Here is a 48,964-nt window from a genome sequence, read left to right as displayed (position 1 = left end):
ATGCCATCCCGCCGCTGAGCACGGGCCGGCGCGGTCGACCGCGCCGACGCCCCGACAAGCTGCACGCCGACAAGGCCTACGAGGCCAAGGCGCGCCGCCAGGAGTGTCGGGCGCGTGGGATCGTCCCACGCATCGCCCGCAAAGGCATCGAGAGCAGCCAAAAGCTCGGCCGCCACCGCTGGGTCGTGGAGCGCACTCACGCTTGGTTCAACCGCTTCCGCCGCCTGCCCGTCCGCTACGAGCGCCGCGCCGACATCTACGACGCCTTCACCACCCTCGCAGCCAGCCTCATCACCCTCAAACAGATCAGACGGTTCTGTTAGGCGCTCTAAGCCCACGGCCCGCCCGAGGCTACAGGCGAGCCGCAGCATGAGGGCCGCAAGCCAAGATTGCGGTAGATCCGAGCCGCCTTCACGATCTTGCGGGCGATCGTGGCCGTGAACATGGCAGGCGGCGCTCGTATGGATTGTGGGCCGATCAATCCTGCGCGAACCTTGCCCACGTGCAAGGTACTGACACCTACCACGAAAGGTGAGGAGCGAAGTGCGCACATATCCAAAAGATTGCTTAGGCCGATCTGCCGTTTTCATCCATTACTCTTTCGCTGGTTATCAATGGAAACTACCGTCCCTGCAGTCTTTATAAGGCCTTGCGTCCAACATGTCCGATGCGCCTCGCCTGTTTTGGAGCCGTCTCCGCAGTGCTGGACCGAGCAGGGTCGCACGCGCCGCCATCATGGCCTTACGCCACCGGAAGGCCCTTCTTCCCTTGCGCCGGGCACGACCGGACAGCGCCCTTGGGCGCCTCATCGCGGCACGCCCCGAGGTCTGGGGTATGGTCGTTACGCCCTATCTGTCGGCACGCTGGTCGCCGCCACAGCGGCTCGCTCGCATCGTAGATCACTGCGAGACGATCGAGCGGCTGGGCTTTCCCCTCGACACGCCCCTCGACAGCTTCGTGAACCTTCTCGTGCTCGACGAGATCGACCCCGTCTTCCGCATCGTACTCGACCAGCCGAGCTGGCTGCTGCGCGACGGTCAAGCCACCTTCAGTCTCTGGGAGGGCGCCGATCGGCTGGTCTCTCTCTCATACTGCCTGTCCTCCGACGGCGGCATTCTCACCGCCCATATCGGAGGGTGTCAGGGTCGCGGCGAGGCGGGCGTGCTCGACCGCTATCGCCGCTTCACCAAACGGGCCGAGGGCATACGGCCGATCGACTTCACGATCGAACTGTTCCGCCTGTTCTGCCGCAGCCTCGGCGTGACCCATATCCGCGCCGTCTCGGGCGCGAACCACCATCAGCAAAGCGCCTACAGCGTGCAGGTTTGCGGCGGCGTCGCGGTTCACCTGAGCTACGACGCGCTCTGGGCCAGCCGCGACGGCCACCCTCTCCCAGACGGCGATTACGCGCTCGCGCTCGACCCGCCACGCCGCGCGCCCGAGGAGATTCCGGCAAACAAGCGCGCCATGTATCGGCGCCGCTACGCCCTCGTCGATGCCCTCGCATCTCGGCTGGAGCAGGTGGTGCGGGACGGCGAGCGTCCCGGCATGCTCGGCCGATACCCGCGGCCCACCGGCTCACCGCGAAGTGTCCCCACGCCGGCGCGGAGCCCGGCCGCCTTGATCGACTTCGGGCATACGCCGGCTCCCTCACAATGACCGGCCCCAACGCTGCGAGCTGAGACGACGTTCTGTTGGGCGCTCTAAGACCAATCGGCGATGATCCTGACTCATCGGCGATTGCCCCCGCGACGGCGGGGCGGCGGGCGTCCACCGGACACACGGAACAGGACTATCGGCCCGGTTCCGTGCCGCTTGGTACAACTTTGAACTTGGACCAACGCGTGGGGGTCGATCAGCCCCCGTACGAAACCCCGTTTCCGCCAGCCTCCTGAACCGACGCCCTCTGCCACGCCGCATGAAGGGCCGAAGTCGCACTCAGAGGCTTCCATAGGCCCAACCGGAGCCGGCAAATCCGACATAGACACGCCCGAAGACCGCCTTATCGGCCTCAAGGGCGGCGATGCGGTCGAGGCTGCCCGTCGGGAACCCGTCACCCAATTGTGCCCAGGTCGTGCCGGCATCCGTCGAGCGGTGCAAGCCCCAGCGCGCTGCGACGTAGCCTGCGATATACAGGGCCGGGATTTCGCTGCCGGTGGCCGCCTTGCCGAAAGCGAAGTCCGACACCTCGCTCACGCTGCCCAGCGCATCCCAAGTCCGACCCCCGTCCCGCGAATGGCGCAAGGCGCCGTAGCGCTCGGCGCTCGAATGGCCGGCGGTGTAGTACAGGTGCCCGGCCTGCCCCGGCACGGCGCGCAGCTTGGCGTGGAAGCGGTCGGTCCAGGCCCGGCCTTGCGTACGGAAGGCGTGCCGCCGGGTCCAGTACGCGCCGCCATCGGTCGAGGCGAACAGGCCTGCCGGGTGGTGGACGAGGTAGAACGTCCCTGGCACCATCCGGTCGGCGCAGAGGGCAAAGCGGCGGATATGGATCGGGGCACCGAAGCCGCCCGCATCTGCTTCCCCAAGGCCCTCGACGGCGCAAGGCCGCCAAGTCGCGCCTCCGTCGCGGGTGTAATGCGGCAGGCCGCGCCCCTCGCCGGGCATCCACACGAGGTTGGCCGGGGTCGAGGCGGCGATGAAGCCCTTCCCGCTCGTCGCCTCGGCCCACGACGGGCGGCGGCTGAACCGCCGCCAGGTCCGACCGCCATCGGTCGAGAAGCCCGATCGATCACGGTCGCTCGCCTGCTGCGAGCTCATCGTCGCAACGAGGAAGGTGGGGTCGCCGCTCGCGTAGTCGATGCCCCAGCAATGGGTGAAGGCCGGGTCGGGACCGTGCCGGGCCGGGTAGGCATCGGGGTCGGTCACACGCCAGACGCCCCGGTCCATGCAGGTGAGGAGTGCTGCCGAATCCGCCCCCGGCGGGTGGAGGCACTGGGTCGCGACGAGTTGCTCGATGTTGCGGCTGCACGAGGTCCAGCCCACCGATCGCGCGCCGGGTGGGAAGGTCGCCTCCCACATGCCGATGCCCTGCGCGAACAGGAGCCGGTCCGGCCGGGCGGGATCGAAGCGGATGTCGCCATTCGACATCCAGACCTCGTCGGTCCAGGCGAGCCAGGGGATGTCCTCGGCCGTGCGGCGCAGCGCCGTGCGGGGGATCGGAGACTGCCAGCTGCGGCCACCGTCGAGGCTCTCGCACAGGCTGCCGTCGACCTTGCCGGCGAGGATGCGGCCGGGGGCATGGAGCGAGGCGGTGATGCTGTGCCACGCCTCCGCGCCGGTGTCCGGCGGAGACAGCGTGCTCCAGCGTCCATCGAAGCGGTTGAGCTGGCGGGCCGGATCGGTCTCGGTCCCACCGACTGCGTAGAGGAGGCCGCGGGGGTCGATCGCCGCATGGCGCAATCCCTTCGGTGAGCCCGGCAGGAGCGACCAGGTCGCACCGCCGTCGAGCGAGCGGTGGACACCCGCCCCCCAGGGGCAGGCGTAGACGACCGAGGCGCGTCCGTCCCACTGCGGCGCGGTGGGATCGACGATCACGAGGTACCCCATCGCCTCGTCCCCCAGCATCCCAGCGACGGGCACATCCGTTACGGAGCGCCAGCTGCGCCCCCCGTCATGGCTCACCCGCAGCGGGTCGCGCGGGGCACCGACATAGACCGTGTCGGGATCATGCGGATCGACGGCGATCTTGCGGCCATTCACCTTGCTCTCGTTGGCCACGCCCCCCATGCCCTCGACCCGTGGGTAGGCGGTGCGCGCCCAACTCCGGCCGGCATCGTCCGAGCGGTAGAGCCAGCCGTCGAGGCCCATGTAGAGTCGGCGCGTCAGGCTCGGGGCGAGGGCGACGTCGAGCGGCCAGGAGGTCGCGGGCGAATCCTCATGGCGATCTTCGGGCGGCATAGAGGCGCGTGTGACGAGCGGGCGCCAGCCCGTCGCCTGAGGCTCCCGGATCCAGGCGCCGTAGGTGTCGGTGCGGACCACGGCGGTCCCGTCGGCGGCAAGGTCCATTCCGACGAGGAAGCCGCCCGCGCCGATCCGCAGCGTCCGCCAGCGGGTTTCTCCCACCCCGGCCCGGAGGGCGTCCGGCCGGAGCACCGCGGCACCGGCCAGCGCGAGGAGGTCGCGCCGCCGCATCGCGTCAGGCTCCGCTCGGCCGGGGCGCCCGCTCGGCCACGAGATCGGGCAAGGGGGCAGGCAAGGGGGCAGGCAAGGGGGCAGGCAAGGGGGTGGGCGCTGGGGCTTCGGCGCGGGCGACGGCGCCACTCAGCATGCCGAGGATCACGCCGACGGCCATCGCGTGGATGTACTGCGCCTCCTTCGAGATCAGGACGTATTCCAGGCTCGAATGGGCATAGATCATCAGCAGGCCGACGCCGAGGCCGAGAAGCAGGTCGCCGCGGGGGCTGCCGCGGGTCCGCCAGCCGACCGACAGGGCCGCGACGAGGGGATATGCCAACATCAAGGTGAAGGCGACAAGGCCGGCATAGCCGGTCTCGGCGGCGGTCAGCCAGTAGACATTGTGGACGATGTTGCTGCGGCTGCCCTCGAACGGCGCCACGCCGGCCCGGTCGGAATAGCCGAAGTTCTTGGCCATATAGACGTAATGGTTCGCCCCCACGCCGAGGGGATGGTCGTGCAGGATAAAGGCCGCCGAGCGCTCGAAGGCGGCGCGCTCGTCGTACTCGTCTTCCGTGAGCGGGTTGGCCTCGAACCGCTTCTCGAAGGAGTGGATCACGGCGGGTAGCATCGCCAAGAGCACAAGGCCGCCGCCGAGGCCGACGAGGCCCTTGCGCAAGGTCCAGTGCCGCAGCGCCGAGACCGCGTAGATCAGCGCGAGGCCGAGCCCCGCATAGAGAAGCGCCGCGCGGGAGGTGGTGAGCACCACCACGACGATGCCGGCGAGCGTCGCGGCGAAGGCCCGCCCGCTTCGGGCGCCCGCGAGCAGCAGCGCCGCCTGCGGGAACAGCACGAGGTGCGTCACGAGGCCGAGCGTGTTCTGGTGGTAGAAGGTGCCGGAGGTCTGCACCACGCCGAGGGCGAGGCGCTGCCAGATGACGAACAGCGCTTCAAGCAAGAGGCCGAACGCCATGCCGGTCAGGAGGTTGTCGAGGGCGACCGCATCGGAGCAGGCGCGCGCCACGACGATCAGGAGCAGCGCCGCGCGGCAGAATTGCCAGACGTAGAACGAGGCCGCGACCGGCTCGTCCGCTTGAAGCATCGAGAGGACGACGGCCCCGAGATAAAGCAGCAGGAGTAAGCCGAACGCCGCCCCGCCCCGGCGGCGCGGCTGCCCGAGCAGCAGCGCCACCGCCAGCACGTCGATGACGGTCACTTCGAGGCCGTTGACGAGACCGGGCCAGTCGAGCCCCCAGGAGACGAGCGCGATGTCCAGTTGAGGGGCCGCCGGCAGCACGAAGGGCAGGAATCCAACGAGAATCCAGATGCGCTTGCCGAATACGTCTCCGCCGCGCAGCCACAAGGCGAAGGGCAGGAGGGCGCCGAGCGCGACGAACAGCACCAGGATCTTGATCAAGGCCGACCGCCTCCGGTGCCTGGGATCCGGCGACCCGCCAAGGCGCGCTGCCTCCGGTTGCTCGCCCGGTGTCCCGCCCCCGAGTCTAGCAGCGCCGCCCCCGTATCCGAGCGGTGCCATCGGGCGGCGCGCCGCGCCCTTCGGCGCGGGCGGCTACGCCTTTCGATGCGAGGTCCAGCCGGATAGCCAACAAAGGCGTAATCGCCATTTCGGCCGCGCTCGCCCTAGGCTCGGCTCCGTCCGCCGCACCCGGCGGGCAGCACGAGGACGAAGCCATCCGATGAGCGTCGCGGCCTTGGGTCGGAGCGTCGTCCTGGGCGGGGCGGCCTGGACGATCGGCACCTACGTGGCGGTCGTGGCCGTGCGCTTCGGCTCCAATATCGTTCTGTCGCGACTGATTGCGCCCGAAGTGTTCGGGATGGTGGCGATCGTCTCGGCGGTCCGGGCCGGAGCGGACCTGCTCTCGGATGTCGGGATCGGCCAGAGCGTCGTCACGCATCCGGATGGAGAGAAGGCGGCGTTCCGCGACACGGCGTGGACGGTCCAGTTGATTCGCGGGCTCCTCCTGTTCGCGGCCTGCCTGATGCTCGCGGGCCCCGTCGCCGACCTCTACGGCGTGCCCGAGGCCGTCATCCAACTCGGCGCCGTGACGGTCGCCCTGCTCGGTGCGACCTCGACCTCGATCTACCTGCTGCAGCGGCGCCTGCAGCTCGCCCGCCTGAACCTGTTCGACCTCGCCCAGGACGTGATCAGCTCGGTCTCCGTCCTGTGCCTCGCGGCCCTGAGCCCGACGATCTGGGCGATCCTGGCCGCCAACATCCTGGCCGCGACGGTGCGGGTGGCGATGAGCTTCCTGCTGCCCGAGGCGCGCAACCGCCCGGCCCTCCAGCGGGACCACGCCCGCGCGATCCTACGCTTCGGCAAGTGGATCTTCGCGTGGTCGTTTCTCGGCTTCCTGTGCCTGAACGTCGACCGGCTCTATCTCGGGCAGGCGGTGCCGCTGGCGGTGCTCGGCGTCTACGGCATCGCCCGCACGATGGCCGACCTGCCGGCCATGCTCGCGGGGCGGCTCGGCCACTCGCTGATCTTCCCGCTGGTCTCGGCCTCGGCCAGCCTGCCGCGGGGGAGCCTGCGCCGGGAGATCGCGCCATTGCGTCTCCATTTCCTCCTGGCGGCGGCGCTCTGTCTCGCCGGGGCGATCGCGCTGGGCGATTGTGCGATTCGGGCGATCTACGACCCGCGCTATGCCGAGGCCGGCTGGATGCTGCCGCTGCTACTCGCGGGCACCTGGGGCACCGTTCTGTGCGCCACGAACGAGTACGTCCTGATCGGCCTCGGGCGACCGCAATACAGCGCTGCGGGCAATTGCCTGAAGCTCGCCTACCTGATCCTCGCGCTGCCGGCCGGGTTCGGGGCCGCCGGCCTCACCGGGGCGATTCTCGTTCTAGCGAGCGCCGAAGCGGTTCGCTACGCGGCCCTTCTCGCTGGGCCGATCCGCGAGCGGATCGCCTTCCGGGGCCAGGATCTCCTCGCCACTCTGATGCTGGTCGGCCTCGTGGCCGTCTTTACGCTTCTGCGCCACGAAGCCGGCTTCGGCACCGCCTTCGATGGCATCCCGCTTCCGGGAGGCCCGCCGCCATGAGCGAACACCCATGAGCGACCTTCGCCGCGCGCAGCGCACGCCTGTGCTGGGACTCGTCGCGATCGGGCGCAACGAGGGCGAGCGACTGCGCGTCTGCCTCGTGTCCGCTGCGGACTCGGGCTGCCGGATCGTCTACGTCGATTCCGGATCGCAAGACGGCAGCGTCGCCCTGGCGGCCGGCCTCGGCGCGACCGTCGTGACGCTCGACGACGGGCAGCCCTTCACGGCGGCGCGGGCCCGGAATGCGGGCTTTGCCGCGCTCTGCGCCTGCGAACCAGGACTGACCTACGTCCAGTTCATCGACGGCGACTGCACGCTGGCCCCCAGTTGGCTGGCGGCGGCGGTCGAAATCCTCGACCGCGATGCCGGCATCGCCGCCGTCTGCGGCCGCCGCCGCGAGCGTCATCGCGAGCGGACGCTGTTCAACCGGCTCTGCGACATGGAATGGGACGGGCCGACCGGCATCGTGTCTGAGTGCGGCGGCGACGTGCTGATGCGCGCCTGCGCCTTCCGCGAGGCCGGCGGCTATCGCGGCAGCCTGATCGCGGGCGAGGAGCCGGAACTCTGCGTGCGTCTGCGTCAGAGCGGTTGGACGATCCGGCGCCTCCCGGCGGAGATGACCGCGCACGATGCGGCCATGATGCGGTTCCGCCAATGGTGGCGCCGCGCCGTGCGCGCCGGCTACGCCTTCGCCGAGGTCTCGCGGCTCCATCGCGGCGAGCCCTGCGCGATCTGGGCGGAAGCGGTGCCCCGCGCCGTCTTCTGGGGCGGGCTGCTGCCGCTCGCCGCGTTGCTGCCCGCGGCTCTGTACCCCGCCACCCTGGGCTTCCTCCTGATCTATCCGCTCCAGATCGGCCGGATCGCCTTCCGACGCGGCGCCCGCAGCCGCGACAACTGGCTCTATGCCGGTTTCGCGCTGCTGGCGAAGCTGCCGGAGCTCGAGGGTATACTGCGCTTCCATGCGGATCGCCGCCGGGGACGCGGCGGCCAGCTGATCGAATACAAGCAAGCGTGCCCCTCTCGTCCGGAGCCGTAGCCCAGCGAGTGAACAAGACTGCCGTTTCGGTCCGTTCGGAGCAGTGACCATCCGCAACTGGATTCCTTCCTACCACCTTCGATCGGATTGCCGGTGGGTCCGAGCGATGGGATGATCGGTTAACATATTGTTAACCTTTCGGAAGTTTCGCCGGAGGCGGACGTGAGTGAGCACGCGATCGACTTTGCGCCGCGCCTGACCGGTCGCTCATCGGCCCTGGCGATCGCCTACGAGCATCTGGGCTGGATCCTGATCGTCCTCGATCCTTTGCTGCTGCTCAGCACGGCGCTGCTCGGGCACGAGGTGCATTGCCGGATCCGCCACGGCGTTCCAGGCGACACGATGCGGTTCGCCGCCGTCGCCGCGATCCCGATGGCGGTGCTGCTCCCGCTTCTCTCGCTCAACGGCGCCTACCATCCCGACCGGATCGTCGATCCGCGCGGCTCGGCGCGGCGCATCGTCGGCCCCTGCATCGCCGCCGGCCTGTTTCTCTGGATCATCGTCTCCGGGCTCGGAATCGAAGGGCGAGTCGATACGGTCGGCCTCGCGGTCTTCGCACTCGGCGCCCCAGCGGTGCTGCTGGTGTCGCGCTATCGCGTGGCGAGCGCCCTGTGCAGCAGCATCGCCGGTGGGCAATTGCGGTTCCGGCGCGCCTACACCATCGCCGAGGCTCCGGCAGGGGACGGGGGCGAGCAATCCGACAGCGTCGCGGTTCCCGACCTGTCGATGCTCGACCGCACAACCCTGGACCGGCTGATTGCGGGCATCCGCGCCTCCGGGGCGGAGGAAATCCACCTCGTCTGCCGTCAGCGCTCCCTGGCGGAGTGTCGGGCGTTGCTGGCCGAGCTGCGCCGGGTGCCGATCCCGGTCAAGCTGATCGCCGACGCGGGACAGGCCGAGCTGCTGCGCTGCCGCCTCGTGCCGGCGCACGACACCTTTGCCTTCGAACTCCAGCGCGCGCCGCTCAACCTGATCGAACGCGCCGCGAAGCGCTGCGTCGATATCGTGCTGGCGCTCGTGCTCTGCTTTGCGCTGGCGCCGTTGCTCGTCGTCGTCGGAATGCTGGTCCGCGTTACTTCGCGAGGGCCCGCCCTGTTCCGCCAGACCCGTAACGGCTTCAACGGACGGCCGTTCGAGATTTACAAGTTCCGTACGATGACGGTGCAGGAAGACGGCACCCGCGTCGTCCAGGCCCGGCGCAACGACGCGCGCATCACTCCCATCGGGCGCCTGTTGCGGCGCACCAGCATCGACGAACTGCCGCAGCTCCTCAACGTGCTGAAGGGGGAGATGTCGCTGATCGGCCCGCGGCCCCACGCCATGGCCCACGACCACGACTTCTCCGCCCGCGTCGCCGACTACGCGCTCCGCCATCACGTCAAGCCGGGCATCACCGGGCTCGCCCAGGTCGAGGGCTTCCGCGGCGAGACATCGACGCCGGAGGCGATCGAGCGCCGGGTCGAGTTCGACCTGCGCTACATCGAGCGCTGGAGCTTCTGGCTCGACCTCTGGATCATGCTCCGCACCGTGCGGGCGCTGGTGACGCCCCATAACGCTTATTGATCCGGCCGGGGGCTCAAGAGCATCCACTACTCTGAGGTTCGCACGTCGTAGGACTGCGCTGCGGGCGCTCGTGCATCGTCCTGGATATCGGATCCAGGACGATGCTCTACGTTTTTGTGCCGTATCGTCTCTTTTCCGAAAGCCGGAAACCATCTTTCGGGACGATGTCCGAGTTCCTCATGCCGAGCCGGCGGCGATCCCGGCTTTGCCCTCTCGAACGGTCGCGGGCGCCTCGCTGCGGCCGGCTTCGGCAAATAGCCGGTTCAAGGCACGGGCGAGCGACCGGCGGTCGTGCAGGCACTCAACGCGCTCGCGGCCGGCGGCGCCCTTCGCGGCCCATTCGGCAGGCGGGCAGTCGAGCGCCGCCGCCAGGGCTCCGGTCAGGGCGACCCCATCGCCCGGCGATATGAGCCAGCCGCAGCTGTCGTCGACGAGTTCGGGAATGCCGGCGATCCGGGTCGTGATCACCGGGCGCCGGAGCGCCAGCGCCTCCATGATCACCACGGGCAGACCCTCGGCCTCGCTGGGCAGAAGCAGGGCCCGGCTCGTGCGGATCAGCGCCAGCACCTCGGCGTTGGGCGCCCAGCCGTGCAGAATCACCCGGTCGCTGACGTCGTGCGCCCGGATCGCCGCCTCGATCGCCGGCCGGCTCTCGCCGTCGCCGACGAGGACGACACGCAGGCGGGGGAAGCGCGGTGCGAGGGCGGCGACCGCCTGCGGGATCAGGACCTGTCCCTTCACGGGGCAGAACCGGCCGACGCAGACGAAGGTCTGGCTGGCCGCGGCGAGGGCGTCGGTCTCGGGGTCGCCGTCGGGAAACTCCTCCAGGGCGAGGCCGCAGCGCGCGAGATGAATCTTGGCCGCGTCGCCCGGGCCGGCGAGGCCGGCGAGGCGGTCGCGGCAATAGTCCGAGATCGCGACGACGAAGCGCGCCCGGGCGATCTTCGGCGCGACGCTCAAGGTCGCGGAATCGGCGAACTCGTCGGGACCGTGGGCAGTGAAGCTGTAGCCCGGTCCCCCCATCAGCCGCGCCAGCATGGCCACCGCCGTGGCGTTGGTGGCGAAATGCACGTGGATGTGGTCGATTCCCTCCTTCGCCGCCCGTCGGCGCAGGAGTGCTGCCTGCATCAGGTAGGCCATGGGCCGGACGAGGCCGCCGGTGTCGCGGGCGAGCCGCAGCCAAGTCGGCAGGCTGCGCAGGAGGCCGCCCGGATTGTCCGCCGCCTCACGCAGGAATGCGCCGACGAGGCCGGCGAGGTTGCCGGTGAGAAGGTACTCGGTCCGTCCCTGCTCGGCCACGTCGCGCAGGTCCACCAGCGCCACTGGCCATGCGCGGATTGCGAAGCGGCGGATCTCAAGCCCGCGCTGTTCGAGCGCCTCGATCTCCCGCCGGATGAACGTGGTGCTCGTCATCGGGTAGGAGTTCATCAGGTAGGCGATTCTCACGGGAGCGGCCCTCGAATGGCGGTGTGCGGCTGCGGGCGACGGCGCGGGCCCGGTCGATGATCCGCAGGATGTCCAGCGACAGGGCGAGGGGCACGACGTCGCTCTCCCCGGCGCCCGTGCGCAGCAGGTGCAGGAAGTGGCGGACCTCGGGCAGGTAGGGGTCGGGGCCGTAGGTCAGGTGCTCGGTCGCGCCGCTCGGCAGGCTCCGGTGCAGACGGCGCAGGAGCGGGACGGTGCGCAGCCGCCCCGCCAGCCGGCCGCGCGGATCGGATGCCGCCTCCATCCGCACCGTGCGCGGAAGGCCGGCGCGGCGCAGGGCGAGCCACTCGGCGGCCGGGAGCCGGTCCCCGAGTTCGAGCGAGCCGGCGGGGCCGGACAGGCGCGCCCGGTTGGCCAGTTGCACCTTGAACGACAGGGCGAGCTGCGAATGCCCGCCCGCGCGATGGCCGAGTTGCAGGCAGGCGTGATGGTCGATCCCCGCCGGGCTCAGCGCGACTTGGGCGTCGATGCGCTCGACCGGGCCGAGGGCCTTGAGGGCCAGGGCGAGGAGGTAGCCGCTCCGGTCGAGCAGAACGCCGCCCGCCGCCGGCTCGAGGAGCCGATCCGTGGCCGATTCCGCCGAGCCGAATTCGGCGCAAAGATGACCCGGCACGCCGCAGGCCCCAGCCTCGGCCAGAGACAGGAAGCGGAGATGGCCGGGCAGGAACAGGGTCCACAGCCCTTCCATGCACAGCCGGTTCGCCCGTCGGGCGGCCGCCGCCACCCGCGCGGCGCCCGCCGCGTCCAGCGCCAGAGGCTTCTCGCACAAGACCGCCTTGCCGGCTTCCAACGCGGCGAGCGCGGTCGCCTCGTGATCGACGGTGGCGTTGGCGATGTAGACCGCCTCGACGTCGCGCCGCTCCAAGAGCCGGTCGAGGGTGCCGTCAGCGTCGGGCACAGCGAAGGCTTTGCCGAACCGGCGGGCGCGGGCCCCATCGCGGGAGGCCACAGCCACGACGGGGATGCCGGCGCGGGCGAAGGTCCGCATCATGGACGCCGCCATGAGGCCGGTGCCGATCACGCCGAACCGCGGCCGGTCCGGAGGTGCGTCCGCCGTCACGGACCGGCCGCCCAGGGCATCGGCGCCACCACCGGGCAGGTCGTGCGCATCGTCTGGTGCCCGGCGCCGCTCTGGATCGCCAGGGTGACTTCGGTGAGGTGCAGCCCGAAGGCGGCTGAGAGCCGGCACGTCCGCCTCTCGCGCATCGCGCAGAGCATCTCGACGGGGCCGAGGGCAAAGTTCATCGCGGTCGAGCCCCAGCGCGCCACCTTCGGATGGGTCCGGCCGTCGATGCGGATGCGCCGCGAGAACGGGCTGTCGACGAGGCGTCTGCGGATCGCGTGGCGGCGGCGCAGCCGCACCGCCGCATCGTTGTCCCAGCACTGATCGATCTCGACGACGCCCTCGTCGCCGATGAAGCGGATCGCGTGGTCGTGAGGGGCGACGATGCTGCAGGTGAGCCGCGCCACCACGCCGGTCTCGAAGAACAGCGTGGCGCAGGTGAAGTCGGGAGCGGGCGCGCCGGTCGGCAGCCGATCGGCGGCGAGCCGGGCGGAGGCGGAGACGACGCTCGTCACCGAGCCGAACATCGCCATCAGCCAGGTCAGGTAGTAGCCCGCATGTTCCAGGGTGCAACCGACCCGGAACTCGTCGGCGTAGGGCCAGGGCGCACCGGAGGGGCTCTTCCAGTTGCGGTAGGGCGCGAGCGCAAGGAAGCCATCGTCGAGTTCGGCGTAGACGAGGCGCACCGGCCCGATCACGCCGCGGCGTAGGGCGAGCCAGGCGGTCTGTGCCGCCTCGCCCAGCACGCTGCAGGGCGCGGAGGCCAGCATCAGGCCGCGGGACTCGGCCAGGGCCTGGAGCGCCTCGGCCTCCTCCATCTCGGTGGCGAGCGGCTTCTCCGAGTAGACCGGATACCCCGCCTCCAGGCAGGCGCGGCTGACGGCGTAGTGGGAGCCTGGATTGGTGAGGTTGAGGACGAGGTCGGGGGCCTCGGGGCCAGCCCGCAGGAGATCGGACAGGCTGTCGCGCGCCGACACCCGCCAATGCGCGCAGAAGGCGGCGAGACGCGTCGCATCGGCGTCGAAGGCGCCGACCACGCGAAGCTCTGGGAACGTCGCGAACGACTGCATGTAGAAGTCGGCCACGAAACCGGTGCCGACAAGGGCGATCCGGCCTCTGGACGCGATTTCGGGCAGGAAGGCCGGCATCGTCTCGTCAGCGGATTGGGGGCCAAGGCAGTGCCGGTCCGGCTCCGGGCCGATCCGGTGCAGGGAGCGGAGACCCAACCGGGGCAGGACGTCGAACCGCACGGCTCAGCCCTCGACCGGGCGTGCCGCCGGGCGCCGCGCCGCGAGGCGGTGAGCGCATTCGATCAGCACGAGGCGAGCGAGCGGCAGGACCCGGAACACGTAGCGTCGCCACAAGCGGCGCGGTTCGCAGGCGAGGCGATGCGTCCATTCGAGCCCGCTCCGCTGCATCCATAGCGGCGCCCGCGCCTTGCGGCCGACGAGGAACTCGAGCGCCGCGCCCACGCACAGGGCGAGACCGGTGGCGTCCGGGTCGAGGGCGGCCCGGAAGGCGATCCGCTCGGATTGCGGCGAGCCGATCGCGATGAAGGCGAAGCGGGCGCGGGCGCGGACCACGAAGTCGGCGCAGGCCTGGAGCCTGTCGGCGTTGCCGCCAACATCCGCCGGGGCGACCATGACGGCGAAGTCGATTTTGGGAAAACGCTGCCGCAGCTGCGCGGCGACCGTGGCATCCGCTGCCACCACGGCAATGCGGTCGCCGGGCCGGATCACGTCGCGGAACAGCCGCGCGGTGAGCGTCGAGCCCGCCATCTGCGGAAGCGGTTCGCCGAGCAGGCGCGCCAGAAGGGCGATCGGCCGGCTATCGCAGAGCGAAAGCCACGCCGCCTCGTAATGGGTGACGAGGGAGACCGTCTGGCGCAGCCGAACCACGTGATCGACGTTGGGTGTGACGACGTAGCGGAACGGCGCTGCGCTCGTGGTCCGGGAGAGCAGGGCGACGAGGTCGTCCGGCTCCACCGCGTCGAAGGGCGTCCGCAGGAAATGCGTGCGCTTGAAGGCCAGATGCGCCGAATCTTTTCGCATGATCCGCTCCCCGGGGGCCGTCTGCTTCGGTCCTCCGAGTTCGCGTCGGGGCTACAATCCGGTCAATCGATCCGATCGAGTAGAGGCGTGGCCGTATGATCTAGGTTCCTACGTCGGCTGGTGATGGACCGATACGCGTCCGTGCCTGCCGGAGGTAGGATGGGAGAGATCGGAGCAATCCGCACACGAATGCGGTAGAGAGCCGATCTTATGGGGTAGAAAACGACGATTGTTCGGGTACGATTTCAGACCGAGACTGTATCAGGCTTGGAATTACTGCGCTTCAATTGAGATCCGCACAGATGTCGGCTATATCGTTGCTTCTCCTTGTGGCGGGCTGCCTCCTGGCGGTGTCGGGGGCGGTGTTTTGCGGCGAGATCGCGGCGGCGCTCCTCATCGGGCGCAGGCCCGGCATCGAAGCGCCGCCCGCGGCAGTCCGAGCACGGCTCGCCGTGGTCGTCCCCGCTCATGATGAGGAACGGCATCTCGCCGCGACGCTCCGCAGTGTCCGCGCCCAGCTGCGCGAAGGTGACCGTGTGGTCGTCGTCGCCGACAATTGCACGGACGGGACGGCTGCGATCGCCGCGGAGGCGGGGGCCGAGGTGGTCGTGCGCACGGATGCGGCCAAGTGCGGCAAGGGCTACGCACTCGATGCCGGAATCCGTTTCCTCGAACGGGCCCCACCCGAGATCGTGGTGTTCGTCGATGCCGATTGCCAGCTCGGCCCCGGCACGCTCGATGTCCTCGCGGCGACGGCGGGGGCCACCGCGCGCCCAACTCAGGCCTGCTACCTCATCCTAGCCGGCGCGGGTGGGCGGCGGGACACGACGGTGGCGGCCTTCGCGCAGGTGGTGAAGAACCGCATCCGCCCCCTTGGGCTGCAGGCGCTCGGGCTGCCTTGCCAGCTCGCCGGAAGCGGCATGGCGTTTCCCTGGCCCCTGATCGCGACCCTCGAACTCGCCAGCGGCGACATCGTGGAAGACCTCACGCTCGGGCTGGCCTGCGCAGCGGCGGGGCGGGCCCCGGTCTACTGCGCCGAGGCCCTCGTGGTCAGCGAGTTTCCGACCTCGCGGCAAGCGGCGGCACTCCAGCGGCAGCGCTGGCAGCAGGGGCATCTCCGTCTCATGGCCGGCGCCCTGGCGCCGCTGCTCACCGGGTTGATCCGACGCGACCGGCACCTTGTGGCTTTGGTGCTCGACCTGATGGTGCCGCCGCTGACGCTCTTGCTCGCGGCCGACATGATCCTCGCGACCTTCGGGGCCGGACTGGTCTTGGCGGGCGGCTCAGGCGTTCCCCTCACGATCGGTCTCGTCAGCCTGCTCGGCGTGACGGGGGCCATCGTGACCGCGTGGCTGTCGGAACGAGAGAGCCTCGTGCCAACGCGCCCCGTTGCGCTTCTGTCTTATGTCGCCTCGGGCCTCGCGCTCACGCCGCGCTTGCTCTCGACCCGGCCGCGACACTGGATTCGGACTCACCGGGGCGACGAGCCGTGAGCGGCTCGCGGCAGCCCTGGATGCACCTCCGGCCCGGGGCGGCGGCCCTCGCGGCGGCGGCCTGCCTGGCCGGGACGGGGGCGGCCTCAGCCCCGACCGCGGTGGGTCCAGAGGCGCGGACGATCTTCTTGTCGGGGCACAGCCTGCTCGACCACCCGCTTCCCGACGACCTCGCTGCGCTCCTCGAAGCTTCGGGTGTCGCCATCATCTGGGATCGGCAGCACGGGGCCGGTTCCAGCCTGCGCGAGCGGGTGGAAGGGGCCGGAACCGACCGGGACGGACGGCCGACCGGGCCCGACGGCGGGCTCGCGGGGCGCGCCTACGACACGCTGATCGTCACCGAACAGCACGTGCTGCCCGCCGTCCTCCTGTGGAACGACACGGTTCGCCAGCTGCGCCGGCTCCACGACCGCCTCGCCGCAGGCCATCCGCAGGCGGTCACGTACTTCTACACCCCGTGGATGGCCCTCGACGACAAGGGCGATCCGCGCCGCTGGATCGCCTACGAGCGCGCAGCCGCCCCGATCTGGCACTGCGTCGCGGCGGCTGCCGGCAGCGACCTCGCGGCCAAGGGGCGCCGCGACCGGATCGAGACCGTGCCGGCGGCGCTCGCTCTCGCCGAACTCATCGCGCGGGTGACCGAGGGCGCGGGCCTTCCCGGCTTCACCGGGGCCAGCGTGCGCGAGACGGTCGAGCTTCTCGTTGCCGACGACGTGCATCCGACGCGGCTCGGAAGCTACTACCTTGCCCTCGTGGTGTACGTGGCGATCACCGGTCGTTCCCCCGTGGGCCTCAGGGTGCCGGACGACCTTGCACCGGAGCGCGCCCGCGCACTGCAGGACTACGTCGCCCAGGGATTGCCGGAGGCGGCTTTGCCCGATCCCGACACCTGCGCCGCGCAGCTGCGGGCCGGGGGGCTGGACGCCCTGTGGGATTACGTGGAGCGGGCGCATGGGCGCCCGGAGCACGGGTTCCTCCGGGCGCACTGGGCGCGCCTGCGGCAGGCTGTGCAGCGGCGCTGGTTGCTGTGGCGGCAGCCGGACTGGAACCCGTTCCGGCCCACGGGGTGACGGAACGTCAGCGAAGCGCGATCAGCGACTTCGTCAGCCCCGCGACCCGCTCGCGCACGATCCTGGACTCGGGAAAGAGGTTCCTCATCTCGCGCGCATCGAGCAGGCTCGAATCATTGAGCATCCAGTCGGCCTGATCGAGGCTGGTGGCGCGGTGGAAGCAGCCGCGGCGGCCGTGCAGCAGCAAGTCGCGCTGCCACGGGCGGGGCAGCCAGTGAAACAGTGGCGTGCGGAAATGGGGCTCGATCGGGAACCAGTAGTTCGGCGTCTGCACGAAGTAGCGCGGCGCGAGCCGCCGGATTTCGGCTGCCATGCGGCGCTTGTTGGTCCACGAGCCGACATGTTCCAGGACCGAGTTGGAGTGCACCACATCGAAGGCGCGGTCGCCGAATTCCGGCATCGCGCAGGCATCGCCGACACGCACGGCGAAGCGCTCGTCCGGCACCGCCTGGGGCATCCGGTTGACGATGGTGATCTCCAGGGGCCGGTCCGCCCAGAGATCGGACAGCCCCGCCCAGTAGCCGGTCTCGCCGCCGAGATCGAGCACGCGGCAGGGCCGGCGCCCCTCGGCCAGCGCCGCATCGACCAGGGCTAGAAAGCCGGCGAGGCGCTTCTGCCGGTAGCGGCTGCCGTAGATCGCCATGGGGCTCGGCGCGAGGCCGGCGGCGAGGCGATGGGCGTGCATGAACCGAACCCTCTATCTCGATGGAGCGATTAAGAGTGCCTGACAAAACGCCCGTTCACTGCCGGTGCCTCTCCGGGCGCGACGGCGCAGCGGGACGTTTGTGAGAGACACTAACCTGCGTCCCGCGCGAGCGGCGCCGGACCGGCGCGCAGGCGCATCGCGCTGCGGCGCTGCGCGGCCCGGTCGGCGACCTGGCCCAGGGCGGCATCGGTGATGCTGCGGTCGGCGAGGTGCCGGGCGAGGCCCGCCACGCTGGGAAAACGGAACAGGTCGGTGACGGCAAGATCCGGGGCCACCTCCGCCTTGAGGTCGCGATGCGCCTGCACCGCGAGCAGGGAATGCCCACCGAGGCCGAAGAAGTTCTCGCTCCGGCCGATCCGCTCCAAGCCGAGCACCCGGCCGAATACCGCGGCGATCCGCTGTTCCAGGTCGCCGTCCGGCAGCGCCGTGTCCTCGGCCGGGGCAGCGCTCGCCGGCGCCGGCAGCGCGTTGCGGTCCACCTTGGCATTGGCCGTCAGGGGGAAGCGGTCGAGAGGGACGAACAGAGCCGGGATCATCACCTCCGGCAGACTGCGCGCCAGATGCGCCCGCAGGGTCTCGGCGGGCACCGGGCCACCGGACAGGCGCAGGTAGGCAACGAGGCGCGCATCGCCCGGCTGGTCCTCGCGGACGGCGACAACCGCCTCGCGGATGCCGGGGACGGCGTGGAGCACCGCCTCGATCTCGCCGAGCTCAATCCGGTGGCCGCGCAGCTTCACCTGATCGTCGACGCGCCCAAGATAGTGCAGCGTCCCGTCCCCATCGGAGCGGACCCGGTCGCCAGTGCGGTAGAGGCGCTCGCCCGGCAGGAACGGGTCGGTCAGGAAGCGCGCGGCGTCGAGTTCCGGGCGACCGAGATAGCCCCGCGCCACCCCGGCGCCGCCGATATGGAGTTCACCCGGCAATCCGGGCGGGACGATCCGGCCCTGCGCGTCGAGGACGTAGAAGCGCGTGTTCACGATCGGCCGCCCGAGCGGCACCACGCCATCGCAGGGCAGAGCGGGTTGCGTCGAGGACCAGATCGTCGTCTCGGTCGGGCCGTACATGTTCTCGACCGTTTCGATGCCGGCCGCCGCCATCTCGGCGAGCAGGGTGCCCGGCAGCGCCTCGCCGCCGAGATAGAGGTGATCCACCGCCCCGAGGGCCGCCCGCTCCTCGACGTCGGCGAGCAGCATCCGCATCATTGAGGGGGTGCATTGCAGATGCGTCACCCCGTGGCGGCGGATCTCGGCTCCGAGGCTCGCCTCGACGGCCGCCGGCGCGGCGGCGGCGCGGGCGACGACCTCGGCCAGCGGGTGAAGGCGCTCCAGGGCGACGGCGTTCGGGATGCCGAAATCGATCAGGCAGGCGATCTCGTCGACGCCGACGGCCTTGAGGGCGGCGGCGCGGGCAAGCGCGTCCTCCACCGTGCCGAACAGGCCGCTGTCCTCGAAGTAGCGCTCGAAGGCGTAATCGAGAATTGCCTCCATCTCCTCGGCATCGAGCGCCGAGAGGTCGAGGGCCATCGGGTTGCTCATGCCGACCGGCCGCCTGAAGGCCGGAAAGGCCCAGGCGTATTGCTTGATCAGGCCCGCGGCGCTGCGCAGGTAGTCGCGCATCGGTTTGCGCGCGAGCGACCTCACTTCGTCCCGATTCTCGCCGAGAAGGGTGTGCAGCATCAAGGTGACGGTGTGGGCGGCCGGGTCGCGCCCGGCCTCGACCAGGGCCGCGCGGTAGGCCGCGATCTTCTCGGCCAGTTCCTCGATCGTCTGGCCGAGAAGATGCGTCAGCACGTTGGCGCCCAGCGCCGCCGCCTCGCGGAAGGTGTCGGGGTTGCCCGCCGTCGTGACCCAGACCGGCAGTTCCGCCTGGACCGGGCGGGGCAGGGTCGCGACCGCGACCGTCTTGTCGCTGACGCCGAAGGGCACGGTCTCACCGCGCCACAGACGGCGCACGGTCTCGATGTCGCGCAGGAGCGCTGCCTTGTTGTGCGGCGGCGCGTTTTCGGGCCGAAGCACGAAATCCTCCGGCATCCAGCCCGAGGCGAAGGCCAGCGCGACGCGGCCGTCGCTGAGATTGTCGATGACGGCCCATTCCTCCGCCACGCGGGCAGGGTGGTGCAGCGGTAGGACGCAGCTCCCGGCGCGGATGCCGACGTTGCGGGTTACCGCGGCCACCGCCGCGCCGGTGACGGCCGGGTTCGGATAGGGCCCGCCGAAGGCGTGGAAGTGCCGCTCCGGCGTCCAGACGGCGCAGAAGCCGTGCGAATCGGCAAACCGCGCGCCCTCGATCAGGAGCCGGTACTTGTCGCGTCCGACCGCGTCATCGTTGCCCCAGTGGAACAGGCTGAAGGCCATGCCCCCCAGTCCCGGCCTCACCTCGGCGGCGGTGGCGCGGGGGGCGGCGATCACGACCTCGAAGCCGCGGGCCAGCGTCCAGAACAGTTCCAGTACCGCGATGTCGAAGGATAGGCTCGTCACCGCGAGCCAGACCGGATCTCGATCCTCGCGCCCCGCGACGCGCTCGTCCATGCCGGCGAAGAAGTTGGCGACGTTGCGGTGTTCGATCACCACGCCCTTGGGGCGTCCGGTCGAGCCGGAGGTGTAGATGACGTAAGCCGCATCCTCCGGGCCGCCCCCCGAGGGCACGCGCTCGGTGGATCGGCCCGCCGCATCCTCGATGGCGACCAACGCCCGGTTCGTGCCCGGAACGGAACCGGCGAGCGCGCGCTGCGTCAGCACGACCGCGACGCCGCTGTCCTCGATCATAAAGGCGAGGCGCTCGCTCGGATAAGTCGGATCGAGGGGCAGGTAGGCCGAGCCCGCTTTCTGGATCGCGAGCGCGCCGACGACGAGGTCGATTCCGCGGCGGACATAGAGGCCGACCGGCCGGTCCGGCCCGACGCCCTTCTCCCGCAGGAGGGCGGCGACGCGGTTCGCGCGGGCGTCGAGCGCGCGGTAGGTCACGCTCTCCTCGCCGAAGACCAGGGCGGTCGCCTCGGGGGTGAGATCGACCTGCGCCTCGACCAGAGTGTGGACGCAGGCCGTGCGGTCGAACGGGTCCGTCGGCCCGGTCCAGGCCGCGAGCATCCGCTGCTGCTCGGTGATCGACATCAGCGGCAGGTCGCGTAACGGGACGTGCGGAGTCTGCGCGAAGGCGTGGAGCAGGATCCTGACGCGCCCCGCAAGGGCCTCGGCATCCGGGCCCGAGAGCCGGGCGAGGTCGTGCACGAGCAGCAGTTCCGGCCGCCGGGTGCCGACCACGAAGGTCACGGCACAGCCGGGCAGCGCATGCGCCGCCGACGGCGCCTCCGCCTGGACGAGGCCGACGCCGAAGCGCCGCGCCGGAAGCTCGGGGCGGCGCGCGGGCAGGTCGCTCAGATGCGTGCCCCAGCGGCGGAGAAGCGCGATCTCGGCCGCCACGGACCGTTCGAGGTCGTCGGCCGTGGTGGTCTCGTCCACGGCGATCCGCATTGGCAGGGCCGGGGCGAACAGCCCCGGATAGGCCTGGGGCCCCGCTCCGACCGCCGCGTCCGCGTAAGCGACATCGAACGTCGCGTCCGGCGAGACCCGGACGAGGTAGCCCGCGAGCGCCGCGACCAGCCGGTCGCTGCTCAGGGTCGCCGGCGGCGTGAGCGGAAGGTCCGCAGGAGCCGGCATCGCCCCGGTGCCGTCCCTGGTCTCGGCGAGAGCAAGAGGATTGACCGAGACGAGCCGGCGGCGGATCGCGTCCTCGTGGCGGACGAGTCCCGCGACGAGGCGCGACAGCGCGTCGGCCTCCGACTCGTCCAGGAGCGGTAGGCGCTGGCCGGCCTCGAACAGGCCGATGGGTGAGAGGACGGCACCCTCTAGATCAAAAAAGCCCTCGATCCGCACAGCGCGGTCGAGCGAGGCCACCGTGATGCTGTCGGCCGCGACGGCGAGCACGGTGCCCGGGGGGGAGACCGAGAGCGCTTCCGTCGCGGTCAGGGTGCCGACGCGGTAGGTGGTGTGGGCCATCCGGAGCTTGGGGGTAAACAGCGGGTTGGCGTAGCCGGGGCCAAAATCGAGGCCACGAACCAGCCGTTCGAGATCCTCGGCTGGCCGGTCGAAGCGCAGGAGGCCGGCTGCCGACGGTCTGTGGTGCCGCCCGAGGAGGTTGTCCTCCGCCCTCTGCGGAATCGATTCCAGCCGGTCGGCCTCGATCGCGTCGAGGAGATCGCGAAAGCTCTCGAGCCCCACCTCGAAGCAGCGGCTATTGAGGGTGAAGGCGGTCTCGTCCGCGCTCAGGTCGAACAGGCGCTGGACGTGGATCGGCCCAGCATCGACCGTGTCGGTCATTGCGTGCCACGTCACGCCGAAGCGGGTCTCGCCCGAAAGGATCGCCCATGCCGGCGCGTTGAGCCCGGCATAGAGTGGCAGAGGGCCGTCGTGGAAGTTGATCGCCCCTCGTCGGGCGCGCTCCCGCAGGCCCGGTGGGACGATGCGCAGGTTGGCGATGCTGAAGAACCAGTCGTAAGCGGTCTCCGCGAGCGCCGCCTCAAGCGCGCCGAAGCCCTCGCCGGCCTCGGGTGCGGCGAAGACAGGGATACCCCGCGCCTCGGCCCAGTCCGCCACCGTTCGGCTGCCCGTCACCGAGGCGGCCACGGCGTGGCCGCGCTCGATCAAGAGGTCGCCGCATCGTGTCAGGAGCGACTGGTCGCCCATCAGGACGCACCGGAACGCGTTCGTCGTGGGCATGGCGCGACCTCTCTGGAGCGCAGTCCGACGAAGGGACACCGGCCTGTCGGGAAAAAGCCGATGCGTCACAAGCGTTTGACGGCGGCTCCCGGACCGGCGCCGATGCCTTGTCCGCCGCTGCAAGCTGAGCCCTGGTCTAGCCCGCCGCAGTCCCCGAACGCCACGCGTCCGATCGGCGGAACACTACGCCTTATGGGGATAGTGAATACTCGGAAGGGTTGGGAGCATCACGCCGAAGGTCGTGTGGCCGTGATCGGGACGATCTGTATTGTCGAGAGGCGTGCGCTTCCTGCACCTCTTGATCCACCTGCCTGACTTCGTCGGATGCAGGTGAGGCTTCTTCGTTCATCCGTCGCGGAGATCGCTGCCGTGACCGCTTGCCTGAGAGGCGCGAATCCCATGGCGGACGGCATCCTCGACACCGACATTGCCATCGTCGGCATGGCGTTGCGGACGCCGGGAGCCCGCAATCTCGGCGAGTTCTGGCACAACCTGCGTGAGGGCATCGCCGCCTTTCGCACCCTCTCGCCGGAGGATCTCGACGCAGCGGGCGAGTCGCCGGCGCGCTACCGCCTGCCGAACTACGTGCCCTGCACCGCCGATCTGCCCGACATGGAGATGTTCGACGCCGGCTTCTTCGGCCTGAGCCCGAAGGATGCGGCGATCATGGACCCACAGCACCGTCACTTCCTCGAATGCGCCTGGGAGGCGATGGAGCATGCGGGCCTGCCGCCGGAGCGGATGCCCGGCCCGGTCGGCGTGTTCGCGGGCTGCGGCATGGGCAGCTACTTCTACGACAACGTCTGCTCCCACCGTGATCTGGTCGATCAGGTCGGGTTGTTCCTGCTGCGCCACACCGGCAACGACAAGGACTTCCTGTCCACCCGCGCCTCGTTCCTGTTCGACCTGAAGGGGCCGAGCGTGAACGTGCAGACCGCCTGCTCGACCTCGCTGGTGGCGGTTCACGCCGCGTGCCAGAGCCTGATCGGGCGCGAATGCGATGCGGCGCTCGCGGGCGGGGTGACGATCGAGCTTCCGCACCGGCGCGGCTACCTGCATCAGGAGGGCGAGATCCTGGCGCCGGACGGACGCTGCCGGGCCTTCGACCACCGCGCCGCCGGCACGGTGTTCGGCAGCGGCGTCGGCGTCGTCGTCCTGCGCCGCCTCGCCGATGCGCTCGCCGACGGCGACCCGATCCAGGCCGTCATCAAGGCGACCGCCGTGAACAACGACGGCGGCGGCAAGGCCGGCTACCTCGCCCCGAGCGTCGAGGGGCAGGCCCGCGCCATCGTCGAGGCGCAGGGACTCGCCGGCATCGCGGCCGAAACGATCCAGTATGTCGAGTGCCACGGCACCGGCACCTTTCTCGGCGATCCGATCGAGATTGCCGCCCTGACCCAGGCCTTTCGGCAATCGACGGCGCGCAAGGGTTTCTGCCGGGTCGGGTCGGTCAAGACCAACATCGGCCATCTCGACACCGCGGCCGGCGTCGTCGGCCTGATCAAGACGGCGCTCGCGCTCCACCACGGCGAGATCCCGGCGAGCCTCGGCTACGAGGCGCCCAATCCGGCGATCGACTTCGCCGGCAGCCCCTTCCGCGTCGCCGACCGGCTGACGCCCTGGCCCGAGAGCCGGACACCCCGGCGCGCCGCCGTCAACGCGCTCGGCGTCGGCGGCACCAACGCTCACGCGATCTTGGAGGCCGCGCCGCGCCCGCGCCCGCGCCGGCCCGAGACCCGGCGGCCGCATCTCCTCCTGCTTTCGGGGAAGTCCCGCGCCGCCCTCGACGCCAACGGCGCCGCCCTGGCCTCGGCCATCGCCCGCGATCCCACTCTGCCGCTTAGCGATATGGCCCACACGCTCAGGATAGGGCGGCGCGCGTTCGAGCACCGGCGGGTCCTCGTCGCGAAGGATTGCGCGGAGGCGGGGGCGCTCCTCACCGGTGCCGACCCGGCCAGGATTCACACCCATGCGGCGTTGGCCGAGACATCGGGCGCCGTCTTCCTGTTTCCGGGTGGCGGCGCGCAACATCCGGGCATGGCGCGCGCCCTCTACGGTGCGGACACGGCGTTTCGCGCCGACGTGGACGAGGGCCTGTCGTACCTGCCCGAGGCGACGCGCGGTGAACTCCGGAGCGTCTGGCTCGATGCGGACCGGCAGGACCGGCAATGTCACGAGCGTCTGCTGCGCCCCTCGCTGCAACTGCCGGCGATCCTGATCGTCGAAGTGGCGATGGCCCGCCTGTGGATGCGTCGCGGCGTGCGGCCGACGGCGCTGATCGGCCATTCCATGGGAGAGAACGCTGCCGCCTGCGTCGCCGGCTGCATGGCGCTGCGCGACGCGGTGCGCCTCGTCCACCTCCGCGGCGAGTTGTTCGACTCGGTTTCGGGCGGCGGGATGCTGAGCGTCGCCCTCGAGGCCGAAGCGCTCGCCGCGCGCCTGCCGCCGGATCTCGACCTCGCCTCGGTGAACGCGCCGGGACTGTGCGTGGTCTCCGGCCCGGCGGCAGCGATCGAGGCCTTTCGTGGCGCGCTGGCAGACGAGGGCGTCGACGCCACGCCCATCGCCATCGCGATCGCCGCCCATTCGCGGATGCTGGAGCCGATCCTCGCCCGATTTGAGGCGTTCCTGCGGTCGTTGCCGCTTCGGGCGCCGACGATCCCCATCGTCTCGAACCTCACCGGCGATTGGCTGACGGCACGCGAGGCCTGCGATCCGCTCTATTGGGTGCGTCACCTGCGTGGCACGGTGCGCTTCGCGGAAGGGCTCGCCCGCCTCTCCGCCGACCGGACGCGGGTCTATATCGAGGTCGGCCCGAGCCGTGCGCTCGCCTCGCTTGCCAAGGCGCAGGGCACGATTTCCCCCGACCGCGTCGTCAACAGCCTGCCCCACCCGGACAGCGCGGAGGACGATCACCACCACGTTCTGTCTGCCCTCGGCCGAGCCTGGGCCACGGGGCTGAGCGTCGATCTCGATGCCCTGTTCGAGCCGGGCGCGCGGCGGATCGAACTGCCGGCCTACGCCTTCCAGCACCAGCGCTACTTTCTCGATCCGGTCGCTCCCGCTGCGCTTGCGCCGGACGACCAGATCCCAGCCAAGCGCCCCGACCTCTCGACCTGGGGCTACCGTCCGGTCTGGCGGCAGGCCCTCGCGCCGCTGCGTGCCGACGCCGAGCAAGACCCCGAGCCGCGGACCTGGCTCGTCTTCCTCGACGATCTCGGCATCGGGACGGGGCTCGTGGCGCGGCTGCGCGCGGGCGGGCACACCGTCACCGTGGTGCGGGCCGGCGACGACTTCCGCCGCACCGGGCCGGAAGCGTTCACGCTGTGCCCGGAGCAGGGCCGGCCCGGTTACGACGCCCTTGTCGGCGCCCTGCGCGAGGACGGCCAGCTGCCTGAGCGCATCCTCCACCTCTGGCTGCTGACGACGGCGGACGATGCGCGGCCCGGCTCCAGCCCGTTCCACCGCAATCAGGAGCGCGGGTTCCACGGCCTGCTCGGTCTGGCGCAGGCCCTCGGGGACGCCGCGCCCGAGGCGCTTCACCTCACCATCGTGACGAACGGCATGCAGGCGATCGGTGGGCGCAGGCTGGGGGATCCGAGCAAGGCGACCGTGCTGGGGCCCGTCGGCGTCATCCCAAAGGAGATGCCGGGTGTCACGATCCGCGCCATCGACCTCGATCTCGCGCCCGCAAGCTCGTCGCGGCCGGGACGCCTTCACTGGGCTCTCGCCCGTTCCGCCGCCGAACCCGAGGACGCGCTCGGCCTGCTCTGGGACGACCTGACGGCGGAGCCGACCAACGAGATCGTCGCCTACCAGGCCGGCCGTCGCTTCGTTCTCGGCCACGCCCCGCTCCCACTTGCCGCGGCGGGATCGCATGAGAACTTCCGGGAGGGCGGCACTTATCTGATGACCGGCGGCACGGGCGACCTCGCCCTCGCCCTCGGCGAGGCGCTGGCGCAACGGTTCCGCGCGCGGCTCGCGCTCGTCAGCCGCAGCCCGCTGCCCGACCGGGCGCTGTGGCCGGCTTATCTGCGCACCCACGGGGCGACCGACCGGACAGCGGCCGCCATCGCGGCGATCCTGCGGATGGAGGCGCACGGCGCCGAAATCTCGCTCCATGTGGCCGATGTCAGCAACCCGGAGGAGATCGGGCTCGCCGTGGCGCAGGCACGGAGCCGGCACGGGACGATCCATGGGGTGATCCACGCCGCCGGCCTCGTGCGGGACGGCCTGATCGCCCTCAAGTCGCCGGAAGAGGCGGAAACCGTGCTGGCACCTAAGATTCAGGGCGCACGCAACCTCGCCGCCCTATTCCGCGATGCGCCGCTCGACCTGTTCGTCCTGTTCTCGTCCACGAGCACCGAGACGGCGCCCGCGGGCCAGATCGACTACGTCGCGGCCAACGCCTACCTCAACGCCTTCGCCGAGGCGGAAGCCGGCCGCGACGACCGGCGCACCGTGGCGATCCACTGGGGCATCTGGAACGGGGTCGGGCTTGCCGCCCGCGCCGTGGCGGTCCCGGGGCCCACGCGCGAGGCGGCGCCGGCTGTCCCATTGTTCGAACGCTGGACCGACGAGGGAGCGGGCGGGCGTCGCCTCGAAGGGCGGTGGAGCGCCCGCACGCACTGGATGCTCGACGAGCACCGCCTGCGCTCGGGCGAGGCGATCTGGCCGGGAACCGGCATGGTCGAGGCCGCCGTCGAGGCCGTGCGGGCCCATGGGATCGAGGGGGCCTTCGCCCTCGAAGAATTGACCTTCCTGAGGCCCCTCCAGATCGCGGATGGCACCGTGCGCCGGGTGCAGGCCCGGCTCGAGCCCGCCCGCGACGGCTACCGCCTCGACCTCCGCAGCTTCGTCGAGGTCGAGGGCCGGTCGGGTTGGGTGCGCCATGCGCAGGGCTTGGTCCGGCCCCTCGACGGGCCGACCTCTGCGCCGCCGGACCTCGCGGCGGTCGAGCGTGCCTGCGAGCGTGTAAGCGCGGCGTCGGCGGGGGCGGCGCTCCGATCCGTGCAGGAGGCGCATCTCGCCTTCGGTCGGCGCTGGCGCGTGCTACGCCGCATCGCTCTCGGCGAGGGCGAGGCGCTCGCCGACCTGTCCCTCGATCCGGCCTTCCGGGGCGACGCGGAGACCGGCCTCCTCCTCCATCCGGCGCTCCTCGACATCGCCACCGGCTACGCCATGGCCCTCGTGCCGGGCTACGATCCGGACGAGGCCCTGTGGGTGCCGGTCGCCTACGGGGTCCTGCGCATCCACCGTCCCCTGCCCGACACCGTGCGAAGCTGGGTGCGCCTGAACCGTGCCGACGTCCCGCCTGATTGCGCCGCCTTCGACGTCACGATCCTCGACGCGGCCGGAGCGGTGCTCGTGGAAATCGAGCGCTTCACCGTGAAACGCCTGACCGACACCGCGATCATAGCAGGCGGCGGTCTTCGGGCGGCGGAGATCGAGGTCGAGCCCGTCCGCTCGGCACCGCCGGCCGAAGGCGCCGCCGCCCGGCTCGCCGCGCAGGTGCGCCAGGGCATCCTGCCGGAGGAGGGCGTCGAGGCGTTCTTTCGCGCAATCGCGTCGGGCCGGCCCCAGGTCATCGTCAGTTCGATGGATCTGGCCGCCCTCCAGCGCTTGGCGAGCGCCCCGCTGCCGGTTCCCCGGACGAACGCCATCGCGCACGCGGATTCCGGTGCCGCCTACGAGGGGCCACGCAATGCCGTCGAACGGACGCTCGCACAGATGTGGGGCGAACTCCTCGGCGTCGAGCGGATCGGCATCCACGACAGCTTCTTCGAGGCCGGCGGACATTCGCTGATCGCTGTGCGGCTCTTTCGGATGATCCGGAAGACTTACGCAGTCGATCTGCCGATTTCCGCCCTGTTCGAGGCCCCGACCATCGCGCAATGCGCCGCGCTGGTCGCGCAGGCCGGCGGCGTGTCCGACGGTGAGGACAGGGCGGTGCCCGGGCCGCGCCCGTCGGCGGGGCCGAAATCCCTCCATCTCGTGCCGATGCCGGCCGGGCGTGGGGCGGGCGGCATGCCGCTGTTCCTGTGCGCAGGCATGTTCGGCAACGTGCTGAACCTGCGTCACCTCTCCGGGCTCATCGGTACCGAGCGGCCGGTCTACGGCCTCCAGGCCCGTGGCCTCTACGGCGAGCACGCGCCGCACGAGACCTTCGAGGAGATGGCCCAGGATTATTGCCGGGAGATCCGCACGGTGCAGCCGCGCGGGCCCTACTTCCTCGGCGGCTTCTCCGGCGGGGGACTCGCGGCCTACGCCATGGCTCGTCTCCTGCGCCAGGAGGGTGAGAGCGTGGCCCTCCTCGTTCTCCTCGACACGCCGCTCCCCCGCCGCGAACGCCTCTCCGCCGGCGATCTCGTCGCGATGAAGCTACAGGACCTGCGGGCCCAGCGCGGTGCCTTCCTGGCGAACTGGCTGGTCCGGCGCGCCAAGTGGGAAGCCGCGCGCCTTCGGACGTGTCACGCCCGGCACGCGGAGGTGCCCGCCGAGCGGTTCCACGACGATGCCATCGAGGCGGCGTTCCGCCGGGCGCTCGGCCGACTGGAGATGACGCTCTACCCGGACCCGGTCGCTCTGTTCCGCCCGCGCCTGCAGGTCGCCCACCGGCTTTCGGGCGGACGCCGGATCGACGCCAACCGCTCGCTCCTCTTCGAAGACAACGGCTGGGGCACCTACGCGCAGCGGCTGAGCGTGGTCGAGGTCGCGGGCGACCACGACAGCATGGTGCTGGAGCCCAATGTCCGCGTGCTGGCCCGTCGTCTGATGCAGGCGCTGCGCGAGGCAGAGCCCGCAGCCCAAAGCCACCTCCAAGCCGCGGAGTAGGTCGTATGCGCGTCTCCTGCCTGTCCGAGATCGAGGACGAACGTTTCGTCGAGGCGCCGATCTGCATCGTCGGCGCGGGCGTCGCCGGGCTGCTGCTCGCCTGCCGGCTGGCGCAGCGCGGCAAACGCGTGCTGCTGCTGGAAAGCGGCGGCACCGCCTTCGACGCCGCGATCCACGCCCTCAGCACGCCCGAGGACCGCACCGGGCGCTATACCCGGGCGCTGACCGGGCATTACCGGGGCTTGGGCGGCTCGTCGACCCGCTGGGGCGGGCGCATGATCCCCTTGAGCGCCCACGAGACCGAGGATCGCCCCCATCTCGACCTTGCGGCCTGGCCGATCCCCCACCGGGACCTCGCCGTCTACAGCCGCGAGATCGAGGCGGTGATGGGGCTGTCCCCAGGCTCCTTCGAACACGACCTACTCGATTCGCTCGATCCCGCCCGCGCCTTCCCACGCGGAGGCGACGACTTCGCCTGCCGCTGGGCGAAGTGGCCGGCCTTTCAGCGCTGCAACCTCGCCGTCGCCCTCAAGGAGAGTCTCGCCGCCTGCCCCGGCGTCGAGCTGTGGCTCGAATCCACCGTCTGCGGTTTCGATCTCGATCTCGAGCGGGGCCGAATCGCGGGCATCGAGGCCCGCTCCCTGAACGGGCGGCGGCTGCGCGTGCGCGCCGATCAGGTGATCCTGGCCGCCGGCACGATCGAGACCACTCGCCTGCTCCTGTGGGTCGATGCCCTCTCGAAGGGCCGCGCCTTCGCCCGCACGCAGGTGCTCGGGCGCTACTTCCAAGACCACCTCAACGTCGATGTCGGCACGATCCGCCGTGACGACGCCACGCAGACGAACCGGCTGTTCGCTTACCACTTCGTCGGGGCGACCCGGCGCTCCCTGCATCTCGAACTCTCGGCTGCCGCCCAGCGCGCCGACGGGGTGGGAAGCGCCTTCGCCTACGTGGCGATGGATCTCGGCGGCAGCCCCCTCGGCCTCGCCAAGAAGGTCGCGCGCGGCCTCCAGCGCGGGGAACTCGACCTGACGCGGGCCGAGGCCTGGGACTTCGCCCGCAATCTCGGCCTGGTCGGGCGCTCGCTGATCTGGCGCTACGGACGGCGCCAGCTCTTCGTCCCGCCGGAGGTCGGATTCCACCTCGAACTCTGCGTCGAACAGATGCCGCAATGGGACAACCGCATCACGCTCTCGCGGGAGCCCGATTCCCTGGGATTGCCCAAGGCCTGCCTGGACTGGCGCCCGACCGCGGCCGACGACCGGACCTTCCGCGCGTCGGTGCAGCGATTGACGAGCTACTGGACCCGCTCGGGCTTCGACCGCATCTGCCCGGTCGCTTGGAGCGCCACCGCCCGCAATCCGGCCGCCAGCTTCGCCGATGGCGCCGTGGACTACGCCCATCCCTCCGGCACGGCGCGGATGGGCCGCGACCCGCACGAATCGATCGTCGGGCCGGACCTGCGCTGCCACCACATCCCCAACGTCAGCATCGTCGGCGCCGCCACCTTCCCGAGCGCGGGCAGCGCCAACCCTACGATGACGATCATGCAGATGGCGCTCTACGCGGGCGACCGCCTGCACTGACGCGGGATCCTTGTTTTGCCGCACATTTGCACGACGAACCGGTATCCACTTGGTCGAAACGCGCTCCGAAGCATCGTCTTTTTCCGAAAGCCGGAAACCACCTTGCGGGACGATGCACCTAATCGATCCGCACCCGCGCTCTGATATCCCGGATGACTCGCATGGTGGCGCGGAACTGCTCGCGCGTCATGACGACGCCTCGGTGAGTGGTGATGCGGATATCGGCGTAATCCAGCTCGGCCCAGCGATCGGCGAGACACATCGCGCTCGCGGCCAACCCGCGCCGAGCCTCACACGGGGCGCCGTGATGGAAAGCCGAGACGACGAAATGGGAGCGGTTCTTCGACATCTTAGAACCTAACGGGCTCGTGAATGCCATCAATTAACGGATGTTGAGCAATTCAAATCCCGCCATGATGGTGGAAATGTCTGACAACGTACAAAGATCGAAATCATAATTCAATCACTGATTGTTTTTAAAAAATTATTTATATCTTTAAATTACATTAGCGGCGCGCTCGCTGCAGGCGATTACTGCACAGGTAAACTTAGAGAGATAGAGGCCATGGCGGCCAGCGGGTTCGCCGCCGGCTGCCCAAAGTCGTCAGATTTCGCGGAACGCGCGGGTCATACTGTCCCGGATCGGCTTGACGACGTATTCAAGGAAGGTCCGCTCCGTCGTCTTGATGTAGACCTCCGCCGGCATGCCGGGTGTCGGCGAGAAGGCGCGCAGAGCCGCCGCCTCCGCCGCGTCGAGGCGGATGCGGGCGATGTAGAAGTCGCCGCCGGCCGGCTGGCCGCGGCGATCCTCGGGCAGGGCGTCGGCGGAGACGTAGACGACGTCGCCGCCCACCATCGGGGTGAGCCGCTGCGACAGGGCCGTCAGGCGCACCGAGGCAGTCTGGCCGCGCTTGACGTGGTCGATGTCCTGCGGGCGGATGCGCGCCTCGATGACGAGGTCGCCCTGCGCGGGCACGATCTCCATGATGCTCTTGCCCGATTCCACGACGCCGCCCGGCGTGTGGTAGCGCAGCTTCACCACGACGCCCCGTACCGGGGCCGTCACGGCGACGCGGTCGAGGACGCTCTGAGCGGCGGCGATGCGCTCGCGCACGTCGGCGCGCTCGCCGAGCGTCTCCTGCAACTGCTCGACCGCCGCCTTGACCGCGGCGTTGATGGCGCCTTGGATCTGCTCGCGGATGCGGGCGATGCGCTCGCGGGCGTCGCCGATATCGCCGTCGAGGCGCCCGATCTCGCCTTGCGCGTTCGCATGCGCCCGCTGCACCGCCAGCACCTCGGTGCGCCGCACGAGGCCGCTGGTCAGGAGCTGATTCTTGCCCTCCAGCTCCTGCTCGAAGAAGCGGATCTGCCGCATCACGGCCTCGCGCTGGACCTGGGTACCCTTGATCTTCTGGTCGAGGGCGGAGATGCCGTCGCGCAGCACGGCAAGGTCGCTCTCAAGGTTCCGGCGCCGCGACTGGAAGGTGAGCTTCTGCTGCGCCAGGGTGCCGGCGACGTCCGGATCGGAGGCGCGAGTGAGCAGGGCGGGCGGGAAGACGACCTTCTCGTCCTGGGCCACCTCCGCCCGCAGCCGGGCCTCGACCGCGGCGAGCCGGTCGGAGCGCACGATGAGCCGGCGCAGCTCGGCCCTGGGGGCCGTCTCGTCGAGGAGCATCAGCGTCTGGCCGGGCTCGACCATGTCGCCTTCCTTCACCCGAATCTCGCGGATCACGCCGCCTTCGAGGTGTTGCAGCGTCTTGTTCTGGCCGGTGGTCACGAAGCTGCCCGAGGCCACGATCGCGCCGGCGATCGGAGCGGAGCCGGCCCAGACGCCGAAGCCGCCGATCAGCAGGACGAGAAAGGCGCAGCCGAACGCGGTGAGGAAGCGCGTGTCGTGGGGCGCGCCGATCGACCATTCGGCAGCGGCTGCCGCCTTCCGAGCGGGCCGTTTCGGTCCCTCGCCGCTCGTCACCGCGTTTCCCATGACAACCTCCGGACGTGCAGGTTCGGTTCAGATCGCGACGGAGGCAGCGCCCTTGTCGGCGCCTTTGCCCATGAGGAGCGGGATGATGTCGTCGCGCGGGCCGATGGCCTGGACCGCGCCGTCCTTGAGGATGAGGATCTTGTCGACGCTGCGCAGGAGCGCTGGCCGCTGCGTGATCGCCACCACGGTGGTGCCCCGTTGCTTCGCCCGCGCCAGCGCCCGGCCGAGCGCCATCTCGCCCAGCGTGTCGAGGTTGGAGTTCGGCTCGTCGAGGACGACGAGGCGGGGATCGCCGAAGAAGGCGCGAGCCAGCCCGATGCGCTGGCGCTGCCCCCCCGAGAGCGGGCTGCCGTCCATGCCGACCACGGTCTCGTAGCCGTGGGTGAAGGTCGAGACGAGTTCGTGCACGTCGGCGAGTTCGGCCGCATCGAACACGTCGGCGTCCGACGCGTCGTCCTGCATCCGGGCGATGTTGGCCTTGATCGAGGCTGGAAACAGCTGGACGTCCTGCGGCAGGTAGCCCACGCTCTGGCCGAACTGCCGCGGATCCCAGTTGCGCAGGTCCATCATGTCGAGACGCACGGCGCCCGCCGTCGGCATGATCGAGCCGACCAGCATCCGTCCGAGCGTCGACTTGCCGGTGCCCGAAGAGCCGACGATGGCCAGCGATTCGCCCGGCTCCAACTGGAAGCTGACGCCGTTGAGGATCACCTTCTTGTTCGGCGGAGGCACGTAGAGCACCCGCTCGACGCTGAGCCGCCCGGTCGGGCGCGGCAAGCGCAGGCGCTCCAGGTTGAGCGGCGAACTTTGCAGGAGCGCCTTGACCCGGAGATAGGCCGTGCGGGCCTGGACGTAGCTGCGCCACCCGTCGATCACGCCCTCGATCGGGGCGAGCGCCCGGCCGCTGATGATCGAGGCCGCGATCATCATGCCACCGGTGAGTTCGCCCGACAGCGAGAGCGAGGCGCCCCAGCCCAGCATCAGGATCTGCGTCGAGAGGCGCACGAACTTCGACAGGCCCGCGACCACGATGTTGCGGTCCTGAGCGATCACCTGCGCCTTAAGCGACTCAGCGGTGTCGCGACCCCAGATCATCACGCTTTCGGGGATCATACCCATGGCGTTGATGACCTGGCTGTTGCGGGCCATGGCGTCGGACTGGACGTTGGCCCGCATGGCGTAGGCGCTCGCCTGCGCGAAGGGGACCGCGGTGATCTTCTGGTTGAGCGCGGCGAGCACGAGCAGCAGTATGCCGGTGGCACAGACGATCCAGCCGAGATCGGGATGGATCAGGAAGATCGCCAGGACGTAGACCGGCGCCACCGGCGCATCGAACATCACGAGCAGCACCGGGCCGGTGATGAAGTTGCGCAACTGCTGCAGGTCGGCGACCGTCTGGAAGTCGCGGCTCGATCCCGCCTGCGAGGCTTTTGCCGCCGCGGCGAGGACCGGGGGGCCGAGGCGGCTCTCGACCTCCACGGCGACGCGCATCAGCATGAAGCGTCGGATCACGTCGAGGACGACATGGCCGAGGATCGCCCCGGTGATGACCAGCGTCAGCATGATCAGGGTGTCGAGGCTGCGGCTCGTCAGGACGCGGTCGGAGATGTTGAACAGGTAGATCGGCACGCCGAGCACCAGCATGTTCACCCAGAAGGAGAACATCGCGATGATCATCAGCTTGCGCCGGCACGCGGAGAGCCCCGTCGTCAGCGTCTCGCGGAAGTTGCGGTCGCCGAAGCGCCGTTGAAGCGGGGCGCCATCGCCGCCGCTTCCGCCACCGCCCCCCTTCCCACCGGCCGGCGGCAAAGGCGGTTCGCCCTTGCTCGGGCCGAGGACGGGGCGGACCCGCGTCGGCGCCTCGGCCTGGGGTTCCGCGCGGGCCTCGGGCGCCGCGGCGACCGGGTCGGCGACGCGCAGGGCCTCGGCCGCCACCGGCGCCGCGGGGGGGGCGGCCTCGAATGCCGCCAACGATCGGGGCACCGGAACGGCCGGCGGGACATCGGGGGCGCGGGGCGGCGTCCCCGTGGCGACGCGCTTGGTGGGCCGGTCCGCTGCGGGGCTGGCAGCTGCCCCGATATAGGACCGGCCGGCTACGAACCTGTATAGGGCATCGAGTCGCCGCAGCCCCGAGGAGAGGCGCGGACTTCCGTCGATCCCGTCGACGGGGCGATCGACGGCCTGCATCCGCTCGTCCGCAAGAGCGCTCGTCATGGCGGGGATTCCGATAGGGACGGACGGCTCACGACAGCATCCCCTGGAACAGGTCCTGCTGCATGTGGCTGTCGCTACTGACCGTGACCGGCCCGTGCGGCTCGGCCGGGGCGGTGTCGGGAAGACCCGTGAACGCGACGATCTCGGGCACGAGGCTGTGGGTGTCGCCGAGGGTGACGTGGGAACTCTCGGTGACGAAGTTCGCCTGGATCAGGATGGCGGAATCGTAGTGCGCGCCGCCGACATACTGGTGGTCGGACCCGGTGCCGACCTGGGTGATGGCGGCGATGTTGGCGAGATGGTTGCCACCGGTCTCGGCGTGCTGGGTCGATGTCGTCGGCATGCCGTCGTGACTGGTCTCACGGCCCGCGGGCGCGTGCTGAACGATCGCATCGACGTCCGAGACGACGTTCGTCTGCTCGATCACGTTGATGTCGTAGAAGTCGCCCGTCACGTAGAGGACTTTCAGCGTCCCGCCCTGCGTCGGGAAGGTCGCGGCCAGTTCCGGCGGCAGCGCGCCGTCCTGCAGCCGGTCGAGGGCGTTGCCGAGCGTCGCAGAGAGGGGTTTGAACGTGTCGCTGCCGTAGCGGTCGATCGCGGCCTCGTTCTCGAGGATGTTGCCACCCGTCGAGATCGCTTGCGTTGTGCCGTCATGGCGCGCCGTGTAGGTGCGGACGACGTCGTCGTCGAACAGGACGTTCGTCTGTCGGATCAGGTTGGCGCTGTGATAGTCGCCGTCGACGACGATGAGGTCGTAGCGCGCGCCGATCTCGGTCAGCGCTATGGCGTTGGTCTGGGCGTTCTCGCCGGTGCGGACGGCATAGTAGGCGCCGAAATGCCCCTGCACGATCGTGTCGTTGTCGCTGAGCAGGTTCACTTGGCGCAGCACGTTGACGCCGAAGAAGTCGCCCTCGATCCGGTCGATCGTCGCCGTGCTGCCGAAACTGTGGCGCTGGAACAGGCCCGAGGTGTCGTGGTCGGTGATCCGGGCGGTGTTGTGGGCCGCGTTCCCTTCGGTCACGATGCTGCGCACGAGCGTGTCGCCCGCTGCCTCCACGACGGAGCGGCTCGCCAGCACGTTGACCTGAATGATGGCGTCGGTGGTGTAGCTGTCGCCCCGTACGGCGAGGGCGGTGGCGTGGCCGTGATCGTCGAGGATCGAGGCGGCGTTGACCGAGAGGTTTCCGCCCGCCCGCGCGTCCATCCCGGTCTCGACCGAGCCGTCGCGGGATTCCGCGGTTGCGACCGACAGCTTCGGGACTGTGAAAGGCTGCACCGTGCCGGCGGGTTGAAGTATCCCGTCGATGTATGTGCCCATCGCGGAGTCGTCAGCCGGCCCCTCGCGGCTTGCATCCGTCGTCAGGCCCGCCTCGTGGCGCAGCACCGTCTCGATCGCCGCTTCGGTCGATGGACTGCGCAGGGCGAGATCCTCGGGCAGTTGCGAGGCCGCGATCCGGCTGAGCGCCGCGATGGTGGCGTCGATGTCAACGTCGTGGAGTTGCGAGAGATCGACGTCCCGCTTCGTCAGGACGAGATCGTCGTCCTTCAGGCGGTTGGCCTGGACGATCTGGATCAGCTCCTGGTCGGGGGACGGCTCGTCCGGGGCCTCGGGGGGCGCGCCGCCGCCACCGCCGCCACCGCCGCCACCGCCGCCACCGCCGCCGGGGCGGAGACGCCCGCCCAGGGACAGCCCATCGGGGCTCGGACCGTCCGGGATCGGCGAGGTAACACCGTGCCCCGGGAGCCGGACGAAGTGGGGAAAGTCGTCTCCCTCAGGCGAGAGGCCGGCGCGGAACGGGCGGCTCGGCAGCTCGTCGAGGGAACGGTCCGGATCGGGGGCCGCCGGGTGCCGGGGCAGCCAGGGCTGGGGCCGCAGCAGATGCGCCGGGTCCTGATAGCTGTCGCGCAGGCGGGCCGCGTCGTCGACCAGACGAAGGTGGCCGGCGAAATGCGCGATGAGGTCGGCGACGTCCGTCGTTCCGCCCGCAACCATGGCAGCGTTCCCCGATCCGGCCGCAACGTTGTGCGATCCGATCCCGTGACGGTGGGTTCGTCGTTCCCGGGGTGTAGGCTTCGTTCTCCGGGAAGCTCTCCGGGGCCGGCCCGCGTCGGCGACGCGGGCCGGTTCGTTAGTGGTCCGGAATTACGAATCCGCGCCCGCCGCGGCGTCGGCGATGGAGTCGCCGCCGACGACGGTAATCGGCATCGAGTTGTACTGGATGTTGGCGCCCATCACGATGTGCTGCGTGAAGGCTTCCTGGGTCAGGGAGTTGGCGGCGTTGGCGGTGCCCGTCGCGGTGCCGTGATCGCCGATATCGGTGGTGTTGGTACCCGTGCCACCGGTCGCCGTCGCAGTCTGGTTGAACGAGAAGCTCGGCCCGCCGGGCTCCGACGACATCAGCGACTCGATGCCGAAACTGGGCACACCGCCGCCGATGCTCAGGCTGACGCTGGCGCCGCTGAGCGAATCGTTGTCGACGAGGCTGTTGACCTGATCGAGGTTGAAGATGTTACCGTCCCCGGTCAGGTTCTGGGCCGAGAAGTCGGGCATCACGACGAAATTACCGTCGAGGGCGCCGATGCTGATACTGTCCATGTGCAGCACGCCGGTCTCGGAGGGCGGATCGAACTCACCCGATACGCTGACGTTCACGGTGGTGGTCACCGCGGTATCGACGGTGTTGGTGACGCCGTTCTCGACCGAGTTGCTGACGCCGTTCTCGCTGTAGTTCAGGTTGGCGTTGCCGTTGAGGTTTCCGTTGCCGTTCAGGTTGCCGTTCCCGTTGAGGTTGGCATTGCCGCTGTAGCTCTCGACGGCGTTGCCGGCGTAGTTGGCGGCCTCGTTCGAGGAAGACTGCTCCTGGCCCTGGCCTTGCTCCTGGCCCTGGAGTTCAGCCTGGCCCTGGCCCTGGCCCTGGAGTTCAGCCTGGCCCTGGAGCTGGCCCTGCGCTTCGGCCTGACCCTGGAGCTGACCCTGAGCCTCGAACTGCGCGAGGGCGGCGGGCACGAAGTTTCTGGTCTGGGTATCCATGACGGTGTCTCCTGCTTCGGGGATTGCCGGCAGGCCACGACACGCGACACCGATCATCTACGTCGGGCCGATCATGCGCAGAACGTTGCCGGAATGAGCCTCTCGAAGCCGCCCTCACGGGGATCGGTGCTTCGGGGCAGGGCGACGGTCGCACCGTGCGGACGGACTGTCAGGGTTAAAAAAAGGTAAAGGTCTGTCAGGAAAAACCGAAGTCGGATCGGGATTTTCTGTCTCGTTGCGGAGCCGTCACAGGGCGGAAGTGCAGCAGGTCCATCGCTCGATGAAGCGCTCCCACAAGGCCTGAGCCTCTTGTGCGGCCGGTCCCGGCTCCAGGGCACCGTGCCCCTCGCTCCGTGCCGCGATCAGGGCGGCATGGAAAGCCCAGGCGTCGGCGCAGCCGAGAGCGAATGCCCGGTCTTCGTTCAGGCCGAGGGAGACGAGGCGCTCGGCTAGCAGGGCCCGTGGCAATCCCATCAGGGCGCCGCAGACGTCGAGCTGAACCGCGCCGAGGCCTTCGCTGCCGATTCTCGGGGCGGCGTCGCGGGCAAGGCCCGACACCACGGCGAGGAGGAAGCCGGTCAGGTAGGGGCTGTCGAGGCTGCGTGGGTCCGCCTCGCCGACACGCCGCAGCGATTCGCCGAAGGGATCCAGTGAGGCCAGCACCGCGGTACGGGCGCGGCGGCTGCGCCAGAGGTCGAGAAGGGCGCTGAGATGACCGACCATGACGCTGAAATCCGTATGTGACGCGCCGCTGGCTGCTTTTCGCGTGCCTCTGATCCCACGATGGTCGGCGAGAGCCGTATCCACCGGATCGAATCAGGTGGATACGGCTCTCTCTGGCTGTTTTGCCGCGCATTCTTCGACGAACCGGCATCCCCTTCTTTGGAATGCGCTCTATGCTGCCTTCACCCGGCGCGGGATGCACCGGAAGACGGGGCGCGGTCTCGCCATGTCACGCTTGCCCACGCCGCCGAACTTCCCCGCCGTCGAGCAGGCGGCACCGGGCTTCGCCGAGCGTCAGCAGCACATCCTAATGCAGATCGGCAATCTCGGCCTCAACTGGTCGAACAACGAAAGCATGTTCATCTACGTGCTCATGGTGCTCCTCGATGTCGAGGAAGTCGATGCCGCGATCATCTTCTCGACGCTCAACACCACACGGGCACGCCTCGACCTCGTTCGCCGCCTCGCGACGGTGAAGATTCGCGACGCCGCGGTCGCAGCAACGCTGAAGCGGCTAATTCGTCGCTTCGAGGCCGCAACTCGACTACGCAACGAATTCAATCATTGCATGTATCAGATCAACGCGCAGGGAGAGATTACCCACACCCACCTGATGCGACCGCACGAGGCGGGCGGCCGGCTGAGCCTGGGCGAGCTGCGCGAGATGGACGAGCGCCGCATCCAGGAGATCGTCGACACCAATCGCCAGCTCAAGCGCTTGAACCGCGACCTGTGGGAGCTCCTGCCGCAGCTGCGCGCCGCCATCGGCGCAGCCTGACGCTCGAAGGCTTCAGGCGAGCGCGTGGAGCCAGCCGCGCAGCACCGCATATTGCACGATCTTGGCGCGGCTACGCAGGCCGAGTTTCTCGGCCGCCCGGGCCTTGTAGGTCTCGATCGACTTCGAGGTGATCGCGAGCTTCGAGGCGATCTCCTTGTTGGTATAGCCGAGCGCGATGAAGCGGAGGATCTCCTCTTCGCGGTCGGAGAGTGAGGCGGGGAGGATGCGGCGCATGCCGTCGCGGACCGAAGGCGACGTCCGCTCCGTGGCGAGCTGCTGGCTCGCGACCATCGGATCGAGGTAGATGCCACCGGCATGGACCGAGCGGATGGCGAGCAGCAGGTTGTCGCTCGTCGCCCGCTTGAGGATGTAGCCGCGCGCTCCCGCCGAGAGCGCCTGCTGCACGTAGAGGCGGTCCTCGTAGACGCTCAGCATGATCGCGGGAACCGGATGCGGCTCGGCGCTGAGCCGCGCCGCCACGGTGATCCCGTTCATGTCCGGCATCGCAATGTCGAGAACGGCGATGTCCGGCCGCAATTCGGCGATGACCTGAAGCGCGCGGCCCCCCGTGCCGACGCTCGCCAGCACTTCGATATCGGCGGTGTCGCGGATCAGGCTCGCCACGCCCGAGAGAAACATCGGGTGATCGTCGGCGAGCACGACGCGAATCCTGCGTGGATCCTCGATCCCCGTCATGGCTGTCTCCCTTGTTGATCGATGCGCGCGACGAGGGTGGTGCCGGCGCCCGGCAAGGACTCGATGGCGAAGGTTCCGCCGACCATACCGACCCGCTCCCGCATCCCGACGATGCCGAGCTTACCCCGCGCGAGTAGCCGGGCGGCCGACAGGTCTTCCTCGACGCAGCCTGACCCGTCGTCCTCAATGATCAGCGAGACGACGCTGCCCTCGTAATGGATCGCGATCGATACGGTGGTCGCGCAGGCCGCATGCTTGCCGATGTTGTTGAGCGCTTCCTGGCACAGCCGGAACAGCGTGATCTCGACCTCCGAGGCGAGGTCGAACGCAATGCCGGTCGCCTCGAAATCGGTGGCGATGCCGTGGGCGACGCCCCAATCGGCCAGCAGCCGGCCGACGGCGGCGCCAAGGCCGAAATCGTCGAGTGCCGTCGGGCGGAGCGCGAAGGCGATGCGGTGGAGTTCCCGCGCGACCTCGTCCAGCCGTGCCCGGAGCTGCCCGATCTCGGCGAGGCCGACCGGGGTCGAGACGTGCTTCTCCAAGGCCCTGATGCCGAGGGCGAGCCCGACGATGTGCTGGCCGGTCTGGTCGTGCAGGTCGCGGGCGAGGCGAAGGCGCTCTTCTTGATTGGCGCGGTAGAGGCGGAGCAGCACCTGATCCCGCTCCCGTTCGGCCTGCTCGCGACGGGCGGCGGCATCGAGCGCCTCGTCGATGTGCGGCGCGCGGTCCTGCTCCGGCACGAGATGGAGCAGGATGCACCGGCGCCCGCCCGGCCCATCCTCGATCCGGGTGCCCCGGCCGCGGAAGCGGAGCCGTGTCGGCCCTTCTTGCAGTTCCAGCCTCTTGTGGAAGGGAATCCTCGTGGCCTCGCACAGCGCGAGCTCGACGGCGAGACGCTCGGCGTCTTCCTGACGGCAGGTGGGCAAGCGATCATCGGGGACGATGGCAGTCAGGCACGCGCATGCGGCGCGGTTGCGATGCAGGACGGTCCCCCGGACGTCGAGGAGCACGACCGGATCGTCGATGGCGTCGAGGACCCGGATCGCCGGCTCGACCGCGACCGTGCGCCGGCTCACCGGACCGGGCCTCCGCACCCGCGTCCCGGCCGCAAAGCCGAGATGCCGCCGCGGGCCGCTCGCCGATCATGGTCGGCCGCAGGAGTCGTTCGATGCATCCACATGTCCCCGCCCCGATCCTGCGCAGCAAACGCAGGCTCCGCCGCCGAAATCTTCGCACCGGACGGTGTCTCCTACAAAACATCGCGCGCCTGGGGTTTTTGCATCGAATCGTAACGCGCGAAGTCTGCGAATAACATTGAAGCATCGGCGCCCGCGTGTGGAAATGTAAAAAACCAGTCCGTGTCTACTTCAATCGGCTATGGAGGCCTCCCCCTTCGAGCCAAAAGACGCTCGGCGAAATCGCCCGCCGATGACGGGCACTGAGGTCGGCCACAAGCGCACCGTGGGACATCGACACCGCGCGGTTCGAAGGGGCTGATCGCATGCGGCATCCCGCAAATCCGATCATAGGGGTACGAGCCCAACGGCCGAATCGGAAGACCTACTTCTTTCAGATGAGGTAACCTACCACTTGTGAACAATGGATTGCCGAAATGATACGCGAATTCGGAATTGTGGCCGGGCCATGGCTGATCTAGCGATACTACCGATGCTGCATCGCTTCCGATCACTTGAAGCAGAGGCTTGGCGGTGGACGCAAGAGCCAAATCAACGCGGCGTTTCCGGTTCCGACGGAGCCTGCTCGCGAGCCTGTTGCTGACGGCCCCGGCCGTTGTGGGCTCGGCCTCCGCGGCGGATCAGGCCTATCGGCTCGGGGCACAGGATCGGCTGCGGATCCACGTGTACGAATGGCCGGCGCTGACCGGCGAATTCACTGTCGGGGCCGATGAGCAGATCTCGCTGCCGGTGGTCGGCGACATCCGCGTCACCGGGCTGCAGCCGTCGGAACTCGCCCGGGAGATCTCGGGCCGCCTCAAGGCCAAGGCGACGTTGACCGAACCGCCGGACACCGCGGTCGGCGTGGCGCAGTACCGGCCGTTCTACGTCATCGGCGGCGTCGAGCGATCCGGCGAATACGCCTACCGGCCGGGCATGATCGTTCTCACCGCCGTGAGCATCGCGGGGGGGGCCTACCGGCGCCCGGAGGTGTCGGGCTGGGCTTCGGAGCGCGACGCGCTCAGTGCCGGGGGGGAGATCCAGCTCCACGAACTCCGGCGCCAGGAGTTGCTCGCCAAGGAGCTGCGCCTGAAAGCCGAGATCGCGCAGGCTGCCGAGTTTCCGGCTCCGCCCGCGGCCCTGTCGCCGGCCGCCGCGGGCTTTCTCGCCGAGGAGCGGGGGATCTTCGCGGCCTATCGCGAACGCCTGCGCAACGAGACGACGGCCCTCACCCAGACCGCCGTGCTGCATCGAGACGAGATCGAGACGCTCAAGAGCCAGCGCGAGGCCGCTGAGAAGCAGCGCGCCTCGGTCCAGCGGGAACTCATCGACGTACGCGATCTGATCGGCCGCGGGCTCGCGCCCACCTCGCGCATCCTGCCGATCGAGCGGACCGTCGCCCAGATTGAGCGGGAGCAGAAGGAACTCGACACATTGGTGCTGCGGGCGCGCCAGCAGATCAACATTGCCAACCGCATGATCGCCACCGCCCGGGACGACCGGATCACCACGGCCTCGACCGAGCTGGTCGGCGTCCAGGCCCAGATCCGCGAGACCGAGGAGCGAATCGCGACAGCCCGGCGGGTTCTGCAGGAAAGCGCACTCTACGCGACCGGCACGGCGCGCACCGCCGACGGCGACGCCGCGCCGGTCTTCACCTTCTCCATCGTGCGGGTCGAGGCCGGCATCGCCAGCGAGATCGAGGCGTTCGAGACCACCGTCATGCAGCCGGGCGACATCCTCAAGGTGCAACTCCGCTATCGGGATGCCGGATCGCGGCAGGTCGCGCGCACCGAAAACGGCGCCGTCGCCCGGCGCTGAGCATCGGCCCGTACGGTGGGGAGCGGCTTTCGAACAGTGCCGATGCTCCACAGGGAAAGAGGGCGCTATCCGTCAGGATCGAAGACGGGTCGAGACGCCAAGAATCGTTCCGGTTCCGTCCGCGCCCGGCGAGCGGGCCCTGGCGGAGACCGGGCCGGCGGGAGTCGAGGACCAAGTCCATGCTGCACGTCAAGGGGCCGTCGATCCACTTCGCCAGCACCCCGCTGCCGGCCGCGCAAGCGGCCGAGCCGATCGATTGGCGCTGGCTGCTCAACTCGGTCCTACGGCGGCGCCTGTCCATCGCGGTCCTCGTGCTCCTCGGCATGGCGGGGGCCTCGGCCTACGTCGCGACACGGGCCGGGAGTTTCACGGCACAGACCCACCTACACCTGACCAACCTCAAGCTGACCTTCAGCCGCGACGACGCGTTGTTCGCCGAGACACAGCTTGATCCGACCTTCCTCGAAACTCAGATCCAACTCATGCGCTCGGAGAAGGTCGCCTTCTCCGTCGTCGATGCCCTTCAGCTGACGGAAGCCGAGGGCGACAAGGCGGTGCAGAGCCTGAAGCAGCGGCTGCAGGCGCTCCTCGCCGAGTACCTACCCCACGATCTCGCGCCGTCACAGGCCCCTGAGGCCGCCGACGACGGCAGTCCCAGGCGGGAGGCCATGCGGCAGCTTCAGCGCGGCCTCTCGGTCGAGCGGGCCGGCATGAGCAACATCGTCACGCTGCGCTACACGGCCCCGGACCCGGTCCAGGCGGCCCGGATCGCCAACGCCTTCGCCCGCGCCTACATCGACGACCAGACCGCCGCGCGCATCGAGAGCGCCCAATCGGCCAGCATCTGGCTGCGCGAGCGCTTGAGGGATGTCGGCCCCAAGACCCGGATCGTGGCCCAGGCCCTGCCACCGACAGAGACCAGCAATCCGCGCGGGCTCCTCCTCGTCGCGCTCGCCGGGCTGATCGCAGCGGGCCTGGGTGTGTCGCTCGCACTCCTTCGCCAGTTGTTCGACCGCAAGGTGCGGACGCCCGAGCAGGTCGTGGCCGCGAGCGGTGCCGCCTGCCTCGGTTTTCTTCCGCACCTGAAGGTGCGTCGCCGCCTGCGACTTTGGCGGTCCAAGCCGCCTGCCGAGGGCACCGTTCCCGTGATCCCGCGCCATTGCTGGGCGTCCCGGAACCTGAATTCCAGCGCCGCTGCGGCCCTCGACCATGCCCGGGTCGCCATCGACGGCGCGCTTGGGAGGTCCGAGGCGCGCTGGATCGGCGTGACGGGGACGTTTCCGGGTGAGGGAACCTCGACGGTCGCCGCGAACCTCGCCCACCTCATGGCGGCGCGCGGCGAGCGGGTTCTCCTCGTCGATTGCAACGGCGCCGATCCGTCGCTGTCGCGAATTCTCGCCCCCAAGGCGAAGCTCGGCCTGACCGACGACCTCCGGGCCGACGAGGGCTCGGTCAGGGACGTGCTCATCGAGGCCGTCCTCACGGATCCGACGGACGGAATGGGCTTCCTGCCCCTCGGAAGCGCCTGTGCCGACGGGCGCCATCCACCGCTCTGGTCAGGCGAGATGAGCCGCTGCCTCCAAGCGGCGTCGGCGTCCTACGACACCATCGTCTGCGACCTGCCGGCTCTCTCTGCCGCGGCCGAGGTCCGCGCTGCGTCCCGCTTCCTCAGCGGCTTCATCCTCGTCGTGGGATGGGGGAGCCCGAGCGAGGAGCATCTGCGCATCGGCGTGGACGGAGCGGGGGCGTTCCGGGACCGGTTGCTGGGAGCGGTGTTCAACCGTGTCGGCGTCGCGGATCTTGGACGCACGGGCTCCCCGACCGCGACGTTCCTGAAGCAGGGCGCCCCTGCCCGCCTGCATGCGGGGGCGGTCCGATGATCACGCCCCTTGCCGCTGCGAACGATCCGGCCTGCGGCTCCCCTTGCCCGGCCATCGTCCCCGACAGCGTCCTCTTGGTCACCGCCGTGCCCCTGAAGCGGATCGGCTCGGCGATCTGCCTCGACGACCAGACCTGCGACGGGCTGGAGCGCTGGGGCGAGCATTTTGCGCGGATCACCTATGCGGGCATCGAGACGCCGCCCGGCCCCGCTGGCCCCACCGGCTCTTCGACGACTTGGCGCCCGGTGCGCGACTTGCGCTGTGCCGACCGGCTCACGATGGTGTCCCTGCCCGATGCCTACCGTATCAAGGCGTTCTCGAAGCACTACGCGGCGACGCGCGCGACGCTCGCCCACCAGATCGGCCGCAGCCGCTACCTGTGCTTCACCCTCGGCGCCCTTATCGGCGATTGGGGCGGCGTCGCCGCGCTGGAGGCCATCGCTCGACGCCGCGACTACGCCGTCTGGTTCGATCGCGTCGAATCCGAGGTGATCCGCCGGACCCTGAAGGTGGAGCGGCTGCGGCGACGGATCAAGGAGAGGGTGAGCCTACCCTTGATGGAGCGCTACCACCGCTACCTGATCCGCAGGAGCACCCTGGGGCTGTTCCAGGGACAGGATTGCTTCCAGACCTACGCCCCGCACGCGACCAAGCCCTTCTGCGTCTACGACACTCACACGACCTGCGCCGACCGGATCCCAATGATGGAACTCCAGGGAAAGCGCGCGGCGATCCTGCGGGGTGAGCCGATCCGCCTCCTCTATGTCGGCCGGGCCAGCGCGATGAAGGGACCGTTCGACTGGCTCGACGCCGTCGCCGGTGCCCGACGGGCCGGCCTCCACGTGAGCGCCACCTGGCTCGGCGACGGGCCGTTGCTCGAAGCCATGCGGGCCCGCGTCCGGGCCGAAGGCCTCGAAACGTGCGTGTCGCTTCCCGGTTTCGAGGGAGACCGCGGCCGCCTGCTGCGCGCGATGCGGGAGGCACATCTCTTTCTGTTCTGCCACACCACGCCCGAGTCACCTCGCTGCCTCGTCGAGGCCCTCGTCTGCGGCACGCCACTGGTTGGGTATGGAAGTCCATATTCCGAGGGCCTCGTCGGGCGGGAAGGGGCCGGCCTCCTCAGCACCATGGGTGATGCCGTCACGTTGGTTCGTTCGCTCGTAGAACTCGATCGGGACCGGGAACGCCTCGCCGGCCTCACCGATGCCGCGGCCCGAACCGGACAACAGTTCGACGCAGAGACTGTGTACGGCGAGCGGGCTGCATTGATTAAACACTTCTTATAGATCCGGTGATGCATCGGCAGAATTTCGGATCATTTCAGATGCTTGCATGGCGCATGTATTCGCTCATCATGAAGCGGTGTGAGAATCCCGTCTGTCCAATCTCTGTGATGGTAACGGTCCGCGGGACCGGCGGACCACGGGCCAAGAACGCTTCCCCGGTCAGCGGGATCCGCTGTGCCCGTTCCGCAGGTCCACCTCAGGAACGAGCGGACTCCGTTCGGGGGGAGGTCGTGCCTCGCGCCAGACACCCGAAAAGATTGTATTATCCATAATATATTCAATCTCAAATTTTAATATCCCGACATACAGACGTTTGCGAATGGTGGCGCAGACTAAACGGTGCCGCTGCTCTGACATATTTTAATCGCCCCCAATTTTGGCCACGATCAACAGTTTTGGCACATTTCTCTCGCTGCATCATAACCCAAAATGAACAAATGTTATTTTTAAATAAGCCAAACTGTGCACACCTGTTAGCGTTTCTACTGATTAGCGGGGGCGGACTGGAGAAATGTGTGCGATGTCTCTGCCTGATATGCTGGACCTCGGTTCATCCGATCGGTCCGATGGCGCTGCTCTACGGTTCGTTCCCGACCGGCGGCAAGGTACGGTCATCCTGATCGACAGGCGTACGATCGTGCGGGAGTGTCTCGCTCAATCGATGCTCGCCTGGACCTACGATGTTAGACCCCTGTCGTCCGTCGACGGGTGTGCGGATCTGGTCTCCACACTTGTGTGCGACCTCATCATCCTGTGTGGTGCGAATTACTCGGATATTGCCGACGATCTCTCGGCGCTGCAGGCGGAATGTGGCAACTATCCCGTTCTGGTCATCTTCGACGCAGCAAACTTCAATACGGTGATCAGTACGCTCGAACTTGGTGTCAGGGGTGTTCTGTCGACGAGTTCGAGCCTCGGCATCCTCCACGGAGTCATCAACCTGATCCGGTCGGGAGGAATTTACGTGCCGCCAGACTGCATGATCGCTGCGCAGCGAGCCTATACCAACCCATCAGTCTCCCTAGGGAGTGACGCCGCTTTCACGCCGCGTCAATCGGCCATCATCGCGGCGATCCGAAAGGGCACACCCAACAAGATCATAGCCTATGAGCTCGGCATGTGCGAGAGCACCGTCAAGGTGCATATTCGCAATATCATGAAGAAGCTGAAAGTGAGAAACAGGACCGAACTTGCCTTCAAGGCCTCTAATCTTATGGCCACCCTGTAGGAAGTCTTGATAGCATAAAATCATAGATACAAACGGAAATATTAATCTATATCTTGCGCGGCATCGAGATTCTTCTCGCGCAGCCATGCGTGGTTACGGTAAAGCGCAATCGTAGGAGACGAGCGAGCCCAGTCGTAGCGCTGCCGATGCCGGCCTTTCCGAATGATATGACGCGCATCTGTCGCGCCACGGAATCCTAGCGTACGAAAGACTCTCGTTCGATCTCGACGACATAGGCGTTCGCCGTTTTGTTCCGAATGGTGCGCCACTTCCGTACAGAACTGCGAACACCGGGGGCGGCTGAGTTGCCCGCTCCTGTGATAGCGGTCTCCAGGCTCGCCTTGCCGCTGATGATGCGGATGCCCCCGGTTCCGGCCTCGATCCGTGTATGGATGGCTCCTGCGGGTCAAGGATGGCGATCGGTTTGGGCGAACTGGTCGGCTGCGGCCATGTATACGGAGTCTGATCTGCAGCGGGATCGCTGCGCGCCCTCATGAAGTCCGCTTGGAGAACAGGCCCCACTCAATCGAGCGCTCTAGATGTTTGATCCCGCGGTGTGGTGTGTAGCGCGACGATCTGGATGAGAGCCGAGCGACAATCAGGATGAGAGACCGGTGTCGCGGCGGGTTGATGATGAGCGGGTCGATCGACCCGCGCAAGACAGTTTTGAGCGAGGTTTGTGTCGCGGCGCGTCACGCGTCAGCGGTTTTGATTGTCGCGCGGGTCGGCGGTCGGCCGGGACCGCGCTTCCGGTCGAGGGCGGTGCGGCGCCGATAGCTCTCGACGTTCATCTCGAAGATGGTGGCGTGGTGCACCAGCCGGTCGACGGCGGCGAGCGTCATCGCCGGATCGGGGAAGATCCGGCCCCATTCGCCGAAGGGCTGGTTGGCGGTGATCATCAGGGAACGGCGCTCGTAGCGGGCGCTGATCAGCTCGAACAAAACGCTCGTCTCGGCCTGATCCTTGGTGACGTAGGCGAGGTCGTCGAGGATCAGCAGATCGAAGCGGTCGAGCCGGGTGATAGCCGCCTCCAGGCCGAGCTCGCGCCGGGCGACCTGCAGCTTCTGGACGAGGTCGGTGGTGCGGGTGAACAGCACCTTGAAGCCGGCCTCGACGAGAGCGAGCCCGATCGCGGCGGCGCGGTGGCTCTTTCCGCCGCCGGGTGGGCCGAACAGGAGCAGATTGGCCCCCTGCGCGAGCCACGCGTCGCCGGCGGCGACCGCCATGACCTGGGCCTTCGAGAGCATCGGCACGGCGGCGAAGTCGAAGCCGTCGAGCGTCTTGCCCGGCGGCAGGCGTGCCTCGGCGAGATGACGCTCGATGCGCCGTCTGTCGCGCTCGGCCAACTCGTGCTCGGCGATGGCTGCGAGGAAA

At 69.3% G+C, this 48,964-nt stretch carries 31 protein-coding genes; 14 read left to right on the top strand and 17 right to left on the bottom strand.

Annotated features, from left to right (window positions below; translation table 11 throughout):
* Together BM140_RS23005 and BM140_RS23000 are read left to right on the top strand one after the other, a co-directional pair.
* Window positions 1–323, top strand: a 323-nt coding sequence (locus BM140_RS23005; protein WP_165616543.1) for a transposase, incomplete at its 5' end; no start/stop codon positions are given.
* Between the two features lie 337 nt (window positions 324–660).
* A complete protein-coding gene (locus tag BM140_RS23000) occupies window positions 661–1,659 on the top strand; it encodes a DUF535 family protein (protein WP_091951526.1) in 999 nt (332 codons plus the stop codon).
* Window positions 1,660–1,938: 279 nt separating this feature from the next.
* On the opposite strand, the gene BM140_RS22995 is transcribed toward BM140_RS23000, so the two are convergent.
* Together BM140_RS22995 and BM140_RS22990 are read right to left on the bottom strand one after the other, a co-directional pair.
* Window positions 1,939–4,131 (bottom strand): WD40/YVTN/BNR-like repeat-containing protein, encoded by a 2,193-nt coding sequence (locus tag BM140_RS22995; protein ID WP_091951524.1) that lies wholly within the window; start codon window positions 4,129–4,131, stop codon window positions 1,939–1,941.
* A 4-nt stretch (window positions 4,132–4,135) separates the two neighbouring features.
* Window positions 4,136–5,530, bottom strand: coding sequence for an O-antigen ligase family protein (locus BM140_RS22990; RefSeq protein WP_165616541.1), 1,395 nt, complete (start codon window positions 5,528–5,530; stop codon window positions 4,136–4,138).
* A 280-nt stretch (window positions 5,531–5,810) separates the two neighbouring features.
* Between BM140_RS22990 and BM140_RS22985 the strand changes: the two genes are divergently transcribed.
* From BM140_RS22985 to BM140_RS26130, 3 genes are all read left to right on the top strand, one after another.
* On the top strand, window positions 5,811–7,172 hold the full coding sequence (locus BM140_RS22985) for an oligosaccharide flippase family protein (protein WP_165616540.1): 1,362 nt from the start codon (window positions 5,811–5,813) through the stop codon (window positions 7,170–7,172).
* Window positions 7,173–7,182: 10 nt separating this feature from the next.
* Window positions 7,183–8,208 (top strand): glycosyltransferase family 2 protein, encoded by a 1,026-nt coding sequence (locus BM140_RS22980; RefSeq protein ID WP_091951520.1) that lies wholly within the window; start codon window positions 7,183–7,185, stop codon window positions 8,206–8,208.
* A 162-nt stretch (window positions 8,209–8,370) separates the two neighbouring features.
* Window positions 8,371–9,771: an exopolysaccharide biosynthesis polyprenyl glycosylphosphotransferase gene (locus BM140_RS26130; protein WP_207549501.1), complete on the top strand. Its 1,401-nt coding sequence runs from the start codon at window positions 8,371–8,373 to the stop codon at window positions 9,769–9,771.
* A 177-nt stretch (window positions 9,772–9,948) separates the two neighbouring features.
* On the opposite strand, the gene BM140_RS22970 is transcribed toward BM140_RS26130, so the two are convergent.
* The 4 genes from BM140_RS22970 to BM140_RS22955 are packed head-to-tail and all read right to left on the bottom strand — an operon-like array spanning window position 9,949 to window position 14,370.
* A complete protein-coding gene (locus tag BM140_RS22970; protein WP_091951516.1) occupies window positions 9,949–11,217 on the bottom strand; it encodes a glycosyltransferase family 4 protein in 1,269 nt (422 codons plus the stop codon).
* Complete coding sequence (locus BM140_RS22965; protein ID WP_091951514.1) at window positions 11,126–12,316, bottom strand: Gfo/Idh/MocA family protein; 1,191 nt, start codon at window positions 12,314–12,316, stop codon at window positions 11,126–11,128. Before BM140_RS22965 ends, BM140_RS22970 begins: the two co-directional genes overlap by 92 nt.
* Window positions 12,313–13,569, bottom strand: a complete 1,257-nt coding sequence (locus BM140_RS22960; RefSeq protein ID WP_207549500.1) for a Gfo/Idh/MocA family protein — start codon at window positions 13,567–13,569, stop codon at window positions 12,313–12,315. The genes BM140_RS22965 and BM140_RS22960 overlap by 4 nt, the downstream gene beginning before the upstream one ends.
* 3 nt (window positions 13,570–13,572) lie before the next feature.
* Entirely contained in the window at window positions 13,573–14,370 is a 798-nt protein-coding gene (locus BM140_RS22955; RefSeq protein ID WP_091951510.1) for a WecB/TagA/CpsF family glycosyltransferase, read from the bottom strand.
* 302 nt (window positions 14,371–14,672) lie between these two features.
* Here BM140_RS22955 and BM140_RS22950 point away from each other — a divergent pair, with 302 nt between their 5' ends.
* Both BM140_RS22950 and BM140_RS22945 read left to right on the top strand, forming a co-directional pair.
* Complete coding sequence (locus BM140_RS22950) at window positions 14,673–15,863, top strand: glycosyltransferase family 2 protein (protein WP_091951508.1); 1,191 nt, start codon at window positions 14,673–14,675, stop codon at window positions 15,861–15,863.
* Window positions 15,864–15,883: 20 nt separating this feature from the next.
* The gene (locus BM140_RS22945) at window positions 15,884–16,933 is read left to right on the top strand and encodes a hypothetical protein (RefSeq protein WP_091951506.1); all 1,050 of its coding nucleotides are present in this window, start codon (window positions 15,884–15,886) and stop codon (window positions 16,931–16,933) included.
* 7 nt (window positions 16,934–16,940) lie between these two features.
* Here the strand turns inward: BM140_RS22945 and BM140_RS22940 are convergent, their stop codons facing one another.
* Together BM140_RS22940 and BM140_RS22935 are read right to left on the bottom strand one after the other, a co-directional pair.
* Window positions 16,941–17,618 carry a methyltransferase domain-containing protein gene (locus BM140_RS22940; RefSeq protein ID WP_165616539.1) on the bottom strand — a complete coding sequence of 226 codons (678 nt, stop codon included), beginning with the start codon at window positions 17,616–17,618 and terminating at the stop codon, window positions 16,941–16,943.
* A gap of 110 nt (window positions 17,619–17,728) precedes the next feature.
* On the bottom strand, window positions 17,729–22,354 hold the full coding sequence (locus BM140_RS22935) for a MupA/Atu3671 family FMN-dependent luciferase-like monooxygenase (protein ID WP_091951503.1): 4,626 nt from the start codon (window positions 22,352–22,354) through the stop codon (window positions 17,729–17,731).
* 399 nt (window positions 22,355–22,753) lie between these two features.
* On the opposite strand from BM140_RS22935, the gene BM140_RS22930 reads away from it, so the two are divergent.
* Together BM140_RS22930 and BM140_RS22925 are read left to right on the top strand one after the other, a co-directional pair.
* Window positions 22,754–29,188, top strand: coding sequence for a type I polyketide synthase (locus BM140_RS22930; RefSeq protein WP_091951501.1), 6,435 nt, complete (start codon window positions 22,754–22,756; stop codon window positions 29,186–29,188).
* A 5-nt stretch (window positions 29,189–29,193) separates the two neighbouring features.
* A complete protein-coding gene (locus BM140_RS22925; RefSeq protein ID WP_091951499.1) occupies window positions 29,194–30,774 on the top strand; it encodes an FAD-dependent oxidoreductase in 1,581 nt (526 codons plus the stop codon).
* A gap of 118 nt (window positions 30,775–30,892) precedes the next feature.
* Here the strand turns inward: BM140_RS22925 and BM140_RS22920 are convergent, their stop codons facing one another.
* From BM140_RS22920 to BM140_RS22890, 6 genes are all read right to left on the bottom strand, one after another.
* Complete coding sequence (locus BM140_RS22920; RefSeq protein WP_091951497.1) at window positions 30,893–31,123, bottom strand: hypothetical protein; 231 nt, start codon at window positions 31,121–31,123, stop codon at window positions 30,893–30,895.
* Between the two features lie 255 nt (window positions 31,124–31,378).
* Window positions 31,379–32,758, bottom strand: coding sequence for an HlyD family type I secretion periplasmic adaptor subunit (locus BM140_RS22915; RefSeq protein ID WP_091951495.1), 1,380 nt, complete (start codon window positions 32,756–32,758; stop codon window positions 31,379–31,381).
* A 27-nt stretch (window positions 32,759–32,785) separates the two neighbouring features.
* On the bottom strand, window positions 32,786–34,972 hold the full coding sequence (locus BM140_RS22910; RefSeq protein ID WP_207549499.1) for a type I secretion system permease/ATPase: 2,187 nt from the start codon (window positions 34,970–34,972) through the stop codon (window positions 32,786–32,788).
* A 28-nt stretch (window positions 34,973–35,000) separates the two neighbouring features.
* On the bottom strand, window positions 35,001–36,965 hold the full coding sequence (locus BM140_RS22905; RefSeq protein WP_114436017.1) for a hypothetical protein: 1,965 nt from the start codon (window positions 36,963–36,965) through the stop codon (window positions 35,001–35,003).
* A gap of 150 nt (window positions 36,966–37,115) precedes the next feature.
* Window positions 37,116–38,003, bottom strand: a complete 888-nt coding sequence (locus tag BM140_RS22895) for a hypothetical protein (RefSeq protein WP_091951487.1) — start codon at window positions 38,001–38,003, stop codon at window positions 37,116–37,118.
* 246 nt (window positions 38,004–38,249) lie between these two features.
* Window positions 38,250–38,726 carry a hypothetical protein gene (locus BM140_RS22890; protein WP_091951485.1) on the bottom strand — a complete coding sequence of 159 codons (477 nt, stop codon included), beginning with the start codon at window positions 38,724–38,726 and terminating at the stop codon, window positions 38,250–38,252.
* On the opposite strand from BM140_RS22890, the gene BM140_RS22885 reads away from it, so the two are divergent.
* A complete protein-coding gene (locus tag BM140_RS22885) occupies window positions 38,725–39,504 on the top strand; it encodes a hypothetical protein (protein ID WP_244535595.1) in 780 nt (259 codons plus the stop codon). The two genes, BM140_RS22890 and BM140_RS22885, sit on opposite strands and share 2 nt — an antisense overlap.
* A 12-nt stretch (window positions 39,505–39,516) precedes the next feature.
* On the opposite strand, the gene BM140_RS22880 is transcribed toward BM140_RS22885, so the two are convergent.
* Window positions 39,517–40,200 (bottom strand): response regulator transcription factor, encoded by a 684-nt coding sequence (locus BM140_RS22880; RefSeq protein ID WP_091951481.1) that lies wholly within the window; start codon window positions 40,198–40,200, stop codon window positions 39,517–39,519.
* Window positions 40,197–41,276, bottom strand: a complete 1,080-nt coding sequence (locus BM140_RS22875) for a sensor histidine kinase (protein WP_165616538.1) — start codon at window positions 41,274–41,276, stop codon at window positions 40,197–40,199. The genes BM140_RS22880 and BM140_RS22875 overlap by 4 nt, the downstream gene beginning before the upstream one ends.
* 696 nt (window positions 41,277–41,972) lie before the next feature.
* Between BM140_RS22875 and BM140_RS22870 the strand changes: the two genes are divergently transcribed.
* The 4 genes from BM140_RS22870 (at window position 41,973) to BM140_RS22855 (ending at window position 47,590) form a co-directional block, all read left to right on the top strand.
* On the top strand, window positions 41,973–43,196 hold the full coding sequence (locus BM140_RS22870; RefSeq protein ID WP_165616537.1) for a polysaccharide biosynthesis/export family protein: 1,224 nt from the start codon (window positions 41,973–41,975) through the stop codon (window positions 43,194–43,196).
* A 179-nt stretch (window positions 43,197–43,375) separates the two neighbouring features.
* Window positions 43,376–45,076 carry a cellulose synthase operon protein YhjQ/BcsQ gene (locus tag BM140_RS22865; protein WP_091951475.1) on the top strand — a complete coding sequence of 567 codons (1,701 nt, stop codon included), beginning with the start codon at window positions 43,376–43,378 and terminating at the stop codon, window positions 45,074–45,076.
* Window positions 45,073–46,362, top strand: a complete 1,290-nt coding sequence (locus tag BM140_RS22860; RefSeq protein WP_165616536.1) for a glycosyltransferase — start codon at window positions 45,073–45,075, stop codon at window positions 46,360–46,362. The genes BM140_RS22865 and BM140_RS22860 overlap by 4 nt, the downstream gene beginning before the upstream one ends.
* A gap of 520 nt (window positions 46,363–46,882) precedes the next feature.
* The gene (locus tag BM140_RS22855) at window positions 46,883–47,590 is read left to right on the top strand and encodes a response regulator transcription factor (RefSeq protein WP_165616535.1); all 708 of its coding nucleotides are present in this window, start codon (window positions 46,883–46,885) and stop codon (window positions 47,588–47,590) included.
* A gap of 692 nt (window positions 47,591–48,282) precedes the next feature.
* On the opposite strand, the gene istB is transcribed toward BM140_RS22855, so the two are convergent.
* On the bottom strand, window positions 48,283–48,964 hold a 682-nt coding region (gene istB, locus BM140_RS22850; protein ID WP_091951468.1), incomplete at its 5' end, for an IS21-like element helper ATPase IstB.

The organism is Methylorubrum salsuginis (assembly GCF_900114375.1).
Taxonomy (GTDB): domain Bacteria; phylum Pseudomonadota; class Alphaproteobacteria; order Rhizobiales; family Beijerinckiaceae; genus Methylobacterium; species Methylobacterium salsuginis.
This window is presented reverse-complemented; position numbering and strand designations above follow the sequence as displayed.

What these genes read in the sequence shown, in the direction of transcription:
- BM140_RS22890 (WP_091951485.1), bottom strand. Translation starts at nt 38,726, where the DNA reads ATGGTCGGTCATCTCAGCGCCCTTCTCGACCTCTGGCGCAGCCGCCGC.
- BM140_RS22995 (WP_091951524.1), bottom strand. Translation starts at nt 4,131, where the DNA reads ATGCGGCGGCGCGACCTCCTCGCGCTGGCCGGTGCCGCGGTGCTCCGG.
- BM140_RS22905 (WP_114436017.1), bottom strand. Translation starts at nt 36,965, where the DNA reads ATGGTTGCGGGCGGAACGACGGACGTCGCCGACCTCATCGCGCATTTC.
- BM140_RS22935 (WP_091951503.1), bottom strand. Translation starts at nt 22,354, where the DNA reads ATGCCCACGACGAACGCGTTCCGGTGCGTCCTGATGGGCGACCAGTCG.
- BM140_RS23000 (WP_091951526.1), top strand. Translation starts at nt 661, where the DNA reads ATGTCCGATGCGCCTCGCCTGTTTTGGAGCCGTCTCCGCAGTGCTGGA.
- BM140_RS22980 (WP_091951520.1), top strand. Translation starts at nt 7,183, where the DNA reads ATGAGCGACCTTCGCCGCGCGCAGCGCACGCCTGTGCTGGGACTCGTC.
- BM140_RS22925 (WP_091951499.1), top strand. Translation starts at nt 29,194, where the DNA reads ATGCGCGTCTCCTGCCTGTCCGAGATCGAGGACGAACGTTTCGTCGAG.
- BM140_RS22860 (WP_165616536.1), top strand. Translation starts at nt 45,073, where the DNA reads ATGATCACGCCCCTTGCCGCTGCGAACGATCCGGCCTGCGGCTCCCCT.
- BM140_RS22950 (WP_091951508.1), top strand. Translation starts at nt 14,673, where the DNA reads ATGTCGGCTATATCGTTGCTTCTCCTTGTGGCGGGCTGCCTCCTGGCG.
- BM140_RS22855 (WP_165616535.1), top strand. Translation starts at nt 46,883, where the DNA reads ATGTCTCTGCCTGATATGCTGGACCTCGGTTCATCCGATCGGTCCGAT.
- BM140_RS22955 (WP_091951510.1), bottom strand. Translation starts at nt 14,370, where the DNA reads ATGCGAAAAGATTCGGCGCATCTGGCCTTCAAGCGCACGCATTTCCTG.
- BM140_RS22865 (WP_091951475.1), top strand. Translation starts at nt 43,376, where the DNA reads ATGCTGCACGTCAAGGGGCCGTCGATCCACTTCGCCAGCACCCCGCTG.
- BM140_RS22880 (WP_091951481.1), bottom strand. Translation starts at nt 40,200, where the DNA reads ATGACGGGGATCGAGGATCCACGCAGGATTCGCGTCGTGCTCGCCGAC.
- BM140_RS22985 (WP_165616540.1), top strand. Translation starts at nt 5,811, where the DNA reads ATGAGCGTCGCGGCCTTGGGTCGGAGCGTCGTCCTGGGCGGGGCGGCC.
- BM140_RS22930 (WP_091951501.1), top strand. Translation starts at nt 22,754, where the DNA reads ATGGCGGACGGCATCCTCGACACCGACATTGCCATCGTCGGCATGGCG.
- BM140_RS22910 (WP_207549499.1), bottom strand. Translation starts at nt 34,972, where the DNA reads ATGACGAGCGCTCTTGCGGACGAGCGGATGCAGGCCGTCGATCGCCCC.
- BM140_RS22895 (WP_091951487.1), bottom strand. Translation starts at nt 38,003, where the DNA reads ATGGATACCCAGACCAGAAACTTCGTGCCCGCCGCCCTCGCGCAGTTC.
- BM140_RS22920 (WP_091951497.1), bottom strand. Translation starts at nt 31,123, where the DNA reads ATGTCGAAGAACCGCTCCCATTTCGTCGTCTCGGCTTTCCATCACGGC.
- BM140_RS22915 (WP_091951495.1), bottom strand. Translation starts at nt 32,758, where the DNA reads ATGGGAAACGCGGTGACGAGCGGCGAGGGACCGAAACGGCCCGCTCGG.
- BM140_RS22885 (WP_244535595.1), top strand. Translation starts at nt 38,725, where the DNA reads ATGACGCTGAAATCCGTATGTGACGCGCCGCTGGCTGCTTTTCGCGTG.
- BM140_RS22940 (WP_165616539.1), bottom strand. Translation starts at nt 17,618, where the DNA reads ATGCACGCCCATCGCCTCGCCGCCGGCCTCGCGCCGAGCCCCATGGCG.
- BM140_RS22945 (WP_091951506.1), top strand. Translation starts at nt 15,884, where the DNA reads ATGCACCTCCGGCCCGGGGCGGCGGCCCTCGCGGCGGCGGCCTGCCTG.